Origin of the sequence: Mesorhizobium sp. M9A.F.Ca.ET.002.03.1.2 (assembly GCF_003952365.1) — a bacterium.
In the GTDB taxonomy this organism is placed as follows: Bacteria; Pseudomonadota; Alphaproteobacteria; order Rhizobiales; family Rhizobiaceae; genus Mesorhizobium.
This window is the reverse complement of record NZ_CP034443.1, coordinates 2,189,855-2,246,650: the sequence shown is the minus strand read 5'-3', so window position 1 is coordinate 2,246,650 and position 56,796 is coordinate 2,189,855. Positions and strand designations below refer to the sequence as shown.

At 63.4% G+C, this 56,796-nt stretch carries 51 protein-coding genes, 1 other RNA gene and 1 pseudogene (2 of these 53 only partly in view); 10 read left to right on the top strand and 43 right to left on the bottom strand.

From position 1 onward, the window contains the following. Positions 1 to 145: the 3' portion of an SH3 domain-containing protein gene (locus EJ066_RS11095; protein ID WP_126037672.1), read on the top strand. It extends 413 nt beyond the left edge of the window; 145 of the gene's 558 nt are visible here — the last part of the coding sequence; its start codon lies off the left edge, out of view; it ends in the stop codon at positions 143 to 145. Positions 146 to 210: 65 nt separating this feature from the next. On the opposite strand, the gene irrA is transcribed toward EJ066_RS11095, so the two are convergent. After that, the gene (gene irrA, locus EJ066_RS11090) at positions 211 to 642 is read right to left on the bottom strand and encodes an iron response transcriptional regulator IrrA (protein ID WP_126037670.1); all 432 of its coding nucleotides are present in this window, start codon (positions 640 to 642) and stop codon (positions 211 to 213) included. 242 nt (positions 643 to 884) lie between these two features. Between irrA and fabA the strand changes: the two genes are divergently transcribed. From fabA to fabI, 3 genes are all read left to right on the top strand, one after another. Next, entirely contained in the window at positions 885 to 1,403 is a 519-nt protein-coding gene (gene fabA / locus EJ066_RS11085; protein ID WP_023802127.1) for a 3-hydroxyacyl-[acyl-carrier-protein] dehydratase FabA, read from the top strand. Between the two features lie 117 nt (positions 1,404 to 1,520). Further along, positions 1,521 to 2,741: a beta-ketoacyl-ACP synthase I gene (gene fabB / locus EJ066_RS11080; RefSeq protein ID WP_126037667.1), complete on the top strand. Its 1,221-nt coding sequence runs from the start codon at positions 1,521 to 1,523 to the stop codon at positions 2,739 to 2,741. A 12-nt stretch (positions 2,742 to 2,753) separates the two neighbouring features. Beyond that, a complete protein-coding gene (fabI, locus tag EJ066_RS11075) occupies positions 2,754 to 3,566 on the top strand; it encodes an enoyl-ACP reductase FabI (protein WP_126037664.1) in 813 nt (270 codons plus the stop codon). Positions 3,567 to 3,609: 43 nt separating this feature from the next. Here fabI and EJ066_RS11070 read toward each other — a convergent pair whose 3' ends face one another. The 10 genes and pseudogenes from EJ066_RS11070 to rimP all read right to left on the bottom strand — a co-directional run bounded on the left by EJ066_RS11070 (position 3,610) and on the right by rimP (position 15,961). Beyond that, positions 3,610 to 4,623, bottom strand: coding sequence for a class I SAM-dependent methyltransferase (locus EJ066_RS11070; RefSeq protein ID WP_126037661.1), 1,014 nt, complete (start codon positions 4,621 to 4,623; stop codon positions 3,610 to 3,612). Between the two features lie 114 nt (positions 4,624 to 4,737). After that, positions 4,738 to 6,885, bottom strand: coding sequence for a polyribonucleotide nucleotidyltransferase (pnp, locus tag EJ066_RS11065; RefSeq protein ID WP_126037657.1), 2,148 nt, complete (start codon positions 6,883 to 6,885; stop codon positions 4,738 to 4,740). 414 nt (positions 6,886 to 7,299) lie between these two features. Continuing rightward, positions 7,300 to 7,674 (bottom strand): 30S ribosomal protein S15, encoded by a 375-nt coding sequence (gene rpsO, locus EJ066_RS11060; RefSeq protein ID WP_281035458.1) that lies wholly within the window; start codon positions 7,672 to 7,674, stop codon positions 7,300 to 7,302. A gap of 89 nt (positions 7,675 to 7,763) precedes the next feature. Then, the gene (corA, locus tag EJ066_RS11055; RefSeq protein WP_126037654.1) at positions 7,764 to 8,852 is read right to left on the bottom strand and encodes a magnesium/cobalt transporter CorA; all 1,089 of its coding nucleotides are present in this window, start codon (positions 8,850 to 8,852) and stop codon (positions 7,764 to 7,766) included. Between the two features lie 45 nt (positions 8,853 to 8,897). Continuing rightward, positions 8,898 to 9,863: a tRNA pseudouridine(55) synthase TruB gene (gene truB / locus EJ066_RS11050; protein ID WP_126037651.1), complete on the bottom strand. Its 966-nt coding sequence runs from the start codon at positions 9,861 to 9,863 to the stop codon at positions 8,898 to 8,900. Next, positions 9,863 to 10,288, bottom strand: a complete 426-nt coding sequence (gene rbfA / locus EJ066_RS11045) for a 30S ribosome-binding factor RbfA (protein ID WP_126037648.1) — start codon at positions 10,286 to 10,288, stop codon at positions 9,863 to 9,865. The genes truB and rbfA overlap by 1 nt, the downstream gene beginning before the upstream one ends. 135 nt (positions 10,289 to 10,423) lie before the next feature. Then, positions 10,424 to 12,988, bottom strand: a complete 2,565-nt coding sequence (gene infB / locus EJ066_RS11040; RefSeq protein ID WP_126037645.1) for a translation initiation factor IF-2 — start codon at positions 12,986 to 12,988, stop codon at positions 10,424 to 10,426. After that, positions 12,985 to 13,634 (bottom strand): annotated as a pseudogene (locus EJ066_RS11035) (RNA-binding protein). Before EJ066_RS11035 ends, infB begins: the two are co-directional and overlap by 4 nt. A 38-nt stretch (positions 13,635 to 13,672) precedes the next feature. Beyond that, positions 13,673 to 15,268 carry a transcription termination factor NusA gene (gene nusA / locus EJ066_RS11030; RefSeq protein ID WP_126037642.1) on the bottom strand — a complete coding sequence of 532 codons (1,596 nt, stop codon included), beginning with the start codon at positions 15,266 to 15,268 and terminating at the stop codon, positions 13,673 to 13,675. Positions 15,269 to 15,316: 48 nt separating this feature from the next. Further along, a complete protein-coding gene (rimP, locus tag EJ066_RS11025; RefSeq protein WP_126037638.1) occupies positions 15,317 to 15,961 on the bottom strand; it encodes a ribosome maturation factor RimP in 645 nt (214 codons plus the stop codon). A 303-nt stretch (positions 15,962 to 16,264) separates the two neighbouring features. Here rimP and EJ066_RS11020 point away from each other — a divergent pair, with 303 nt between their 5' ends. Beyond that, positions 16,265 to 16,429: a hypothetical protein gene (locus EJ066_RS11020; RefSeq protein ID WP_126037633.1), complete on the top strand. Its 165-nt coding sequence runs from the start codon at positions 16,265 to 16,267 to the stop codon at positions 16,427 to 16,429. Positions 16,430 to 16,503: 74 nt separating this feature from the next. Here the strand turns inward: EJ066_RS11020 and EJ066_RS11015 are convergent, their stop codons facing one another. The 18 genes from EJ066_RS11015 to EJ066_RS10930 form a co-directional block, all read right to left on the bottom strand. Then, positions 16,504 to 17,205, bottom strand: coding sequence for a tRNA (guanosine(46)-N(7))-methyltransferase TrmB (locus EJ066_RS11015; protein WP_126037630.1), 702 nt, complete (start codon positions 17,203 to 17,205; stop codon positions 16,504 to 16,506). Between the two features lie 41 nt (positions 17,206 to 17,246). After that, a complete protein-coding gene (metK, locus tag EJ066_RS11010) occupies positions 17,247 to 18,536 on the bottom strand; it encodes a methionine adenosyltransferase (RefSeq protein ID WP_126037627.1) in 1,290 nt (429 codons plus the stop codon). Positions 18,537 to 18,890: 354 nt separating this feature from the next. Then, on the bottom strand, positions 18,891 to 19,310 hold the full coding sequence (locus EJ066_RS11005; RefSeq protein WP_126043823.1) for a helix-turn-helix transcriptional regulator: 420 nt from the start codon (positions 19,308 to 19,310) through the stop codon (positions 18,891 to 18,893). 139 nt (positions 19,311 to 19,449) lie between these two features. Beyond that, positions 19,450 to 21,042, bottom strand: a complete 1,593-nt coding sequence (gene lnt, locus EJ066_RS11000) for an apolipoprotein N-acyltransferase (RefSeq protein WP_126037624.1) — start codon at positions 21,040 to 21,042, stop codon at positions 19,450 to 19,452. A gap of 244 nt (positions 21,043 to 21,286) precedes the next feature. Then, complete coding sequence (locus EJ066_RS10995; protein ID WP_126037621.1) at positions 21,287 to 22,117, bottom strand: alpha/beta hydrolase; 831 nt, start codon at positions 22,115 to 22,117, stop codon at positions 21,287 to 21,289. Between the two features lie 67 nt (positions 22,118 to 22,184). After that, complete coding sequence (locus EJ066_RS10990; protein WP_126037619.1) at positions 22,185 to 23,258, bottom strand: hemolysin family protein; 1,074 nt, start codon at positions 23,256 to 23,258, stop codon at positions 22,185 to 22,187. 27 nt (positions 23,259 to 23,285) lie between these two features. After that, positions 23,286 to 23,792, bottom strand: a complete 507-nt coding sequence (gene ybeY, locus EJ066_RS10985) for an rRNA maturation RNase YbeY (protein WP_126037615.1) — start codon at positions 23,790 to 23,792, stop codon at positions 23,286 to 23,288. 119 nt (positions 23,793 to 23,911) lie between these two features. Beyond that, positions 23,912 to 24,904, bottom strand: coding sequence for a PhoH family protein (locus EJ066_RS10980; RefSeq protein WP_348629307.1), 993 nt, complete (start codon positions 24,902 to 24,904; stop codon positions 23,912 to 23,914). A gap of 83 nt (positions 24,905 to 24,987) precedes the next feature. Beyond that, entirely contained in the window at positions 24,988 to 26,289 is a 1,302-nt protein-coding gene (gene miaB / locus EJ066_RS10975) for a tRNA (N6-isopentenyl adenosine(37)-C2)-methylthiotransferase MiaB (protein WP_245455194.1), read from the bottom strand. 171 nt (positions 26,290 to 26,460) lie between these two features. Beyond that, positions 26,461 to 27,261, bottom strand: coding sequence for a 1-acyl-sn-glycerol-3-phosphate acyltransferase (locus EJ066_RS10970; protein WP_126037604.1), 801 nt, complete (start codon positions 27,259 to 27,261; stop codon positions 26,461 to 26,463). A 21-nt stretch (positions 27,262 to 27,282) separates the two neighbouring features. After that, positions 27,283 to 27,777, bottom strand: coding sequence for a ribosomal protein S18-alanine N-acetyltransferase (rimI, locus tag EJ066_RS10965; protein WP_126037600.1), 495 nt, complete (start codon positions 27,775 to 27,777; stop codon positions 27,283 to 27,285). Continuing rightward, positions 27,777 to 28,481: a tRNA (adenosine(37)-N6)-threonylcarbamoyltransferase complex dimerization subunit type 1 TsaB gene (gene tsaB / locus EJ066_RS10960; protein ID WP_126037597.1), complete on the bottom strand. Its 705-nt coding sequence runs from the start codon at positions 28,479 to 28,481 to the stop codon at positions 27,777 to 27,779. The genes rimI and tsaB overlap by 1 nt, the downstream gene beginning before the upstream one ends. Before the next feature lie 170 nt (positions 28,482 to 28,651). Then, positions 28,652 to 29,758 carry a DUF1513 domain-containing protein gene (locus EJ066_RS10955; protein ID WP_126037595.1) on the bottom strand — a complete coding sequence of 369 codons (1,107 nt, stop codon included), beginning with the start codon at positions 29,756 to 29,758 and terminating at the stop codon, positions 28,652 to 28,654. 445 nt (positions 29,759 to 30,203) lie between these two features. Further along, the gene (locus EJ066_RS10950) at positions 30,204 to 31,295 is read right to left on the bottom strand and encodes an imelysin family protein (RefSeq protein ID WP_245455117.1); all 1,092 of its coding nucleotides are present in this window, start codon (positions 31,293 to 31,295) and stop codon (positions 30,204 to 30,206) included. An 89-nt stretch (positions 31,296 to 31,384) separates the two neighbouring features. After that, on the bottom strand, positions 31,385 to 32,992 hold the full coding sequence (locus EJ066_RS10945) for a di-heme oxidoredictase family protein (RefSeq protein ID WP_126037589.1): 1,608 nt from the start codon (positions 32,990 to 32,992) through the stop codon (positions 31,385 to 31,387). Between the two features lie 11 nt (positions 32,993 to 33,003). Beyond that, positions 33,004 to 33,489: a bacterioferritin gene (gene bfr / locus EJ066_RS10940; protein WP_126037586.1), complete on the bottom strand. Its 486-nt coding sequence runs from the start codon at positions 33,487 to 33,489 to the stop codon at positions 33,004 to 33,006. Then, positions 33,455 to 33,766 carry a (2Fe-2S)-binding protein gene (locus EJ066_RS10935; RefSeq protein ID WP_126037583.1) on the bottom strand — a complete coding sequence of 104 codons (312 nt, stop codon included), beginning with the start codon at positions 33,764 to 33,766 and terminating at the stop codon, positions 33,455 to 33,457. Before EJ066_RS10935 ends, bfr begins: the two co-directional genes overlap by 35 nt. Positions 33,767 to 33,829: 63 nt before the next feature. Further along, complete coding sequence (locus EJ066_RS10930) at positions 33,830 to 35,119, bottom strand: imelysin family protein (RefSeq protein ID WP_189644524.1); 1,290 nt, start codon at positions 35,117 to 35,119, stop codon at positions 33,830 to 33,832. Between the two features lie 469 nt (positions 35,120 to 35,588). On the opposite strand from EJ066_RS10930, the gene EJ066_RS10925 reads away from it, so the two are divergent. Next, entirely contained in the window at positions 35,589 to 36,842 is a 1,254-nt protein-coding gene (locus tag EJ066_RS10925) for an FAD-dependent oxidoreductase (protein WP_126037580.1), read from the top strand. A gap of 93 nt (positions 36,843 to 36,935) precedes the next feature. On the opposite strand, the gene EJ066_RS10920 is transcribed toward EJ066_RS10925, so the two are convergent. Then, a complete protein-coding gene (locus tag EJ066_RS10920; protein WP_126037577.1) occupies positions 36,936 to 38,213 on the bottom strand; it encodes a 4-aminobutyrate--2-oxoglutarate transaminase in 1,278 nt (425 codons plus the stop codon). A 257-nt stretch (positions 38,214 to 38,470) separates the two neighbouring features. Between EJ066_RS10920 and EJ066_RS10915 the strand changes: the two genes are divergently transcribed. From EJ066_RS10915 to EJ066_RS10905, 3 genes are read left to right on the top strand one after another with little or no spacing between them, the layout of a single operon-like run. After that, positions 38,471 to 39,610, top strand: a complete 1,140-nt coding sequence (locus EJ066_RS10915) for an efflux RND transporter periplasmic adaptor subunit (RefSeq protein ID WP_126037573.1) — start codon at positions 38,471 to 38,473, stop codon at positions 39,608 to 39,610. Beyond that, positions 39,607 to 40,671, top strand: coding sequence for an efflux RND transporter periplasmic adaptor subunit (locus tag EJ066_RS10910; RefSeq protein ID WP_126037570.1), 1,065 nt, complete (start codon positions 39,607 to 39,609; stop codon positions 40,669 to 40,671). The genes EJ066_RS10915 and EJ066_RS10910 overlap by 4 nt, the downstream gene beginning before the upstream one ends. Further along, entirely contained in the window at positions 40,668 to 43,766 is a 3,099-nt protein-coding gene (locus tag EJ066_RS10905; protein ID WP_126037567.1) for an efflux RND transporter permease subunit, read from the top strand. The genes EJ066_RS10910 and EJ066_RS10905 overlap by 4 nt, the downstream gene beginning before the upstream one ends. On the opposite strand, the gene EJ066_RS10900 is transcribed toward EJ066_RS10905, so the two are convergent. The 13 genes from EJ066_RS10900 to ffs all read right to left on the bottom strand — a co-directional run bounded on the left by EJ066_RS10900 (position 43,763) and on the right by ffs (position 56,099). Further along, positions 43,763 to 44,092 carry a hypothetical protein gene (locus EJ066_RS10900; protein ID WP_126037564.1) on the bottom strand — a complete coding sequence of 110 codons (330 nt, stop codon included), beginning with the start codon at positions 44,090 to 44,092 and terminating at the stop codon, positions 43,763 to 43,765. The two genes, EJ066_RS10905 and EJ066_RS10900, sit on opposite strands and share 4 nt — an antisense overlap. A 29-nt stretch (positions 44,093 to 44,121) precedes the next feature. Next, positions 44,122 to 44,871, bottom strand: coding sequence for an ABC transporter ATP-binding protein (locus EJ066_RS10895; RefSeq protein ID WP_126037561.1), 750 nt, complete (start codon positions 44,869 to 44,871; stop codon positions 44,122 to 44,124). After that, the gene (locus EJ066_RS10890) at positions 44,868 to 45,701 is read right to left on the bottom strand and encodes an ABC transporter ATP-binding protein (RefSeq protein WP_126037558.1); all 834 of its coding nucleotides are present in this window, start codon (positions 45,699 to 45,701) and stop codon (positions 44,868 to 44,870) included. The genes EJ066_RS10895 and EJ066_RS10890 overlap by 4 nt, the downstream gene beginning before the upstream one ends. Further along, on the bottom strand, positions 45,698 to 46,618 hold the full coding sequence (gene nikC, locus EJ066_RS10885) for a nickel transporter permease (protein WP_126037556.1): 921 nt from the start codon (positions 46,616 to 46,618) through the stop codon (positions 45,698 to 45,700). Before nikC ends, EJ066_RS10890 begins: the two co-directional genes overlap by 4 nt. Then, positions 46,615 to 47,676, bottom strand: a complete 1,062-nt coding sequence (locus EJ066_RS10880; RefSeq protein ID WP_126037553.1) for an ABC transporter permease — start codon at positions 47,674 to 47,676, stop codon at positions 46,615 to 46,617. Before EJ066_RS10880 ends, nikC begins: the two co-directional genes overlap by 4 nt. Positions 47,677 to 47,694: 18 nt before the next feature. Next, positions 47,695 to 49,338, bottom strand: a complete 1,644-nt coding sequence (locus tag EJ066_RS10875) for an ABC transporter substrate-binding protein (protein WP_126037550.1) — start codon at positions 49,336 to 49,338, stop codon at positions 47,695 to 47,697. Between the two features lie 253 nt (positions 49,339 to 49,591). After that, positions 49,592 to 50,869 (bottom strand): lytic murein transglycosylase, encoded by a 1,278-nt coding sequence (locus tag EJ066_RS10870; protein ID WP_126043821.1) that lies wholly within the window; start codon positions 50,867 to 50,869, stop codon positions 49,592 to 49,594. Between the two features lie 178 nt (positions 50,870 to 51,047). Next, a complete protein-coding gene (gene recR, locus EJ066_RS10865; protein WP_126037548.1) occupies positions 51,048 to 51,653 on the bottom strand; it encodes a recombination mediator RecR in 606 nt (201 codons plus the stop codon). Between the two features lie 185 nt (positions 51,654 to 51,838). Continuing rightward, positions 51,839 to 52,816, bottom strand: a complete 978-nt coding sequence (locus tag EJ066_RS10860; protein ID WP_126037545.1) for a cell wall hydrolase — start codon at positions 52,814 to 52,816, stop codon at positions 51,839 to 51,841. A 206-nt stretch (positions 52,817 to 53,022) separates the two neighbouring features. Further along, a complete protein-coding gene (locus tag EJ066_RS10855) occupies positions 53,023 to 53,430 on the bottom strand; it encodes a hypothetical protein (RefSeq protein WP_126037542.1) in 408 nt (135 codons plus the stop codon). 233 nt (positions 53,431 to 53,663) lie between these two features. Further along, positions 53,664 to 53,987: a YbaB/EbfC family nucleoid-associated protein gene (locus EJ066_RS10850; protein ID WP_126037538.1), complete on the bottom strand. Its 324-nt coding sequence runs from the start codon at positions 53,985 to 53,987 to the stop codon at positions 53,664 to 53,666. Positions 53,988 to 54,016: 29 nt separating this feature from the next. Then, positions 54,017 to 55,897 carry a DNA polymerase III subunit gamma/tau gene (locus EJ066_RS10845; RefSeq protein WP_126037535.1) on the bottom strand — a complete coding sequence of 627 codons (1,881 nt, stop codon included), beginning with the start codon at positions 55,895 to 55,897 and terminating at the stop codon, positions 54,017 to 54,019. A 105-nt stretch (positions 55,898 to 56,002) separates the two neighbouring features. Beyond that, positions 56,003 to 56,099, bottom strand: an RNA gene (gene ffs / locus EJ066_RS10840) — signal recognition particle sRNA small type. 354 nt (positions 56,100 to 56,453) lie between these two features. Here ffs and EJ066_RS10835 point away from each other — a divergent pair. Next, a protein-coding gene (locus EJ066_RS10835) for an HIT family protein (RefSeq protein WP_126037532.1) crosses the window boundary here: on the top strand, positions 56,454 to 56,796 show its 5' portion. It continues 77 nt past the right edge of the window; the window shows 343 of its 420 coding nt (coding positions 1-343); the start codon lies at positions 56,454 to 56,456; the stop codon falls past the right edge of the window.

The following is a 56,796-nucleotide window of genomic DNA, read 5'->3' as shown; positions in this document are numbered from 1 at the left end:
CATTGCGCTCATCGAGCCAGGCGCCATGGGCACGATCAAGTCCTGTGATGGCCAGTGGTGCGAAATGACCTTCGACGGACATACCGGCTGGCTCGCCCAGTCGCTTGTCTGGGGTGCCTATCCGGGGGAACGGGTCAAAAACTGACCCCTTCTTATCAGTTCGGGTGTCTAGCGGCCGAGACGGTATCTCGCGGCCTCATGAAGCGCCGGTCAACCGCAGCGTTTGGGGCGCAGCCTTACCACGATGTCGACATTGGCGATCTCCATGCCTTCCGGCGGCTCCGGCAGGTTGGAAACCGTGACAGGACCGCTGGCGATGTCGAAGATCCTGTTTTCGCCTTCTATGTAGAAGTGATGGTGATCGGAGGTGTTGGTGTCGAAATAGGTCTTCGATCCCTCGACGGCCAGAATGCGCAGAAGACCCGCCTGGGTGAATTGGTGAAGGGCGTTGTAGACGGTGGCGAGCGACACCGGCACGCCGGCGGCGATCGCCTCCTCGTGTAGTTCCTCGGCCGACAGATGGCGGTCGCCCTTGGCGAAAAGCAGATCGGCCAGCGCAATGCGCTGACGCGTCGGCCTCAGGCCAGCTTCGCGAACCCGCTTGTCCACAGCGACATTTTCCTTCCGGCAGCCCAGATCCATCTATCCGTCCAAGCTCACAGTTTCGCCCCAACATATGCCCAGAATGGCAAAAAACGAACATCGACCGAAACTAGACACTCCCGACATATATTCTGTCGGCCGAATACGATCAATAGCGCGCATTGACCCAGGCAGACGGGCAGGTTAAGCGCAAACGCCGGTTTCCGGCCTGAAATAGATTGTGTTAGGAAACCAACGACAAGGGCGCCCTACCGCCCGGGACGATTACGGGGACGAGATTGATGGCGGTTTCGAAATCCAGCTACGATTACGAGGAACTTCTTGCCTGCGCCCGCGGCGAGCTGTTCGGGCCTGGAAACGCCCAGCTCCCATATCCGCCGATGCTGATGTTCGACCGTATCACCGAGATCAGCGAGACGGGCGGAGCCTTCGACAAGGGCTTCATCCGCGCGGAATTCGACATCAAGCCGGACCTGTGGTTTTTCGCCTGCCATTTCATCGGCAATCCGATCATGCCGGGGTGCCTGGGCCTCGACGCCATGTGGCAATTGACGGGCTTCTACCTCGGCTGGCTGGGCGAGCCGGGCAAGGGAATGGCGCTCTCGACCGGCGAGGTCAAGTTCAAGGGCATGGTGACCCCGTCGGTCAAGAAGGTGGAGTATGGCGTGGACTTCAAGCGCGTGATGCGCGGGCGGCTGGTGCTTGGTATCGCCGATGGCTGGCTGAAGGCGGATGGCGAACCCATATACGCAGCAACGGACCTCAAGGTGGGTCTGTCCAAGCAATCGGCCGCCGCCTGACAGGCGTCTCCACAGCGCCGCAAGTCCTTGGGACGCACAAAGGAAGCTGTAGAATCTTAATGTGCGCATGATCCTTGTCCGACAGGTTTCGGGCTCATGCGCTGGAAGGAGTTGCGAATGAGACGGGTCGTAGTGACAGGCCTCGGCATCGTGTCGTCGATCGGCAACAATGCTAACGAGGTGCAGGCCTCACTCCACGATGCCAAATCCGGCATCAGCTTCTCCGATTCCTTCGCCGAACACGGTTTCCGCTGCCAGGTCTGGGGGGCGCCGACGCTCGACCCCTCCGCCATGGTCGATCGTCGTGCCATGCGCTTCCTGTCGCAGGGTGCGGCCTGGAACCATGTCGCCATGGACCAGGCGATCGCGGACGCCGGCCTCGGCGAGAGCGACGTCACCAATGAGCGCACCGGCATCGTCATGGGATCGGGCGGACCATCGACCCGAACCATCGTCGAGGCAGCCGAAACCACCCTCAAGAACGGCAGCCCCAAGCGCATCGGTCCGTTCGCGGTGCCGAAGGCGATGTCGTCGACCGCTTCGGCGACGCTCGCCACCTGGTTCAAGATCCACGGCGTCAATTACTCGATCTCTTCAGCCTGCTCGACCTCGGCGCATTGCATCGGCAATGGCTATGAACTGATCCAGTGGGGCAAGCAGGACATCGTCTTCGCCGGCGGTCATGAGGATCTCGACTGGACGATGTCGGACCTCTTCGACGCGATGGGCGCCATGTCCTCCAAGTTCAATGACAGGGCATCGGCCGCCTCGCGCGCCTATGACGTCGATCGCGACGGCTTCGTCATTGCCGGCGGCGCCGGCGTTCTGGTCCTGGAAGAGCTCGAGCACGCCAAGGCGCGCGGCGCCAAGATCTACGCCGAGATCGTCGGCTATGGCGCGACATCCGACGGCTACGACATGGTGGCGCCCTCGGGCGAAGGCGCGGTGCGCTGCATGCGACAGGCGCTGGCGACAGTCTCTTCGCCGGTCGACTACATCAACACGCACGGCACCTCGACGCCGGTCGGCGACTCCAGGGAAATGGGTGCTATCCGCGAGGTGTTCGGCGAGAAGATGCCTTTCATCACCTCGACGAAATCGCTGACCGGCCATTCGCTGGGTGCAGCCGGCGTGCAAGAATCGATCTACTCGATCCTGATGATGCAAGGCGGCTTCATCGGTGAGAGCGCCCATATCGAACAGCTCGATCCGGAATTCGAAGGCATGCCGATCGTGCGAGAACGCATCGATAACGCCAGGATCGACACTGTTTTGTCCAATTCGTTCGGTTTCGGTGGCACCAACGCTACGCTGATTTTCCAGCGCTATTCCGCATAAGGATTGCCGACCATGGACGGATTGATGAAGGGCAAGCGCGGGCTTGTCATGGGTGTCGCCAACGATCATTCGATCGCCTGGGGCATTGCCCGGAAACTGTCCGAACATGGGGCGGAACTCGCCTTCACCTATCAGGGCGAAGCCTTCGGGCGCCGGGTCAAGCCGCTCGCCGACAAGCTGGGCACCTCGCTGGTCGTCCCTTGCGACGTCGAGGACAGCGCATCGGTTGCCGCCACCTTCGAGACCTTGGGCGAGGCCTGGGGCGGGCTGGACTTCGTCGTCCATGCCATCGGCTTCTCCGACAAGAATGAGCTGAAGGGCCTTTACGCCGACACTAGCCGCGACAATTTCGTCCGCACGATGGTCATCTCCTGCTACTCCTTCACCGAGATCGCCCGCCATGCCGCCAAGCTGATGAAGGACAGCGGCTCGATGATCACACTGACCTATGCGGGTTCGGTCCGCGTCATGCCGAACTACAACGTCATGGGCGTCGCCAAGGCCGGGCTGGAGGCCAGCGTCCGCTATCTCGCCAACGACTACGGCCCGCGCGGCATCAGGGTGAACGGCATATCGGCGGGACCGGTGCGGACATTGGCCGGTGCCGGGATTTCCGACGCACGCCACATGTTTTCCTACCAGCAGCGCAATTCGCCGCTGCGCCGTACAGTGACCATCGATGAAGTCGGTGGTTCTGCACTCTACCTCCTGTCCGACCTGTCGTCGGGCGTCACCGGCGAAATCCACTATGTCGATTCCGGCTACCACATCGTTTCGATGCCGACGCTCGACGAGTTGAAGCAGACCGACACCAGCCGGGACTAATTTGGCCGGTAGGATAAACGACGCCTAGCCAATCCGCGCCGGCTCAGCGGCGCGCCGCGAGAACCTTGAACATGCCGTCGCGGGCGATCTCGGCGTGGCTGGAGAAGGCGACCGTCAGCGCCGGCTCGTAGGGGAGCTGGCGATTCGCCACCATGAACAGCCGCCCGCCCGGTTTCAGCGCCTTCGCCGCTGCGCGGATCATGCCGGCGCCAATCTCCGGTTCGGCGGCCCGGCTGCGGTGAAAGGGCGGGTTCATGACGATTGCGTCGTAGCGGCGCTCGACCGGCTCGCTCAGAAGATCGATCCAGAAGAAATTGGGTTCCGCCACCGTGCTGCCGAGGTTGCCTTTTGCCGCCTCCAGCGCATCGAAATCGGCCTCGTAGAGATCGAGCGCCAATATGCCGGGCGAGCCTGCGGCGACCTCGGCCGCCACATAGCCCCAGCCGGCGCAGAAATCGGCAACGCTGCCACGCAGGTCGTTAGGCAGGTTTTCCACCAGCAATTTCGAACCTGCGTCGATCTTGTCGAAAGAGAACATGCCTGGCGCTGTGCGGAAACGGCCCTCGACCAGAAGCGCTGGATTGGTGGCGCGAAGCGCTGCCGCGGCCGCGGCATCGGCTGGCCGACGGAACCAGAAGGCGATGCCGTGATGTTTCGGCAAATTGCCATCGAGCGGCACAAGCTCGTCGATGCGCTTGCGCAGGCTGGCAATGCCATCGTCCTTGGCGCCGGCGACGACGATCAATCCGCCTGGTGTCGTACGCTCCATCGCCTCAGCGATGCGCAATTCGTTTTGCCCGCGATGCCGGCCGGCAAGCACCAGTGCCGCATCGAAACCTTCGCCCTCCAGGCGCGGCGTGACCGTGAAGCCCGCCCCCTGCAGCGCACGAAAATGCGGCCGGAAGCCTTGCACCAGATCCAGTGCGGCATCGAAGCCTTCGGGCAGGCGCAAACCCGGCACGGCACCTAGAAAGAGGACACGCTCGCCCTTGCGCGGCAAGGGAACAGCCTCGGCCCCGAAAGGATGGAAGAGTGTCTTCAGCGGCTCGGCGGACATTCATTAATCTCGAAATGCAGCTGGCTTCGATCTCGAAATGCGGCTGGCTTGTCTTGAAAATGAAAACGGGCGCGACCTTCCGGCGCGCCCGCTTCTATGCTGTGGTCAGACCGCTCAGGCGGCGTCTTCTTCGCCTTCGGCCTTCTTTTCGCGGGCGATTTCCTTGCCCGTGGCCTGGTCGACGACCTTCATCGACAGGCGGACCTTGCCGCGCTCGTCGAAGCCCATCAGCTTGACCCAGACCTTGTCGCCTTCCTTGACGACGTCGGAGGTCTTGGCGACGCGATCGTTGGCGAGTTGCGAGATGTGGACGAGGCCGTCACGCGGACCGAAGAAATTGACGAAAGCGCCGAAGTCGGCGGTCTTGACGACCGTTCCCTCGTAGATTTCGCCGACTTCCGGCTCGGCGACGATGGTGTGTATCCACTTCTTCGCCGCCTCGATCTCCTTGGCGTTGGACGAAGCGATCTTGACCGTGCCGTCGTCTTCGATGTTGATCTTGGCGCCGGTCTTTTCGACGATCTCGCGGATGACCTTGCCGCCAGAGCCGATCACGTCGCGGATCTTGTCGGTCGGGATGTGCATGACCTCGATGCGCGGCGCGAATTCGCCGAGTTCGGCACGCGCGCCGGAGAGCGCATGACCCATTTCGCCGAGGATGTGCTGGCGACCATCCTTGGCCTGGTCCAGCGCGATCTTCATGATCTCCTCGGTGATGCCCTCGATCTTGATGTCCATCTGCAGCGAGGTGATGCCGTTGGCGGTGCCGGCAACCTTGAAGTCCATATCGCCGAGATGATCCTCGTCGCCGAGGATGTCGGAGAGCACGGCGAAGCGCTCGCCTTCCTTGATGAGACCCATGGCGATGCCGGCGACGGGCTTCGCCAGCGGCACGCCGGCATCCATCAACGCCAGCGAGGTACCACAAACGGTGGCCATCGACGACGAGCCGTTGGACTCGGTGATCTCCGAGACGACGCGCAGCGTGTAGGGGAACTGGTCGGCGGTTGGCAGCATCGGGCGGATCGCGCGCCAAGCGAGCTTGCCGTGGCCGATTTCGCGGCGGCCGGGCGAACCCATGCGGCCGGTTTCACCGACAGAATAGGGAGGGAAGTTGTAGTGAAGGAGGAACTTCTCCTTGTACATGCCGGTCAGCGAATCGACATACTGCTCGTCCTCGCCGGTGCCGAGCGTGGCGACGACCAGCGCCTGGGTCTCGCCGCGGGTGAACAGCGCCGAGCCATGGGTGCGCGGCAGGACGCCGACTTCGGAGACGATCTTGCGAACCGTCTTCAGGTCGCGGCCGTCGATGCGCGATCCGGTATCGAGGATGTTCCAGCGCACGATCTTGGCCTGGAGCTCCTTGAACACGGTGCCGACCTGCTCGGACGTGTACTTTGCTTCCTCGCCTTCGGCCGGCGCGAACGCAGCCTTGACCTTCGCCTTGACGGCGTCGACGGCGGCATAGCGCTTCTGCTTGTCGGTGATCTTGTAGGCATCGCGAAGTTCGCCTTCGACGATCTTCAGCATCTCGGCTTCAAGCGCCGAATAGTCCGGCGCGGTGAAATCGCGCGGGTCCTTGGCGGCGACCTCGGCCAGCTTGATGATCGCGTCGATCACCGGCTGGAAGCCGCGATGGCCGAACATGACGGCGCCGAGCATCAGATCCTCGCCGAGTTCCCTGGCTTCGGACTCGACCATCAGCACGGCGTCGGCGGTGCCGGCGACGACCAGGTCAAGCTTGGACTCCTGCATCTCGTCGACATGCGGATTGAGCACATATTCGCCGTTGATGTAACCGACGCGCGCGCCGCCGACCGGGCCCATGAACGGGACGCCGGACAGCGTCAAGGCCGCCGAGGTGGCGACGATCGACAGGATGTCCGGATCGTTTTCGAGATCATGCTGGACGACGGTGACGACGATCTGCGTGTCGTTCTTGTAGCCTTCGGCAAAGAGCGGGCGGATCGGACGGTCGATGAGGCGGGAGACCAGCGTTTCCTTTTCGCTCGGACGGCCTTCGCGCTTGAAATAGCCGCCCGGGATCTTGCCGGCGGCATAGGTCTTTTCCTGGTAGTTGACGGTCAGCGGGAAGAAATCGAGGCCGGGCTTCGGCTCCTTCATCGAAACGACGGTGGCGAGAACCTTGGTTTCGCCGTAAGTGGCTAGCACCGCGCCGTCAGCCTGACGCGCGATCTTGCCGGTTTCGAGGATGAGCGGACGGCCGCCCCATTCGATTTCCACTTTGTGGTGATTGAACATGTCTTGTCCTTCATATGCGGAAAGGGCCGCGCCGTTTCACCGTGCGCGAATGCCCCCTTCCCTTGGCTTCGTTTCTCGGGCAGCCACGGGCAAGACAACGGGAAGCTCGGGTAATCCGGCGCGGCTGGCCGGGCGAGCGTCCTGCAATCCTGCCCCATGACCGTCCATGGGCGGTTTCGAATGGCCCTGTGCGCTCTCGAAACCGGTCTGGCCAATCGACTCGACTGGCCTTGCGCATGATCCCGAAAACCGCGGTCCTCGGAAGGCATCATGCGCAAATTCAAACTTTCAAGGCGTCACTTTGCGCGTCCAGTTCGACACACGGCGCCCTGCTTCCTTCATCGGAGCGCCGGATAGGTCCGATGCTCCAATGCGCGACCGGCGGGCCCTCGAAAGAACCCGCCGGTCAATTCGTCAACGGCGCAGACCGAGCTTCTCGATCAGCGTCTGATAGCGCGCGTCATCCTTGCGCTTGAGATAATCAAGCAGGCTGCGGCGCTGGGAGACGAGAGCGAGCAGACCACGGCGGGAATGGTTATCCTTCTTGTGGTCCTTGAAGTGGTCGGTCAGGTTCTTGATGCGCTCGGAAAGGATGGCCACCTGGACTTCCGGAGACCCGGTATCGCCCTTGGCGGTTGCGAATTCACCCATCAATTCCTTCTTGCGCTCGGCAGTAATCGACATCGTGTTTTTCCTTATCTGTTTGAGGAAACGGGACGCCCTCAGCCGGGATGTCGTCCAGCAGGGGCCGGTACAAGCAACGTGCCATTGCACGATGCTGCGGCGCATATAGTGCAATTCAGGCAAAAACACCAGCCCAATTCACAAGCCGGCTTTCTCGTGGCTTTTGCGAAAGAAATGAAGATTTTCAGCTTACGCTAAAGCCACTTCTTCCATCTGAAGAAAGCGATTAGCCCGAGCGCGACAAGGGCCATGAACACAAGCGCCGCCGGATAGCCGTAATAGGCCTTCAGCTCCGGCATGTTCCATGGCGAACCTTCGAAATTCATGCCCCAGACGCCGACGAGGAAGGTGAGCGGGATGAAGATCGCCGAAACGATCGTCAGGACGCTGATGACATCGCTGGTGCGCGCCTGGGTCAGCGACAAATGCATTTCGATCAGGCCGGTCAGCATGTCGCGCTGGGTTTCGACCAGTTCGATGAGCCGAAGCGAATGATCGAGCGTGTCGTTCAGGAAAACCTTGGTCTCGGCCTTCACACAGGGCGCGTCGTTGCGGATCAGCGTCGCCAGCGCATCGCGCATCGGCCAAAGCACCCCCTTCAGCACGTTGGCGTCGCGCCGCAACTCGTGAAGCTGCCGCATCTGGTGCTTGTCCGGCGCACGCAGCATCTGGTCCTCGATGCTGTCGACCAATGCGCCGGCAGCCTCGATCGGCGGAAAATAGCTGTCGACGATGGCGTCGATCAGCGCATAGGCCAGATAGTCGGCGCCGCGTGTGCGCAACCGGTTGGGCACCGAGCTTTCGATGCGCTTGCGCACCGGATCGAACGGATCGCCTTCGCGCTCCTGGAAGGTGACGACGAAGTTCTCGCCGAAGAAGACCGCGACCTGCTCGTAACGATGCGCAGTGACGTCGTCGATCATCCTGACGACGACGAAGGCATGGTCCTCGAAGAAATCCACCTTCGGCCGCTGGCCGGTGTTGACGACATCTTCCAGCGCCAGCGGGTGCAGGCTGAAAATCCGGCCGATCTCCTCGATCAGGGGGATGCTGGCGAGACCGGTGCAGTCAAGCCAGATGACCGGCCATGTATCGCAATTGGCGTTGACGTCATCGATGCTGGCGTTGTCGATCGTCTTGAACTTGTCGGGCGAGATCAGCGTCAGCCGCAGTTCGGTCCGGCGCGCCGCTGGATCGGCGATCAGCGTACCAGGTGATGCGCCGATTGGCGGCCGCCGTGTTCTCGCCGGCGCCCGCCTCTTGATCGTCTCGGCCTTTGCCATGTGCCCCCTCGGATGTTACGCCTGATCGAGATTAGACGACGGGATTCACCCGGCAAAGACCCGCTTCGGCTTGAACATGCCTTGTTCGATGGCGCCGATGGCGACCAGCTTGCCGCGCGCCGTGGCGCAGGCTTCCTCAGCTTCCACCGGCGCGTCGCGGCCACGGATGATGACTGGATTGCCGAGGCGGATTTTTGTCGCGGCATCGTCGCTGATCGCCACCTGCGGCAGGCAGTCGAGTGCAGCTGCCGTGTCGACCAGAAGCGCGTCGATGGCATCGAAGTCGACTGGCGCGTCCACCGTCTCCGCTGAATCCGAATTCGCGCTCCGTTCGCCGAAACGGGCGGCTTCCAGCTCGGCGATGGTGACGAAGTCTTCCTGCGTGAACGGCTCGACTTCGATCCGGCGCAGTTCGGCGATGTGGCCGAAACAGCCGAGGTCGCGGCCCATGTCACGAGCCAGCGAGCGCACATAGGTGCCTTTGCCGCATTCGACCTCGAAAATGGTGCGATCCGCATTGTGCTCGATCAGGTCGAGACGGCCGATCTCGACCTCCCGCGCCGGGATGTCGACCGTCGCGCCGTCGCGGGCAAGGTCGTAGGCGCGCTCGCCCGATATCTTGATCGCCGAAAATTGCGGCGGCGTCTGCATGATGACGCCGGTGTATTTCGGCATCAGCAAAAGCACTTCGGCTTCTGCCGGACGTTGGTCGGAACTTTTCGTCACCGGCCCTTCGAGGTCATCGGTCGAACGCTCCTCACCCCAGGCGACCGTGAAGCGGTAGACCTTGGCGCCGTCCTGGACATAGGGCACGGTCTTGGTCGCCTCGCCGAGCGCTATCGGCAGCATGCCGGAAGCGAGCGGGTCGAGCGTGCCGGCGTGGCCGGCCTTCTCCGCCTGGAACAGCCATTTGATCTTGGAGACGGCTTCGGTCGACCCCATGCCGACAGGCTTGTCAAGCACCAGCCAGCCGGAGATCGGCCGGCCCTTCTTCTTGCCGCGACGCGCCACTATTTTTCGTCCTTGTCGTTGTCTTTGTTCTGGTCGTCGCTGCCGAGGTCGCGCGCCACTTCGGGCGATTTCAGCAGTTCGTTGATCCTGGCGAAATTGTCGAAGGAAGTGTCGAGGCGGAAGCGGAATTCCGGCATGTATTTCATCTGCCTAAGCGCGCCTGAGACGCGGCCACGCACGAACCTAGCATGCTTGTTGAGCGCCTCGACCACCGCATCGGCATCGCCGGCGCCGAGCGGCGAGACGAAGGCTGTGGCGATCTTCAAATCGGGCGACATGCGCACTTCCGAGACCGAAACCACCGCATTCTCGATCAGCGGATCGATGATCTCGCCGCGCTGCAAGGTTTCGGACAGCGCATGACGCACCTGTTCGCCGACGCGCAGCATGCGTTGGGATGGGCCTGATGTAGTTGAACGGGGCATTTTTCTTTGTCCTGAAATCGTGAAGCGCGGGATGGGACCGCGCCGCATGTCTCATATGGTTTGGAGCCTGATCCATCCCGATGGAATCGGAATGGATCAGGCTCCATCTTCTTGTTTGGCCTGGGATGCTCGAACTCAGAGCGTCCTGGTCACCATCTCGACGCGGAAGCACTCGATGATGTCGCCGACGCGCATGTCTTCGTAGTTCTGGAAGGCCATGCCGCATTCCTGGCCACCGGGGACTTCCGCAACTTCGTCCTTGAAGCGCTTCAAGGTCTTCAGCGTGCCTTCGTGGATGACGACGTTGTCGCGGATCAGGCGAACGCCCGCACCGCGCTCGACCTTGCCTTCGGTGACACGACAGCCGGCGATCTTGCCGACCTTGGTGATGTCGAAGATCTCAAGGATCTCCGCATTGCCGATGAAGGTCTCACGACGCTCCGGCGAAAGCAGGCCGGAGAGCGCCGCCTTCACGTCATCCACGAGATTGTAGATGATGGAATAGTAGCGGATCTCGATGCCCGCCGCAGCGGCGGCGGCGCGCGCCTGCACATTGGCGCGGACGTTGAAGCCGATGATGGCGGCACCCGATGTTTCCGCCAGCGACACGTCGCTTTCGGTGATGCCGCCAGCACCCGCATGGACGATGCGCGCACGCACCTCATCGGTGCCGAGCTTGTCCAGCGCCGCATTGATCGCCTCGATCGAGCCCTGCACGTCGCCCTTGATGACCAGCGGGAATTCCTTCAGCCCGCTCGTCTGCAATTGCGACATCATCTGTTCGAGCGAACCACGCTGGCCGGCATGCTTTGCCACTGCCATCTCGCGCGCCAGACGCTGGCGATATTCGGTGATCTCGCGGGCGCGGGCCTCGTTGTTGACGACGGCGAAGCGGTCGCCGGCCTGCGGGGTTCCCTGCAGACCGAGCACCTCCACCGGCATCGCCGGCGGCGCTTCCTTGATCTGTTCGCCGCGGTCGTTGACCAGCGCGCGCACCCGGCCCCATTCGTTGCCGGCAACAAGGATGTCGCCGGGCATCAGCGTGCCGGTCTGGACCAGCACCGTGGCGACGGGACCGCGACCCTTGTCGAGCTGGGCCTCGATGACGACGCCCTCGGCGGTGCGGTCCGGATTGGCCTTCAGGTCGAGGATTTCCGCCTGCAGCAGGATCGCTTCGAGCAGCTTGTCGATATTGGTGCCCTTGGTCGCCGACACTTCGACGTCCAGCACCTCGCCGCCCATTGATTCGACGAAGACTTCGTGGCGCAACAGTTCCGAGCGCACCTTCTGCGGGTCGGCATCATGCTTGTCGATCTTGTTGATCGCCACGATGATCGGAACGCCGGCCGCCTTGGCATGGCTGATCGACTCGATCGTCTGCGGCATCACGCTGTCGTCGGCCGCCACCACGAGAATGGCAATATCGGTCGCCTGAGCGCCGCGGGCGCGCATCGCAGTGAAGGCGGCGTGGCCGGGCGTGTCGATGAAGGTGATCTTGTGACCATTCTTCTCGACCTGATAGGCGCCGATATGCTGGGTGATGCCGCCGGCCTCGCCGGACACGACATTGGCGCTGCGGATTGCATCGAGCAGCGAGGTCTTGCCGTGGTCGACATGGCCCATGATCGTCACCACCGGCGGACGCGGCTCGAGATCTTCGGGACGATCCGCGATGTTGAACAGGCCTTCCTCGATGTCGGACTCGGCAACGCGGCGAACCGTGTGGCCGAATTCGGTAGCGACCAGCTCGGCGGTGTCGGCGTCGATGACGTCGCCAGGCTTCAGGATCTGGCCCTGTTTCATGAAGAACTTGACCACATCGACAGCGCGCTCGGACATGCGCTGCGCCAGTTCCTGGATGGTGATGGTCTCGGGCAGAATCACTTCGCGCATGACTTTCTCGCGCGGTTCGTTATGCAGCGCGCGCTTGAATTTCTCCTGACGCCGGCGCATCGACGACAGCGAACGAGCACGCGCATCCTCATCGGAAAGTGCGGCATTCAGCGTCAGCTTGCCGCGGCGGCGATCTTCCTCGCCCTTGGTCGGCTTGGCCGGACGCGCCACTTCGGGCGTGACCGGACGGCGCACCGGGGCACCGGCGCCGGCCCGCTTTGGCTTGACGTCCTCGTCGTCGACTGTCGCCAGTTCGGCGGCCAGCGGCGCGCGGCGGCGCGCCTCTTCCTCGGCACGTCGGCGGGACTCGGCCTCGGCCTGCAACCGAGCTTCTTCCTCGGCCTGACGGCGCGCGGATTCCTCGCGCTCGCGTCGGCGGCGCTCTTCCTCCTCGGCGCGGCGCTTGGCCTCCTCGATGGCACGCTGGCGATCTTCGACGTCGCGCACCTTCGAACCCTCCAGGGCTCGGCGGCGCGCCTCCATCTCGTTACGCGACAATTCGTTCAGCACCATGCCACCGCGTTCGACGGGCGCGGGCGGCGGCGCCTTGGGCGCTTCCTGCACAACGGGCGCTGCCGCGACCGGCGGCTTCGGCGTGAAGACGGACGCGGGGGCAGCGGCCGGCTCCGGCTTGTCACCGGGCATCGAGAACTTGCGCTTCTTGGTCTCGACCACGACCGCCTTGGTGCGGCCATGCGAGAAGCTCTGGCGCACGGTGCCCTGTTCCGTACCGGGGCGCTTCAGCGTCAAGGTCTTCTTCGGCGTAACACTCAACGTCTTGTCGTCGCCCGATTTCGTATCGCTCATTCCATATCCTCTGCGGCATCATCTTCGTCAGCAACGGCCGCAAGCATTGCCAGATCGTCCGGGGAACCGCCCCGATATCGGTCGAGCGCAACCATACGCTTCTGGACCGCCCTGCCCGCGTCTCCCGCGAGAACGGCAGCATGTATCACATTTGTACCCCCAATGCCAAGCTCAACTCGGCCTCGGAGAAAAGTTTGTAGGCAAGGATGGCGGGACCGCCGAGGTGGACGGTTGCCCGCCGCGCCTGGCTGATCTTGCGCACACCGTCATCGGACGCCTCGGCTGCATGGAGCACGAAAAGCGCCAGCCCGCCACGCACCGCGCTCTCGACCTTGGTGGCGCCGAGCGCGATCGCGCCTGCCTTGCGGGCAAGACCGAGCATACCCAGAGCGGATCTGGAAAGCAGCCCGTCGACCATGCCGCCGAGATCGGTCGGCACGGCCACCTGCGCCTTGAAGGCGCGAGCGAACAGGTTCTTCGCTGCCGCCTTGTCGATATGTAGGCGGTCGGCCGTCACCCAGCAACCGCGGCCGGGCAGGTTTTTCTTGATATCCGGAACGACGGCCGAATCCGGGCCGACGACGAAACGGATCAGGTCATCCGGTTCGGCCTGTCTGCGCGTGACGATGCAAGTGCGATCGTTCATCTCGTCCAAGGGCGGGTTGTGTGCGATGCGGTTTCACCTCACGCACCAACGGCTTCGTCAGCCGGCACGTCTTCGGCTGCAAGCTCGTCTTCGGTGATCCAGCCGGCCTTGAGACGGGCAGCAAGAACCATCTGCTCGGCATCGGCGCGCGACACGCCGTGATTGGCGAGCACACCGGGGAACACCTTCGTCTCGCCGTCCTTGCGTTCCTTCCAGCCGGTCAGGTCGTCGGCCGCATAGCCGGCGAAATCCTCGATCGTCTTCACGCCGTCTTCGCCGAGCGTCACCATCATGGCGGTGGTCACGCCGGGAATCTCGCGCAACTCGTCCTCGACGCCCAGCGCCTTGCGCTTCTCGTCGTGCTCGGCTTCGATCTTCTCCAGATATTCGCGGGCTCGAGCCTGGATTTCCGAGGCGGTGTCCTCGTCGAAGCCGTCGATCGACGCGATCTCGTCGGCGTCGACATAAGCGACTTCCTCGACGCTGGTGAAGCCTTCGGAGGCGAGCACCTGGCCGACCATCTCGTCGACGTTGAGCGCGTCCATGAACAGCGCCGAGCGCTCGACGAACTCCTTCTGGCGCCGCTCGCTCTCTTCCTGCTCGGTCAGAATATCGATATCCCAGCCGGTGAGCTGCGAGGCAAGCCGTACGTTCTGGCCGCGCCGGCCGATGGCCAGCGAGAGCTGGTCGTCCGGCACCACCACCTCGATGCGCTCGGCATCCTCGTCGAGGACGACCTTGGCGACTTCCGCCGGCTGCAGCGCATTGACGATGAAGGAAGCGGCCGAAGGCGACCACGGAATGATATCGATCTTCTCGCCCTGCAATTCGCCGACCACTGCCTGAACGCGGCTGCCGCGCATGCCGACGCAGGCGCCGACCGGATCGATGGAACTGTCACGCGAGATGACGGCAATCTTGGCGCGCGAACCCGGATCACGGGCGACCGACTTGATCTCGATGATGCCGTCGTAGATTTCCGGCACTTCCATCGTGAACAGCTTCGCCATGAACTGCGGATGGGTGCGCGACAGGAAGATCTGCGGACCGCGCTGCTCGCGGCGCACGTCATAGACGTAGGCGCGGACGCGATCGCCATATTTGTAGTTTTCGCGCGGGATCAGCTCGTCGCGGCGGATGATCGCCTCGCCGCGGCCGAGGTCGACGATGACATTGCCATATTCGACGCGCTTGACGGTGCCGTTGACGATCTCGCCGATGCGGTCCTTGTATTCGTCATACTGGCGGTCACGCTCGGCCTCGCGCACCTTCTGCACGATGACCTGCTTGGCCGACTGGGCGGCGATGCGGCCGAAATCCATCGGCGGCAGCTGTTCGGCAATGAAGTCGCCGAGCTGGGCGTCGGGATTGCGCTCACGCGCCGAGGAAATGGCGATCTGCGTCGCATAGTCGTCGACGTTCTCGACCACTTCCATCAGCCGCTGCAGCTTCATCTCGCCGGTATTCGGATTGATGTCGGCACGGATGTTGGTTTCCTGGCCATAGCGCGAGCGCGCCGCCTTCTGGATCGCATCGGCCATGGCGGCAATGACGATCGACTTGTCGATCGACTTTTCGCGCGCGACCGCGTCGGCGATCTGCAGCAGTTCAAGCCTGTTGGCGCTTACAACCATCTTTTTTCTCCCGAGCTTGTTGCCGAGCCTTTGCGCCCGGCAGCCCAATCACATTTCCTGTTCGGTTTCGTCTTCCACGCCCGCTTCCCCGCCCTCTGGCGCGTCTTCGGGTTCGCCGCGGCGTTTCCTGGCTTCCTTGCGCGCCCTGTTGTCCTTCGACAGTGCATCGCGGATGAGGTCGTCGGTCAGGATCAGCCGCGCTTCTGCAATCGCCTCGTAGGGTACGCGCACCGCCGGCTCCTCGCCATAGGCGGCCTTGTCGCGCTCGATCAGCACGCCGTCCGCATCGCTCTCGCCGATCTTGCCCTTGAAGCGCTTGCGGTCGGCGACAAGGACCGACGTTTCCATCTTCACCAGATGGCCCGTCCAGGCCGCAAAATCCGACTTACGGACCAGCGGCCGGTCGATACCGGGCGACGACACTTCGAGATGATACGCCTTTTCGATCGGATCATCTACATCGAGCGCCGGCGACACCGCCCGGCTGACCTCTTCGCAATCCTCGACGGTCATGGTGCCGTCTTCGCGCTCGGCCATGATCTGCAGCGTCAGCCCGTTCTGGCCCGACAGATGCACCCTGACGAGGCGGAAGCCGATGGCACGCAATACCGGCTGCACGATCAATGCGATGCGCGCATCGATGCCGCTTTCGCGGATGATGCGGTCGTCGCCATCGCTTGCCGTTGTTGTCATTCGATCACTGTCGCTCGTTTCGTGGGCGGTCGACAGGTAATAAAAAAGAGCGGGACCGGGTGGACCCACTCTTCGCCATACCGACCAAGAATTTGAGGCTGATATAGACGATCGCGGTCGTCGTTTCAAGTCCGCTATCGACAGTCCGCATGCAGAGCCAGGCGAAAGTGCCGGAGGCGGCAGCGTTGCACGGGGCGCATGGCGGCCATGCGCCAACGTCCCTGTGATAGCAGCGAATACGCACCTACCTATATTGCGCTGCACAAATTCAATTACGCATCGCAGCAGAGGAAAGGCATAATCATGGCCAACCGCAAGGTTTTCTCCACCATCGGCGATTTCTTCACCGTGTTCGGCAGCGCCGTCGCCGCGTCGCGGGCCGTCGAAGCCGGCCGCAAGCCGCGGGCGCACGATCTGCGCAATCTCGGCATGGATCCGGCTGCCTTCGAAAAGATCGGCCGCTTCTAGGCCTGACGAACGACGCGGGATGTTTCCAGTCCTCGTCTATGGCAAAGCGCGCGATGCGTGCTGTCGAAAAATGCCTATCTTCGGACGAAGGTAAGATAGGCTGGCCGCCGGCCTTCGCGAACGGCCTTCGCCTCGTAGCGCGTACCCGGCCAACCCTCATAGGGCCGATGCCAGTCGGCCGCCTCTTCAGCTTGCCACGCAAACGCATCATGCGCCCGGCAGTGCAGCAGCGTCCAGTTCACATAGCTATCGATATCGGACGCAAAGCGGAATTTTCCGCCTGACTTCAAGACACGCGCGAAACGGTCGAGATTGACCGGGCTGACAAAGCGGCGCTTCCAGTGCTTCTTCTTCGGCCAGGGATCGGGATAGAGAAGGTCGATACCATCGAGCGAGGCTTGCGGAAGCCAGTCGAGCAGGCGCGTGGCGTCGTCGTCATAGACCCGAAGATTGGCAAGCGGCTGTTTCCTGACCGCCATCATCAGCTTGGCCATGCCGTTGACGAAAGGCTCGACGCCGACAAAACCGGTTTCAGGAGCCGTCGTCGCCCGATGCAGCAGGTGCTCGCCGCCGCCGAAACCAATTTCGAGATGAACGCCGCGGACATCCGCTTCGAACAGGCTGCGCATTTCGGCCGGCGGTCCAGCCGTCAGATCGAGTTGGTAGGTGCTGAAGCCGCTTTCCAGCGCCGCCGCCTGCTGCGGACGGATGGCCTTGCCGCGCCGGCGACCGAAAAACGCTTCGGTCGCGCGGCTTGGCCGGTCTGTCGGATCCATGTCTTTCGGATCCACTTCTTTCGGACCCATGGGCGCCGCGGTTAGGCGGCGACTGCTTCGGCGGTCGCTTCGGCGAGAGCTTCCTTGAGCGCCTTGGCCAGGTCGGTCCTTTCCCAGGAGAAGGACCCGTCGCGGCCGGCCTTGCGGCCGAAATGGCCATAAGACGACGTCTTGGCATAGATCGGCTTGTTGAGATCGAGGTGACGACGAATACCGGACGGCGACAGGTCCATCACGGTGCGCAGCGCTTGCTCGAGCTTTGCCTCGTCGACCTTGCCGGTGCCGTGCAGGTCGACATAGACCGACAGCGGTTGGGCAACACCGATGGCATAGGAAAGCTGGATGGTGCAGCGATCGGCGAGCTTGGCCGCCACGACGTTCTTGGCGAGGTAGCGTGCAGCATAGGCTGCGGAACGGTCGACCTTGGTGGTGTCCTTGCCGGAAAAAGCACCGCCACCGTGGGGCGCAGCACCGCCGTAAGTATCGACGATGATCTTGCGGCCGGTCAGGCCGGCGTCGCCGTCGGGCCCGCCGATGACGAACTTGCCCGTGGGGTTGATGTACCAGTTGCAGCTGTCGGCGATCTTCAGCTCACCCAGTGCCTCGCGGATATAGGGTTCGACGACCTTTCGGACCTTCTTCGAATCCCAGTCCGCGTCAAGGTGCTGAGTGGACAGCACGATTTGGGTCACTTCGGCCGCCTTGCCGTCGATATAGCGGACGGTGACCTGGCTCTTGGCATCCGGGCCGAGCCGGCCGGCATCGCCATTGCCTTCGTGGCGCGCGGCGGCCAGCAGTTCGAGGATCTTGTGGCTGTAGTAGATCGGCGCCGGCATCAGATCCGGTGTCTCGCGGCAGGCATAACCGAACATGATGCCCTGGTCGCCGGCCCCTTCCTCGCCTTGCCGGTCGGAGGCATTGTCGACGCCCTGACCGATATCCGGCGACTGGCCGTGCAGCAGAACCTCGATCTTTGCCGTCTTCCAGTGGAAACCGGGCTGTTCGTAGCCAATTTCGCGGATCGCCTTGCGGGCGGCCGACTTGAACTTCGCCGGATTGACGAGCGGATGACCGGCGGCATCCATCAGGATGTTGCCGGCCTTGTCTTTCTTCAGCAGGGTCTCGGGCACGCGCACCTCGCCGGCGATGACCACGCGATTCGTGGTCGCCAGCGTTTCGCAGGCGACGCGGACCTTCCAGGGGTCCATGCCGGCTTTTCTGGCCTCGCGATAGACCAGATCGACGATCTCGTCGGAGATGCGGTCGCAGACCTTGTCGGGATGACCCTCGGCAACGGATTCCGAGGTGAATAGGTAATTTTGCCGCGTCACGGGTGTCCCCTCTTGAAAAAATATCGGCAAGCTGCCGATTGGCGCGCCACGTGTTAGCGGTGCCGGGCGCCGCTCGTCAAGCGATGCTGCCGTTCTGGCGCGAAAATCGCGCTATTATCTTGTACCACTGTGACCGGCTACCTCTGTGACCAGCGGCAGGATGCCGCCAGTGTGCTTAACTCTAACCCTCAAATGAAAAGGACTTTGAGGACGGGCGTCGAGCAAAATCGATCCCTTCTTGGGCGTGCCCACGGAATGCAAATTCCACGATGCGCGAAATCACGAGAATTTTGCGTGCCGCTACGACGGATCCGTCATTTTCGACTTCTCAACGGCCTACAAAAATCGGCCCGGTCAATCGACTTCGTCGGCGGAGAGCGCCTTCACAAGCTCGATGATCTTGCGACGTATCTTTACGTCGGCGATCTTGACGAAGGCCCGGTTGAGTTGAAGACCTTCAGGACTGCCGCAGAATTCGACGGCAAAAGCCATCGATGCATCCTCGGCAAATCCACGGTTACCCACAGCCTCCTGGCCCGGCGCGTCCTCGAAAAAGAAAGCGACGGGCGCGCCGAGTATCGAGGCGATTGCCTGTAAACGGCTGGCGCCGACGCGATTGGTCCCCTTTTCGTATTTCTGGATCTGCTGAAACGTAATACCGAGGTTCTCTCCCAGCTTCTCCTGACTCATTCCCAACATATTGCGGCGAAGCCTGATGCGACTTCCGACATGGATGTCGATAGGATTCGGTTTCTTCTTGTTCTCTTCTGTCATTTTTTCCTCGCCGAATTTTTCCGGCTTTTTGTGTTTTTTCTTGCCCAAACAACGCCGGCGGCCAGTGCCCCAACAGAACGACGTACCGACTTCGAGAAATTTCAGGCGCTTACAGTATGAGTTTCTAATGTGTCGACTGTCAATTCACCCGTAGCCTTTGCCTTACATTCAATGTGAACGAGGCCAAGGCAAGCGCCAACATGATCAGCAGTCCGTTAACGCGTCTTTGACCGGAGGAGACAATGGCTTGATTGGAGATCGGTACATGGGCATCGATGGCTCCGCGTGCGTCGATCGCCAGTGCATCGAGGATGCGTCCGCGCGGATCGACTACAGCGGAAATGCCGTTATTGGCTGCGCGCAACAAGGGCACCCCGTTCTCCACCGCACGAATCTGCGCCTGCCTGAAATGCTGGTATGGACCCGGCGTGTCACCAAACCACGCGTCGTTCGTGACATTGACAATAATCTCAGCTGACGCTGCGTCAACTGTCACCAGATCGGGGAAGATGACTTCATAGCAAATGAACGGAAGGGCGCGGATACCACCGAGCAGCGCGATCGGATGCCGCTCATTGCCCGCCGCGAAAGTCATCGGCCCGGCGACGAGCTGTTCGAGCCCGAAGCGGCCAAGCAGGTCGGTGAAAGGCAGATATTCGCCAAAGGGCACCAGATGAACCTTGTCGACGGCGTCGATGATTTCACCCCTGTCGTCGATTGCCACCACGGAATTGTAGTACCGCGTGCCGGCATTTGCCGCCGAGCCGCCCTCCTCCCGGACGACACCGGCTATCAGCATCTGGCCGTCGCCAAGCATCTCTCCCAGCGCAGTCAGCGCATCGGGACGCTCGGTGAAAAGAAACGGCACGGAGGTTTCGGGCCACAGGATCAATTGCGGCTTGCCATGGCCAGGTTCCGGCGTCTTGGCCGAGAGCCCCATCATGGTGGCGAAGATGCGGTCGCGCACCGAAGCGTCCCACTTCTCCGAGAGGTCGACTGCCGGCTGCACGATGCGGACATCGAGGCTGCGCTCCGCCGGCTTCTCCGCAGCAGCAAGCCTGATATAGCCGAAGCCGACATGGGCCGGGACGAGAACGACAAGCAGTGCAGCCCCTAGGCGGACATGTCGGTGCGCGGCAAGCAGGGCCGGCAGTGCAAAGATGAAGACCGCCAGCGCGTTCATGCCGACCATGCCGGTCACCGACACGCTCTGCATCAGCAAGGGCACCGGCATCGCCGCGTAGCCGACCGCATTCCAGGGAAAGCCGGTGAACAGAAAGTCGCGCAGCCATTCCGCTAGGCCAAAGCCGAAGGCAAGGGCAGCGATGCGGCCGATATCGTTGCTCCACAGCAGCCGGGCAACCGCTGTCGCGATGCCGTAGAAAAAGGCAAGCGCCAGCGGAATTCCGACCACTGCGAAGGGAAGCGCCCAGGCAAAACTGTCGGCCTCGACCAGAAGTGCCGAGCCGATCCACCACAGGCCGGCGAGAAAATAGCCGAAGCCGAACCACCAGCCGATGACGAAGGCCGGGCGCAGGCGCCGGAACCAGCCATCGGAGGCTTCACCGGTCGCGCCGTCGAGGAGCCAGACCAGAAGCGGAAACGAAACGAAACAGGCGGCGAAGAAATCGTAAGGCGCCTGGGCAAGAACCGCCAGCGCCCCGGCAAGAAACGCCACAAGCGCGCGTCGCCAACCCCATAGCAGAATTATCCGGCCGGCCAGGCGCTGCATCAATGCTTCCAAGTCGTGCGAATCACAGCAGAAGATTTATCAGGCCGCGGTCCGTACGGCCACGCACCAGCCAACGGGCGAAATTTGCGAACGGGCAACGACCCGACGACCATGGCGATGACCGAAAGCATGGCTGCGCCCTTGTGTTCAGGACTGGCTTCTTGCATCGCGCATTGCCACTGGCGGTCGACCGTAGGCGCGTTAATAAGCCTGGGAAAGACTTCCCCCTTCCAAGTTCGATCCGTCAGTCTTCGCCGTCGCGTGACAGAAATGCGTTCAGCCGCTCCAGAACGAGACCCGGAGCTTCGAGCTGAGGTAAGTGACCGACGCCAGGCAGTGTTTCGAACGATGCCTGCGGGATCAGCGCATGAAGCGCTTGGCCTCGCTCCAGCGGAATCCATGGATCGTCCTTGCCCCAGACTATCTTCACCGGACACCGAATATCCCCGAACGCCGGCTCGACTTCGGCGGTATACTTTTCGTCAGCTTGGGCGAATTGCCGATAGAAGCTTCCTCGTCCCTCCTCGGCGAGCCACGGCTCGACAAGCTTCTCGAAATCCCCGGAATCGATATCATTTACGATCGCCCCCTTGATATAGGCTTCCACGACCGCTCTGTGGATATGCGGCGGCAGGCCCAGAAAGGCATCCACGTGGCGACCGACATGATCGAAGAACTCCGATCCCCACGGGCGCATGGCGACGACGTTCATCAGAACATACCGCTCGAAGTCGCAGCCGTGCAGCAGATGTGCCCGCAACGTCGTCGCTCCGCCGAAATCATGGGCAACGATCATCGGCTGCTCAAGGTCCCAATGCGCAAGCATCTCGGCGAATACTTGTCCTTGCACGTCGAGTGAGGTGCGCTGCTCCGCTGCTTTGTCGGATCGCCCGTATCCGGGCATATCGTACCAATGGACACGATAGCGCCTTGCGAGGTCCGGAATAATCCGATGCCACGAGAACGAAGACCACGGCCAGCCGTGGGCCAGCACAAGCGCAGGCCCGCTACCGGATCGACCCGCTGCCACAGCGCCCGCAGACGTTTCCACGGTCTCATCGAGTTTCCATGACATCAGATATTCTACCAGTACGCCGGGCAGCGTCCAGACGAATTGGCTCGCATCGGGCGAGCCGCGTCTTTCAAACCTGCTCGGCGCGGACGGCGCGCCGGCGGCGCTCGCCCTTCGGGGTCTCGACGATGCGCACGCGCTTGACCCGGCGCGGGTCGGCGTCCAGCACATGGAATTCGAAGCCAGGTATGGCCTGCACCACTTCGCCGCGGGCCGGAACACGGCCAAGCGTGTTGAAGATCATGCCGCCGATCGTATCGACATATTCGCCGTGCTCGCCGGCGGCGAAGTCCTCGCCGATCATCTTGGCGACTTCGTCGATCTCGGCCTTGCCGTCGACGACGAACACGCCTTCGCCGGTCTGGGTGATCATCGGCTCGTCGTCGTCATGCTCGTCCTCGATGTCGCCGACCACCATCTCGACGATATCCTCGAGCGAAGCCAGACCATCCGTGCCGCCATATTCGTCGATGACCAGCGCCATCTGGGTGCGCATCGCCTGCATCCGCCCCATGAGATCGGAGGCGAGCATCGACGGCGGCACGAAAAGCACCGGGCGGATCAGATTCAGGTCGCCGATGGTGCGCGCGAGATCGACCTTGGCAAGATCGAGAAGCGTGGCGGCCGCGGTCTTCCTGGTCGTCCTGCCCTTCCTGACGCGGGCGGTCTTGGTGATGTGGGCGAGCACGTCGCGGATGTGGACCATGCCGCGCGGGTCGTCGAGCGTCTCCGAATAAACCGGCATGCGGGAATGGCCGGATTGCTCGAACAGTCCCAGAAGATCGCCCAGGTTCGTCGTGATCTCGACCGCCTCGATGTCGGCGCGCGGCACCATCACGTCCTCGACGCGCACCTCGCGCAGGCGCAGGATGTTGTTGAGCATGGCCCGTTCGCCCGGCGAGAAGGATCCGGCATCGCTCGCCGTTTCGGCAAGCGCGTCGGCGATCTCCTCGCGCAGGCTGGTGCCGTTGCGTTGCCTGAACAGGCCGAGCACGCGATCGAACAGGGAAGGACCGGCAGGCGATGGCTCGCTGGCGAAGCTGCCGGTCGTGGTACTCGGACTCGAGCCCTCTTCCGTCTGTTCGGATGGCTTGGTCGCACTGCCGGCGTCTGGGCGGGCGGCAGTCTCTGGTTTGTCGTTCATCGTCGTCCGGTCATTTGATCTTTTTAGTTACGCGTAGGGATCGGGAATGGCAAGCCTCGCAAGTGCTGAGCGTTCGACGGCTTCCATTTCCTCGGCCTCGGCGTCGGTCTCGTGATCGTAACCCAGCAAATGCAGCAGGCCGTGGATGACGAGATGGGTGATATGGTTGTCGACGGGCTTGTCTTCCAGTGCGGCTTCCCGCGCGATCGTTTCGGCGGCCAGCACGATGTCGCCCAGCATGGGCGGCAACGGACCGCCCTTTGCGGGCGGAAAGGCCGGGAAAGACAGGACGTTGGTCGGTTTGTCCTTGCCGCGCCAGCCGGCATTGAGGCTGCGGATATGAGCATCGTCTGAAAAGACGATGCTCAGTTCGGAACGGCCGATTACGCCGGTTTCGGCAAAAGCAGCGCCAACCGCGCGATCGACCAGCCGCATCAGCGCAGCCTCATCGGGCCAGTCGCCCGCTTCGACCGCCATATCGATGTCGACGGGGACCGGAAAACCCCCGCCGCCAGACTCTCTGTCCTCAGCCATGAGGCCGCATCGTCACATCAGAGCGGCGGACTTTGGCATCGTACCGTGCCACCGCCCTATCTTTTTGTTTGAGCATCGGATTTCCCAAAACCGGTTTCCAACCTTTGGGTCCGATGGTTCTAGCCTTCGGCGTCCAGGCCCCGGGCCAGCTTGCCGTCGCGGTCGTAGGCCTTGACGATCTCGGCGACCAGCGGATGCCTGACGACGTCGCCTTCGTTGAAGCGGACCGTCACCATGCCGGTGACGCCGTCGAGAATCCTGAGCGCCTCGACAAGGCCGGATTTGGTGTTTTGCGGCAGGTCGATCTGGGTCGGATCGCCGGTGACGATCATGCGCGAGTTCTCGCCGAGGCGGGTCAGGAACATCTTCATCTGCATCGGCGTGGTGTTCTGCGCCTCATCGAGGATGACGGCGGCATGCGCCAGCGTGCGGCCGCGCATGAAGGCCAGCGGCGCGATCTCGATCACCTCGGCGGAAATCGCCCGTTCGACCTTGTCGGCCGGCATCATCTCGTAAAGCGCGTCGTAGAGCGGCCGCAGATAGGGATCGACCTTCTCCTTCATGTCGCCGGGCAGGAAGCCAAGCCGCTCGCCGGCCTCGACGGCCGGCCGCGACAGCACGATGCGCTCGACCATGCCGCGTTCGAGCAGCATCGCCGCATGCGCCACCGCCAGGAAGGTCTTTCCCGTGCCGGCCGGGCCGATGCCGAAGACAAGCTCGGACCGCTCCAGCGCGCGCATGTAGGCGTCCTGGTTGAGCGAACGCGCATAGATCGTCTTCTTGCGCGTCGATATCTGGGCGGCGGACACCTTGCCCTTGCGCTCCAGCGTCGGCAGCGTCAGCTGGTCGTCGGCGGCAATCGCCATGCGCACGGCGCCGTCGACGTCCGACTGACCGATGTCGGCGCCTTTCTGGAGAATGCCGTAGAGATTGTCCAGGGCGCGGCGCGCCTGCTCGGCGGCCGAGGCGGAGCCCTTGATGGTCAGCTGGTTGCCGCGCGAGCGGATATCGACGCCAAGCTTCTGCTCGAGCCTGGCCAGATTCTCGTCGAACTGGCCATAAAGGGCGCTGGCAAGCTTGTTGTTGTCGAAAGTCAGAACGATGTGCGCCATATCCGAAGCCCCCGATGGTAGATTCTGGGGCAGGTTCTTCACTTCCGCAGCGCTCAACCGTCTCTCCTCATCTGCCGAGACCTTCAGGCCAATTCGGCGAACAGGCTGTTGTAACCCGTCTTCGTGATTCGTACCTGGATAATCTCACCGATTTCGCCGGCCTTTTCATCAACAATAACCGGCTGCAGCCACGGCGAGCGGCCAACCTTCTGGCCGGCCTGACGGCCGGGCTTCTCGATCAGCGTGTCGATGGTGCTGCCGACCAGGCTCGCGCCGAAATCCTGCTGCTGCTTCAGCAGCAGCGCCTGCAGCCGTTGCAGGCGCTCGTCCTTGACGGCTTCCGGCACATGATCGGTCATCTCCGCGCCCGGCGTGCCGGGGCGCGGCGAATATTTGAACGAGAAGGCCGAGGCGTAATTCACCCGACGGACCAGTTCCATCGTCGCCTCGAAATCCGCATCCGTCTCGCCGGGAAAGCCGACGATGAAGTCGCCCGAAAGCGCGATGTCGCTCCGCGCGGCGCGGATCCGGTCGAGCAGCTTCAGATAGTCCTTTGCCGTATGTCTGCGGTTCATCGCCTTGAGAATGCGGTCCGAACCCGATTGCACCGGCAAATGCAGATAGGGCATCAGCGCCGGCAGGTCGCGGTGGGCGGCGACCAGTTCGTCGTCCATGTCGCGCGGATGGCTGGTGGTGTAGCGCAGCCGCGAAAGCCCGGGGATCTCGGCCAGCCTAAACAGCAGGCGGCCAAGGCCCCATTCGGCGCCGTTTTCTCCTTGGCCATGCCAGGCATTGACGTTCTGGCCAAGCAGCGTCACCTCGCGCACGCCGGCTTGCGCCAGCCGCTCGGCCTCGGCGACGATCTGCGCCACCGGCCGGGAGACTTCCGAGCCCCTGGTGTAGGGCACGACGCAGAAGGTGCAGAACTTGTCGCAGCCTTCCTGCACGGTCAGGAACGCGGTGACGCCGCGCTTGATGATCTCGGCGCGTTTCGGCCGCGGCAAGTGATCGAACTTGTCCTCCACGGCATACTCGGTCTCGACGATCTTTTCGCCGCCGCGCACCCGTGCCAGCACGTTGGGCAGCCGGTGATAGGTCTGCGGGCCGATGACCAGATCGACGGCCGGCGAGCGGCGGATGATCTCGGACCCCTCGGCCTGCGCCACGCAGCCGGCGACACCGACCAGCATCTCGCGGCCGGCCTGAGCCCGTTCGGCCTTCATCTCCCGAATGCGGCCGAGTTCGGAATAGACCTTCTCCGCCGCCTTCTCGCGGATATGGCAGGTGTTGAGCAGCACCAGATCGGCTTCGCCAATGGCGTCCGTCGCCACATAGCCGTCGGCGGCCAGCGCGTCGGTCATGCGCTGCGAATCGTAGACGTTCATCTGGCAGCCATAAGTCTTGACGAAGACCTTCCTGGCCGCGGCGGACGGCGCGACCGCACTTTCGGCTGCGCTTTCGATGTCGTCCCGTTCTATCGTGTTCAGTTCCATCCGGCGGCTTCTAACGCTTTTCCCTGACAAAAAACAGGCGATTCTGGCCGGCGCCTTTCCGGCTTACCGGCTCGGGCGCGGATCGGCGAGCGCGGCCTGCACCATATCACGCACCTGGCTTTCCATCAGCCTTGCCGTTTCCTTGCGGCTGGAGCCCTTGGAAAAGGCGACCGGCTCGCCGAAATGCACTTCGACATCGAGCCCGCCTTCCGCCATCAGAACCTTCAGATGCGGCACCAAATCCTCATCACCGATCCAGGCGGCAATCGGCCGGTGCCTGCGGCCGAGCGGCACGCCATGCAGGCGCGTGTAGACGATCGCCACCGGCTGGATGAAGACTGTTTCGGCCGCCCCTTCCGAAATCGCCATCGAGGCGGCGCCGAACAGCGTGCTCTTGAACGGCAGGATCATGTTGCCGTCGCCAGTCGAACCTTCGGCAAACAGCACCATGGCGTCGCCCTTAGCCATACGGTTGGCGATCTCGCTCGCCTGGTCGCCCGACGAACGCTTGCGCTCGCGCTCGATGAAGACGGTGCGCTGCAGCTTCGACAACATGCCGATCAACGGCCAGCCGGCCATATCAGCCCTGGCGATAAACTTCACGTCGACCTTGGACCCCAGCACCATGATGTCGGTCCAGGAAATGTGGTTAGACGCGACCAATAAAGGGCGCTGGCTGGACAGGGTTCCCTTGACATGGATGCGCATGCCCAATGCCCTGACGATCAGCCGGTGCCAGATCTTCAGGATGAACGTCTCGCGCCAGAGCCCGGTCTTCATCGACAGGATCTGCAACGGCACGAGCATCAACGAGCCGCCGACAACGAGGCCCAGCGCCAGGAAAATCCTGATTTTTCCGATCATCCGCTCCACCCCGACGTTTGGCTAGCGAAGATCGCGGCGCATGACAAGCGCCCCGGTCGGGCCGTGCTCGGGCGACCTGTAATAGTTGGGGCGCTTGCCAACCTCGCGGAACCCCAGCCGCCGGTAGAGCGCGATCGCAGCTATGTTGGTCTCGTCGACCTCGAGGAAAAGCGCCTCGGCGCGTTGCGCGTGCAGTTCGCGCAGCACGGCGTCCATCAATTGCCAGCCAAGCCCCTGGCGGCGATGGGAGCGCGCCACCGCGACGGTCAGGATCTCGCCTTCGCCGGCAGCCAGGCGCGCCAGCACGAAACCGACCGGCGGCTTGGAGCCCTGTCCGGTCTCGCGCGCGGCATAGCCGAACACCGTGTCCTGCTCTAGCAACGCGGCAAACTCGCCGTCGGTCCACGGCCGCACGAAATCCTCGCGATGCAGCACGGACACAGCCGGGCTGTCGGCAATCGTCAGCGGCTCGAGCGCATAGTCCCTGCGGCGCGGCTGGAGGAAAGGAATGCGCATCAGTTTTTCTTCCCGGCTTTCTTCCTGGACAGGATAAAGCCTGCCTGCGGCTTGGCGTCCGCGCCGCGCAGATAGAGCGGTTTCGGCTTTTCGCCTTCACCCTTTTTACCGGCACCTTGGGCGGCGGCCAGCCGGGCATAGACGGCGACGTCGGCCGTGGCACTTGTCGGGCCGATGTCGAAGGCGCGCCCGGCCGACGCGGCGATTTGCGTTGCCGCCGTGCCGGCAAGAACCGGAGAACTATCCGCCGCCATGGCGGCGGCTTGCGAAAGCGTGGTCACGGCCGGACCATAGCGCAGGACCGACACGTCGTCGTAAAATGCTGCGTGGATTTCGTCACGGCCGGCGTCGAGCGCGGCCAGCACGGCGCGGCCGGGAAAGGTCTCTTCCGCTTGCGCTGCCAAGGCTTCCAGCGTCGTCACCCCGATTGCCGGGATTTTCAGCGCCAACGCCAGGCCCCGCGCCGTCGAGACGCCGACGCGCAGGCCGGTGAACGAGCCCGGGCCGGTGGAGACAGCGATGGCGCCAAGGCCGGCATAGTCGGTCCCGCCGGTCTTCAACGCCTCTTCGATCACGGCCATCAAATGCTCGGCATGGCCCTTGCCGAGATCGAGCACCGAGCGGCCGAGCTCTTTCCCGGCCGCTGTGTCGTAGACACAGGCGGCGCAGAGATTGGCGGCACAGTCGATGGCAAGCAACTTCATGAGGCGACCGGTTGGAGCACCCACTTGGGCACAGGGTTCGAAAAACAATTTCCCTGTGCCCGCCATGGCTCATCGCCGCAAGGGGATAATGCATAAATCGTTCGGCGGCTTCGCTTCGCCTGAAGACGGTAACTTCCAGCGAACGTAACCGTTGGGGAACCGTTCCGGAACTACCCGGCCGGCTCGATGCGCAGCATGTGATTGTCCCAGACATAGTCGGGTTCGGACCGTGTCGCGCCGCCCGCTTCGACGATTTCGCCGGTGCCCGTCGTCGTCATGAAGCTCGTCTTGTCAGGTGCCACGCCGCAGACCTCGGCTAGTGCGTTGGTGGCGACGATCCGGCCGCTGGCCGCATCGATCACCGCAAGCGAGTTGCCTTGCGGCGAGGACACGGCGACGGTGCCGGCGGCGATATTGGCGGCGACCGAGCCGATGTAGTTCCTGAAGCCCGAAAGCACGTCCTGCGGCATGTCGAGCAGCCGCAGATCCTCGCCGCGAGCGGCGCGGCCGACCAGCAGCGGACGATCGGTGCCCGGCCCCCTGTACTGGCAACCGAACCAGACCGTGCCGGACTGGTCGGCATCCATGTGACGGATCGAAAGCTGGTGAAGTGCGGCCGGCAGTTCGTGCTTTTCAATGAGGTCGCCGGTGAGGCGGTCGACCAGCGCATAGGAAGGCTTCATCGTCGCGATGTTGAGCTCGACGCGGCCGAAATCCGGATGCGTCTCGATGCCGCCATTGGCGACGGCGATCGTCCTGCCGTCACCCAGCAGCAGAAGCTCGTGCGAACCCATGCCGTAGGTCGGGAACTCGCTGACGCGCCTGAATTTCGCGCGCGCGTCATAGACGCCGACCACGCCGGCGGCGTTGTCGAAGTCGTTCTCTGTGGCGTAGAGCAGGGCACCGTCGGTCGAGAACACGCCGTGGCCGAAGAAATGCCGTCCACTGACGCTGGCAATGGTCAGCGGCTCGTCGCGGCCGGTGTGGTCGAAAACCACCGCGAAAGTGCCGGGCTGCCTGGCAAAGACCACGGAGCGCTTCGACACCGGATCGAAGGTGACATCGTGACCGCGGGCGGGCAGGTCGATGGCATGCAAGACCTTGCCGGCCTCTGAGAGGATGGCTGCGCCATAGCTGCCGTCACGCTTGACGAAAGCGGTGGCGAAGACAGCGTCCGTGCTAAGCGTCTTCGCCCATGCGGACGGCGCCATGGCCGCCGCAAAGCCAACGCCTGCCGCCCTGAGGAAATCACGGCGATCGATGAGGGGCGTCCTCAAGAGACCGCCCTCTCGGGCACGGTCCCATTCCTCGACACGATGATTTTGACAGATCGGAGGGCTTCTTGGCACCCCGCACCCATCGATCGTTTGAATGGATCATCGCAGACGTTCGGGATTGGCCGAAGCCTCCCCAACTTCGTCATCCTTGGGCGGAGCAGGAGCGAAGCTCCGTCGCGGAGACCCAGGGATCCATGCCGTAATCTCAGCCGAAGAGTACTGCGGAGCAGAATTCTGCACCTAAGCAACGCTCTGAGGTCACGGCATGGATCCTGGGGTCTGCGCCGCGTCGCTGCGCTCCTTGCTCCGCCCCAGGATGACGAAGCGATGGGCGTTTCGGCCAATCTCCAAAGTGTGCGATCCGTCAACGCAAGCGCGTCCGGCCGGTCAAAACTTCCTCGCCAAGTAACTCGCCCCAAAATTCGATACCGTTTCGGGATCATGCTCAGTCACCATCCAGCGACGAAAAGCCGGCGGTCAGGCCGAATTCGGCGGTCAGCCTGGTGCCGATCAGGGTCGACAGGCTGGATGTCACCAGCGAAAAGTGATCGAGCTTCTGGCGCAGCGCCGGGTCGACGAGCGCCTTATCGATCGGACCTCTGATGGCCGTGGCGTCGGCGGCACCGTTGACGAGCTGGATATGGATCGATTCCGCCATCCAGCGTGCATCAGGCGACAGCGCGTCGCCAAGCTGCGAGGCCTGGAACAGCGCGTTCATGCCCGCAAGATTTCCGGTCAGCGAACGCGCCGTGTTTTGCGAACGCCAATAGATCGCCTGTTTCGGCTTGTCGGCTTCCGGATTGCCGCCCAGAAAGCCTTTCAGGCGCACGTCGCGGACCATTTCCAACTCGTTGATGAAGACACCGACCAGTTCGGTCACCGCTTCCGTACCATCGCGGTAAAGCGCGTTTCGCGGCCCCGGATTGGCCCAAAGCTCGGCAAAGCCGTCGGGCTTGTTCCAGGCGTCGCTGACATCGGCGGCAATCGTGTCGATGTTGCCGGCGACAGCCGCGCCGTAAGCGCAGCGATAGGGATCGTCCTTGCCGGCGAGCGTTTCCGCGCCATCGCCATAAAGCACGAACTCCAGCGCACCAAGCCCTTGCATGGCGACGCTCTTTGCCGCCAGCTGGGCCGGATCGGCGGCTGTCTGATCCTTATTGGCCAGCGCCGCCTGCACCTGCCTCAGGCCGATGCTCTTGCGGTCCGGCCAAAACAGCATGCGCTCCAGCCGGTTGTCCTGCGTGATCGGTCCGATGCGGATGATCTCCACGACCGACCAAGCATCCACGGTGCCGGAGAATTCGGCGCGCGCCGCATCGAGATGGTCCTGCGAGGGCGCGTCGCAAAGCGTGCGCATTGCCTTGGTCAGGCTGTCCGCATGGTCGTGCAGGCGCGCATAGGCCGGGCGGACAAAGCCGTCGATCGCCCGCTGGATCACGTCGGAAGCCTTGACCGCGGCAGACGCCGGCAAGGCGCTGGCGAGGACCAGCGGGAGAATCAGAGCGAGCGCTAAGCAGGCATTCGCGGGCTGGCCCACGAACGCCTGCTTGGATTCTTTTGTTTGCCGCAGGTTCTTGTCGCAAAACCGTGAGACACTTTTGCGGAACCTGCTTAGACGCTTCGACATCAAAACGACTCCAGGAATTTGACCAGTGCCTCGCGATCGGCCACATCGGCGGCGGCAAAGCGGTCGCGCGCGGCCTGCCCCTCGCCGCCATGCCACAGGATCGCCTCGGTCAGGGTGCGCGCGCGCCCGTCATGCAGGAAGAAGCTGTTGCCGTTGACGGTCTGGGTAAGGCCGATGCCCCACAGCGGCGGCGTGCGCCATTCATTGCCGGTCGCCTCGCCTACCGCCTGCCCGTCGGCAAGGCCCGGCCCCATGTCATGCAGCAGGAAGTCGGAATAGGGCCAGATCAGCTGGAAGGCCTGCGCCTTGTTGGGCGTGCCGCGGCGGGTGACGAATTTCGGCGTATGACAGGAAATGCAGCCCATGTCGTAGAACAGCTTCTTGCCGGCCAGCACATCTGGCTTGTCGAGGTCGCGCCGCGCCGGGACGGCGAGGTTCTGCGAATAGAAGGTGACGAGGTCCATGACCGGCGGCGGCGCCTCGACTGGGCCAAGGCGCTCCTGCATGCCGTTCGGCATGGCAAGGCAGGCCTTTTCAGCTGCGGTGCAATCGCCCCAGTGCTTCGCCACTTCCGGCGTCGAAATGCCGATATCGCCAGCGAATGCGTCCGCCGCTTGCTGGCGGATCGAGGGGGTCTGCCCTTTCCAGCCGAAGCGGCCGAGCGTCAGTTCGCCGCTCTTGCGGTCACGCACGATGTTGGGCCTGCCGGAAATGCCGTCGCCATCACGATCGTCCGGATCGGCATGGGCCAGAATGTCGGCTGGCGCGATCTGCTCGACCAAGCCGAGGCCGATCATCGGCGGCGTCATGCGCGGCGACAGCGTGGTGCGCGGATCGAGCGGGCCGTTGGCGAGATCATCGACCGAATAGCTCGGCTTGCGCAGCGAAACCACGGTACCGTCCGGCAACGTGACTTTCTGCTCCTGATAGTCGACACGCATCCTGCCTTCGCCCCGAAGGCCCGGAACGGCCAGATCCTGCAATTGTGAGCCGTAGACCGGGTCGGGGAAGTTGAGCACCTTGCGATCGGTGAGCGCGGCTTTCTCCTCCTCGGTGCTCGCCTGCCGCGCCAGCCGCAGGAACATGGAGGTGGTCCCGCTGTCGCCTTCCGGCGGATGACCGCGGCCGTCCTTCAGATGGCAATTTTGGCACGCCCGTTCGTTGAACAGCGGCCCAAGCCCGTCCGATGCCTGCGTCGAGGAGGGCGACGACACCCAGTTCTTGCGGAAAATGGCATTGCCGAGCTTGAAGGTGCCTTCTTCCTCGAAAGTGATGTTGGTCGAGGAGTGCGAGAAGGCGTCCTTGTTGACAGCTTTCCGCGACGTGCCCGCGCCGCCCTGCATCGGCTCGAACTGCTCGGGCTTGGAAAAATCCTTGGTCGGCCTGGTGATGGCGATGACACGCGCCAGATCCTTCGGCGTCAGGTCGCTACGGCTTGTGGCGAGGCCGGCCGGCTCGGGCGCGCCGGCCAGCGCAGAGGCTGTCAGTGCGACCACAACGGCAAGCGAGAGCCCGCGAAGCCATCTGTATCGCGGGTTTTGCTGGGACGGCAGGCCGTAATCCTCGGCCCGCCGCAAGCGGCGCAAGAAATCTAAGGTGCGCCGCATTCCCGCATATCCTATTCCGCCTCGTCGGCCGATGCCGCGTTGAGCTGGCCGTATTTTTCCTCGCCGATCGAGGCGAGCAGGTCGAGTTGCGTCTCGAGGAAGTCGATGTGACCTTCCTCGTCGGACAGCAGATCCTCGAACAGCTTCATCGTCACGTAGTCGCCTGCTTCTTCGCAAATCTCGCGCGATCGCTTGTAGGCGGTGCGCGCGTCGTACTCACCGGCAAGATCGGATTCAAGCACTTCCTTGACATTCTGCCCGATGCGCAGCGGCGCTACCGACTGCAGGTTCGGATGGCCTTCAAGGAAGATGATGCGGGCCACCAGCCGGTCGGCATGGTGCATCTCCTCGATCGATTCCGCGCGTTCCTTCTTTGCCAGCTTGGCGTATCCCCAATCCTCCAGCAGTCGGAAATGCACCCAGTACTGATTGACCGCTCCGAGCTCCAGAAAGAGAGCCTCGTTAAGCCGCTCGATGATCTGTTGTTCGCCTTTCATGGGTACTGCTCCCGTATTGGACGCGCAGGCCTCTGACGCGATCCAGGTGTGAAACGATATCCACGCCGCTCGCCTCCGAGCGGGCATGGTAATTTTCGGTGACCCGAATGATCGTTTCGACCACATTTGGGAAGCAGCCGCAACAGCGACCACGCTTCTGCATGGCATGATAGACCTTCGCCGGCACGATAAGCTGCCAGGGATCCTGGTCCAGCAGCGCGACGATCGTCTGCTCAATCTCCTTCTCGGTGATGATGTTGCAATGGCAGATCAGCATAGTTTGCTCTTGGCTGACGGCGCTTCCTCCGCGCCGTGTGGCTGATACTCGGCTTTTGACGCCTTACTGGAATACCTTGTCTGGCGCATCGAGGCTGTCGGACCCCTCGAAGGCGATGGCATTGAGTTTCAGGGTGCCGACGGCGCGTTCGATCGACTTGGTCTGGTCGACCAGCGCGTCGATCGCCGCCTGCACGGTGGCGTTGCCTTCCGTGTTGCCCTCGCCGATTTGCTGGTCATAGGCCTCGCCGGCAAGCGCCCGCGCCTTGATGGCTTCCATCTTGGCGACGGTGGCATCCAGTCTGTCCGACAGTTCCTTGTCGATCGCCGGATCGGCTTCCTTGACCATGTCCGATACCGAGGGCCCTTCGACGACCGTGCCGTCAAGGCGGGTGTAGCTGCCATTATAGGCAGTACGGATGCCGACGGAGTCATAGAGATGCGAATCGTAGGTGTTGTCGGAGAAGCAGTCGTGCTCCTCTTCCGGATCGTGCAGCAGCAGGCCGAGCTTCATGCGCTCGCCGGCGAGTTCGCCATAGGACAGCGAACCCATGCCGGTGAGGATGGTCGAGATGCCGGCTTTCGGCTCGCCGTCGACAAGGTTCTTGCGGGCGCCGCCGCCTTCCTTCCAGTCGTCGACCATGTCCTGCAGATCGGCAACCAGAAGGTCGCTCGCCGACTTCAGGTACTGCGCCCGGCGATCGCAATTGCCGCCGGTGCAGTTGGCGAGGTCGTAGTCCGTATAGGGCCGTTCGCCGGTACCTGCGCCGGTGCCGTGCAGATCCTGGCCCCACAGCAGGAATTCGATGGCGTGATAGCCGGTCGCCACATTGGACTCGATGCCGCCGGCCTCCTGCAGCGTGCCGGAGAGGAACTCGGGCGTCAGTTCAGAGGCGTCGATCTTCTGGCCGTTGATCTCGATCGACTTGTTGGCGATCACATTGGCGGTGTAGAGCGCATTCGCGTCCGACTCGGTGCCGTAGCTCTCGGCGACATAGTCGATCAGGCCTTCGTCCAGCGGCCAGGCATTCACCTTGCCTTCCCAGTCGTCGACAATGGCGTTGCCGAAGCGGTAGACCTCGGTCTGCTGATAGGGAACGCGCGCCGCTTTCCAGGCCTCGCGGGCGGCGGTCAGCGTTTCGTCCGAAGGCTTGGCGAGCAGCGCGTCGACGGCCTTGTCGAGCGCCTGTGCCGTAGTCAGAGAATCCTCATATTTGGCGAGCGCGATGTCGGAATAGGTCTTGATGACCGCCTTCGCATCGATTTCCGCCTTGGCCGGCAACACGAATATCGCCGCCGTCAATGCCGCCGTGGCGCCGATCGCGGCGAGCCTGCCATATCGTGCCGTGATCATCGCTCTCATGATTGTCATCTCCTCGGAATTCAGTGAAATACCGGTGCCAAAGGCGCGTCGGCAGGCAATCGGCGCCAAGGCAGGTCCATGCCATCGGGCGAAAAACAGACCGCGGCATGGCGCGGTTCGCAGAAGAAAGACATCGAAATGCCTCCAATCGAAAGGGTTCAAGGCCCAGACATCAAAGGGATGCGCTTGACGCGCGAGCTTCCATAAAGCGATGAAGACACCGGAAGTCAACTGCTTTCAGAGAGAAAAGCCAATTGAAACAATTGTTTAGAATTATTCTAAACTGCAAGTGTCAACTTTAGCCGCATATACCATGCCGCTGTCGAACGCACGATTGACAGACAGCCATTCCGGGTGCGACCCGCAAAAGCGGTCTTGCGGCGGCATCAGACAATCGCCACTTGGCGAGACGTCCTAGACTCGGATTAAGGAATTGGGGGATCAAGGAATCGGGGCTGCGATGAAAAACGGTGTGGTCATTGTCGGTGCGGGTCATGCGGGCGTGCAGGCGGCCGCCAGCCTGCGCGAGGACGGTTACGACGGACCCGTTATCCTCGTCGGCGACGAGAGCGAACTGCCCTATCACAAGCCGCCGCTGTCGAAGACCTTCATCAAGGATCAAGAGGCCAAGCCACAGCCGCTGCGCGGCGAGGCCTTTTATACCGGCAGCGCGATCGACTACCGGCCGGGCATCAGGGTCGACCGCATCGATGCCAGGGGCCGCAGGCTGGAGCTATCGGGTGGCGGCGTGCTGGCATTCGGCCGGCTGATCCTAGCGACCGGTTCGCGGCCGCGCATCCTGCCGCTGCCGGGGTCGGATCTTTCGGGCGTGGTGTCGCTGCGCTCGCTCGCCGACGCCCGCCTGGTCCGCGACTTGAGCGCGCGGAGCGAGGATGTCGTCATCCTCGGCGGCGGCTTCATCGGACTGGAGATCGCCGCGACGCTCAAAGCGGCCGGCCGCAAGGTCACCGTGATCGAGGCGGTCGACCGGCTGCTCGGCCGGGCGGTGGCGCCGGTCATCGCCAGCCATGTGCGGCAGCGGCTGGAAGCGACTGGCGTGCGCATCCTCACCGGCACCACGGTTGCGCGGCTCGAAGGCGAGAACGGCCGTGTCTCGGCTGCTATCACCTCAAACGGCGAGCGGCTGCCGGCGCAGATGGTCATCATCGGCATCGGCGTCGTGCCCAATGTCGAATTGGCGGAGGCCGCAGGCGTCATTATCGCCAACGGCATCCGCGTCGACCAGCAGATGCGCACGTCCGTGCCCGAAATCCTCGCCATCGGCGATGCCGCCTCCTACCGGCACTGGCTCACCGGCGGCGATGTGCGGCTGGAATCGGTGCAGAACGCGACCGACCAGGCGCGCCTTGCCGCGCGCACCATCCTCGGCCATGCGGACGCCTTTGCGGCGGTGCCATGGTTCTGGTCCGATATCGGCGACATGAAGCTGCAAATGGTCGGCCTGATTTCGGGCGGCGACAGCCATGTCGTGCTGGGCGACGTCAACGAGAACCGATTCTCCATTTACCACTATGCGGCAAACCGGCTGCTCGGCATCGAATCGGTCAATCGCCCCGGCGACCACATGCTTGGCCGCAAGATGCTCGGCGCCGGCTTCTCGCCAACGCCGCAGATTGTTGCGGCAGGACCGGACGGACTGAAGGCGGCCCTCGCCGCCTTCCAGCAGGAGGAGCCCGTCCGCGCCGCTGAATAGGATATGTTGATATTCAGCCGGCCTGCGAACGGCGGTTTCCTGCGCTGATCCCTCCCTTCTCCCCCTTGTGGGAGAAGGTACAGCCGTATCCGCTCAGGCGGCGCGGACCTCGCGGATCGCGCTTTCCAGGATATCGAGCGCTTCGTTCATGACGCCGTCCTGGATGGTGATCGGCGCCAGGAAGCGGATGACGTTGCCATAGACGCCGCAGGTGAGCAGGATCAGGCCCTTGTCGAGCGCCTTCAGCCGGACCGCATTGGCGAATTCGGCCGACGGCAGACCCTTCTTCACATCGTTGAACTCGACCGCGTTCATGAAGCCGGGGCCTCTGATATCGACGATCTCCGGCGTGTCGTCGCGGATCGATTGCAGCCGCTGCTTCAGCCGCGCGCCCAGCGTGTTGGCGCGGTCGCAGAGCTTTTCCTCCTCGATCACGTCGAGCACGGCATGTGCCGCGGCGACGCCGATCGGGCTGCCGCCATAGGTGCCGCCGAGCCCGCCGGGGTTTGGCGCATCCATGATCTCGGCGCGGCCGGTGACCGCCGACAGCGGAAAGCCGCCGGCCAGGCTCTTGGCCATTGTGGTGATGTCGGGCGCCACCTCGTGATGGTCCATGGCGAACATCTTTCCGGTGCGGGCAAAGCCGGTCTGCACCTCGTCAGCGATCAGCAGCATGCCGTGCTGGTCGCAGATCTTGCGCAGCGCCGTCATGAAGTCGCGCGGCGCCTCGTAGAAGCCGCCCTCGCCCTGCACCGGCTCGACGATGATGGCGGCGACGCGGGCCGGGTCGACATCGGCCTTGAACAGCCGGTCGAGCGCGGCCAGCGAATCGGCGACGGAAACGCCGTGCAACGCCACCGGGAACGGCGCATGGAAGACATCGGCCGGCATGGCGCCGAAGCCGACCTTGTAGGGCACCACCTTGCCGGTCAGCGCCATGCCCATGAAGGTGCGACCGTGGAAGCCGCCGGCAAAGGCGATGACCGCCGGCCGGCCGGTGGCGTTGCGGGCGACCTTGATGGCGTTTTCCACCGCCTCGGCGCCAGTGGTGACGAAGATCGTCTTCTTGTCGAATTTGCCGGGGAGCATGCCGTTCAGCCGTTCGGCCAGCCTGACATAGCTCTCATAGGGCACCACCTGGTGGCAGGTGTGGGTGAAGCGGTCGAGCTGCGCCTTGACCGCCTCGATCACTCTGGGGTGGCGGTGGCCGGTGTTGACGACGGCGATGCCGGACGAAAAGTCGATATAGCGACGGCCTTCGACATCCCAGATCTCCGAATTTTCGGCGCGATCGGCATAGATCTGCGTGGTCATGCCGACGCCGCGCGAGATCGACTGGTTCTTGCGTTCGGAAATGGCTGAATTCTTCATGATGTCCCTCGCCGGGCCGGCGCCCGTTCCCGTTGATGGTTGGTGATATCTGTTCTGGCCCTATTTCATGTTTTCCTCAAGTTGGCACCGCCGCCAGGCGATTGGGCCTGCCGTTACGCGCCGGGCCGTTTCGCCAGCTCCGCTTAACCAGTCGCCCGATACGTGTACGAAAAGGTTCCCTTTTGCGAGGGATCGATTATTCTCGCATTCGCCTGCGACGTGTTGCCGCGAGAGCGTCCCAGCAGGCGGGGGAACCCATGAGCAGGAATGCGACGCCGTCCGCCCCGCAACCATCGGTCAACGCCTCCAGCCTTTTGCCGTTTCCAACCGTTCCCGCCATTTTTGCCTTTGCGATGATACCGTTGCTTCTGACCGGCTGCCAGAAGCAGGAGGCGGCCAGGAAACTGCCGGTCATGGTGCGCACCGAAACGGTGGCGATCGCCGACTATGCGCCCAGGACCTCGCTCACCGGTGTGATCGCCGCGCGCACACTGAACAATCTGTCATTCCGCGTCGGCGGCCGCGTCGCCGAGCGCCTTGTCGATGTCGGCCAGCATGTCGACAAAGATGCCGTGCTTGCCCGCATAGATCCGCAGGAACAGGAATCAGACCTGCGCTCGGCACAGGCCGACCTCGATGCCGCGCAAGCGCAGTTGACCCAGGCTTCCGCCGCCTTCGAACGACAGAAGACCTTGCTTGCCCAGGGCTACACCACAAGGCGCGACTACGATGCGGCGGATCAGGCGCTGAAGGTGGCACAAGGCAGCGTCGAACAGGCGCAAAGCGCGCTGGCCAATGCCAGGGAGAGCCTGTCCTTCACCGAGCTCAAGGCGGGTGCGGCCGGCGTGGTCACCGCTCGCCAGGTCGAAGCCGGGCAGGTGGTTCAAGCGGCACAGACCGTCTTCACCATCGCCGAGGATGGCGATCGCGACGCGGTTTTCAATGTGCAGGAAACGCTGGTAGCCAAGACGCCGTCGACACCCGCGGTGACGATCACGCTGTTGTCCGACCCGCTGGTCAAGGCGACCGGCAAGGTGCGCGAGATCTCGCCTGCGGTCGATCCGGCTTCGGGTTCGATCCGCGTCAAGGTCGCCATTGCCGACACGCCCTCCGGCATGCCGCTGGGCGCCGCTGTCATCGGCTCCGTCAGCGCCAAGCCGTCGAAAGCCGTCATCCTGCCCTGGCAGGCGCTGACCTCGAGTGACGGCAAGCCGGTCGTCTGGGTTGTCGATGCGTCGACAAAGGCTGTGGCAACGAGACCCGTGAATGTGCTGGCCTTCGATTCCGGCACCGTCGTGATCGACAAGGGACTGGAGGCCGGACAAAGCGTGGTCACCGCCGGCGGCCAGTTGCTCAGCCCGGGGCAGACGGTCGAGATAGCGGGAGCAGGGCAATGAGCCGGCTGCCGCGCATTTCCGCTTTGCTCACCTTGGCATTGCTTGCCGCCTGCTCCCGATCGGACGAGAAGCCGCCGGAGATCGTCCGGCCGGTGCTGTCGATCGTGGTCGAACCGCGCACCAGCCAGGTATTCGGGTTTGCCGGCTCGGTCGAGCCGCAATTCAGCGCCGACCTCGCCTTCCGCCTGCTGGGCCGGGTTGTCACCCGAGACGTCAATGTCGGCGACATCGTCAGCAAGGGAACGACGATCGCCGCGCTCGACCCGACCGCCCTGGACCTTGCCGCCCAGGCGGCAAAGGCGGAACTCTCCAATGCCGAGGCGCAGTTCGCCAATGCCGCTGCCAGTGAGGAGCGCCAGCGCCAGCTGCTTGCCGCCGCCAACACCTCGCAGGCCGTCTTCGATGCCGCCCGGCAAGCCAGGCAGGCCGCAGAGGCCGGCGTCGAACGGGCCAAGGCCGCGCTTGCCAAATCACGGGAACAGCTCGGCTATACCAGACTGTTTTCGGATTTCGACGGCGTCGTCACCGCTGTTGGCGCCGAGGTCGGCCAAACGGTTTCGCCCGGCCAAACGGTTGTCACCGTGGCGCGTTCGGACCTGCGCGAGGCAGTCGTCGATATCCCCGACCAGCTGACCGGCGACCTCGCGGTCGACACCGCCTTCGAGATCACCTTGCAATCGCTGCCGACGATCCGCACCGAAGCCAAATTGCGCGAGGCGCCGACCGCGACCCGCACCCGCCGCGTCCGGCTGACGCTCACCGACCCGCCGGTGGCGTTCCGGCTCGGTTCGACGGTGACGGCGACACGCGTGGCAAACGTTGCGCCGACGATCGAGCTGCCGCTGTCGGCACTGCTCAAGAAGGACGGCGCCGACAAGGTCTGGGTCGTCGACGCGCAAACGTCGAGCGTCAGCACACGCGACGTCAAGATCGCGGCCAAAGGCACCGCCACATTCATTGTCGCCGAGGGCCTTGAGACCGGCATGCGCGTGGTCACCGCCGGCGTCCACAGCCTGGTGGAAGGCCAGAAGGTCAGGATTGCCGAGGGAGGGGCCACATGAAGGGCTTCAACCTCTCCGACTGGGCGCTCGGCCATCGCTCGCTGGTCTGGTACTTCATGCTGGTCTTCGTCGTGGCAGGCGTCGCGGCCTATCTCAATCTCGGCCGCGAGGAAGACCCGGCCTTCACCATCAAGACCATGCTGGTCCAGGCCAACTGGCCCGGCGCTTCGGTCGACGAGACGCTGCGGCAGGTGACCGACCGCATCGAGAAGAAGCTCGAGGAGCTCGACAGCCTCGATTTCACCCGCTCGGTCACCACCGCCGGCAAGACCGTCATCTTCGTCAATCTGAAGCCGACAACCAAAGCACGCGATGTCGTGCCGACCTGGCTTCAGGTGCGCAACATGGTCAACGACATCTCGGCCCAGTTCCCGCAAGGCGTGCAAGGGCCGTTCTTCAACGACCGTTTCGGCGACGTCTACGGCAATATCTACGCCTTCACCGCCGACGGGCTGACGCCTCGGCAACTGCGCGACTATGTCGAGGATGTCAGGACAAAGATCCTGACCGTGCCGAATGCCGGCAAGGTCGACCTCGTCGGTGCCCAGGACGAAGCGATCTATCTCGAATTCTCGACCCGCCAGATCGCCGCGCTCGGCCTCAACCAGCAAGCAATCGTGGCCAGCCTGCAAGCCCAGAACGCCATCACCCCATCCGGCGTCATCCAGTCCGGGCCCGAGCGCATCAGCGTGCGTGTCAGCGGCCAGTTCACCTCCGAGGAAAGCCTTCGCGCCATCAACCTGCGCGTCAACAACCGCTTCTTCCGCCTGAGCGACGTAGCGACGATCACCCGCGGCTACGCCGATCCGCCGACGGCGCTGTTCCGCTTCAACGGGCAGGATGCGATCGGGCTCGCCATCGGCATGAAGCCCAACGCCAATCTGCTCGAATTCGGCGAGGCGCTGCAGGAGGAAATGGCCAAGGTGCTGGCCGACCTGCCGATCGGCGTCGGCGTGCACCTGGTCGCCGATCAGCCGGTGATCGTCGAGGAAGCGGTTTCGGGCTTCACCCGCGCACTGTTCGAAGCGGTGGCGATCGTGCTCGCGGTGTCCTTCATCAGCCTCGGCATGCGCGCCGGCTTCGTCGTGGCGCTTTCCATCCCGCTGGTGCTGGCCATCACCTTCACGGTCATGGCCTATCTCGGCATCTCGCTGCAGCGTATCTCATTGGGCGCGCTGATCATCGCGCTCGGCCTGCTGGTCGATGATGCGATGATCGCGGTCGAGATGATGGTGGCGCGGCTGGAGGTCGGCGACAACCTGCGCAAGGCGGCGACCTATGTCTACACCTCGACCGCCTTTCCGATGCTGACGGGCACGCTGGTGACGGTCGCGGGCTTCATCCCCATCGGCCTCAACAACAGCGCCGCCGGCGAATACACCTTCACGCTGTTCGTCGTCATCGCCGTGTCGCTTCTGGTGTCATGGATCGTGGCGGTGCTGTTTGCACCGCTGCTCGGCGTCACCATCCTGCCGGCGACGATGAAACAGCAGCATCACGATCAGCCCGGCCGCTTCACCTCGCTGTTCCGGCGCATCCTTGTCGGCTCCGTGCGTCATCACTGGCTGACCATCATCGCCACGGTGCTGTTGTTTGCCGCGTCGCTGGCCGGCTTTGGCCTCGTGCAGCAGCAGTTCTTTCCGCCTTCGGATCGTCCGGAACTGATCGTCGACTGGAACCTGCCGCAGAACTCCTCGATCGCCGAGACGCGCGACCAGATGGAGCGTTTCGAGCAGCGGGCGCTGGCCGGCAATCCCGACATCGACCACTTCAGCTCCTATATCGGACAGGGCGCGGTGCGTTTCGTGCTCGCCTTCGACGTGCAGCCGGCCAATCCCTATTTCGGCCAGACCGTCATCGTCACCAAGAGCATCGAGGCGCGCAACCGGGTCAAGCCGGCGCTGGAGAAGCTGCTGCGCGAGGAGTTCGTCGGCACCGACGCCTTCGTCAAGCTGCTCGAGCTCGGGCCGCCGGTCGGGCGGCCGGTGCAGTACCGCGTCGGCGGTCCCGATATCCAGGCGGTACGGACGCTGGCGACGGAGTTCGCCGGAATCATTTCCGCCAACGCGAAGGTCGCCGCGCCGACCTTCGACTGGAACGAGCCGGAGCGCGTGCTGAGGGTCGATGTCTTGCAGGACAAGGCGCGCCAGCTCGGCATCACCTCGTCCGACATAGCAAGCGCGCTGAACAGCACCGTCGGCGGTTCCACCATCACCCAGGTGCGTGACGCCACCTATCTGATCAACGTCGTTGCCCGCTCGCGCGAGGCCGAACGCGGCTCGATCGGGACGCTGCAGAATATGCAGCTGCCAACCGGAACCGGCGAGGCGATCCCGCTCGCCGCCGTGGCGAACTTCCGCTACGACCTCGAACAGCCGACAGTGTGGCGTCGCGACCGCATCCCGACGATCACCGTGCGCGCCGGACTGGTCGGCGACGTGCTGCCCGCCACTGTCGTCAATGAACTGAAGCCCTCGGTCGACGCCTTCATCGCCAAACTGCCGCCAGGCTATTCGATAGCCACCGCCGGCTCGGTCGAGGAAAGCGCCAACAGCCAGGGGCCGATCGCCGCCGTGGTACCGTTGATGCTGTTCATCATGGCGACGATCCTGATGATCCAGCTGCAGAGCTTCCAGCGCCTGTTCCTGGTGGCGGCAGTGGCGCCGCTCGGCCTGATCGGCGTGGTCGCCGCGCTCGTGCCCAGCGGGGCGCCGCTTGGCTTCGTCGCTATCCTCGGCGTGCTGGCGCTGATCGGTATTCTGATCCGCAACTCGGTTATCCTCATCGTGCAGATCGAGGACCTTGTCGCCGAGGGCAAGGATCGCTGGGCGGCCGTCATCGAGGCGACCGAGCACCGTATGCGGCCGATCGCGCTGACAGCGGCCGCCGCCAGCCTGGCGCTGATCCCGATAGCGCGCGAGGTGTTCTGGGGGCCGATGGCCTATGCCATGATGGGCGGCATCATCGCCGGCACGGCGATCACGCTGCTGTTCCTGCCGGCGCTCTATGTCACGTGGTTCAGGATCAGAGAGCCGAACGGCACGGACGAGCCCCCGGTTCGGGAGACCAACGAACCGTTACAAAGCCCGACTTAAGTTCCTGCCGGGTCATCGTTGTCATTAAAGCCCACCGGCCGCGACTTGGCACGCTGCCACGGCGATGATTTTGAGCTGCGCCAGGCGTGCCAGCCCTCCGGCAAGTCGGCCAATTCCAGAATGCTCTCATCCCGCTGAACCACTTCCTGCAAGCCGACGAGCATTATGTCGCCTTCATCGACCGGTCCAGGCTCGCTGTTGTGAAATAGCCAACTGCCGTCCTCATCGTCATGCGACACATATGCGATCCAATCGTCCCGGCGGAAGATGCCCCTGTCCACGAACACCGCGACATTAGGCGGATCTGAAAACTTCCACTCGCCCATAATATTCCCCCAAAACAGCCCGAGCAAAGTCACGTCGTCCGCACAAAGCCCTCACTCGCCCTGAGCAGATTGCGCGTATAATCCTCGCTGACGCGGTGGCCGATCAGCTGGCTCGCGGTCAGCGTCTCGACCGCCTCGCCGTTCTGCATCACCATCAGCCGCTCGCACATATGGGTGATGATGGCGAGGTCGTGGCTGACCATCAGGAAGGTCAGCTTGCGCCGCCGCCGGATCTCTTCCAGCAGGTTGAGCACTTCCGCCTGCACGGAGGCATCGAGCGCCGAGGTCGGCTCGTCGAGCAGCAGGATCGACGGTTCGAGGATCAGCGCTCGGGCGATCGCCACGCGCTGGCGCTGGCCGCCTGACAATTGATGCGAATAGCGGAAGCGGAAGCCGGTCCCCAGGCCGACCTCGTCCAGCGCCCGCTGGATGCGCTTCTCGCCATCGACAAAGCCGTGGATGGCGAGCGGCTCCTGCAGCAGGCGGTCGACCGTCTGGCGCGGGTGCAGCGAGCCGTACGGATCCTGGAAGACCATCTGCACGTCGCGATAAAAGGCCTTGTCGCGGCCCTTGCCGAGCGTCTTGCCGTTGACAGTGATGCTGCCCGCGGCGACCGGCGCCAAACCGGTGATTGCCCTGAGCAGCGTCGACTTGCCGGAGCCGCTCTCGCCGACCAGCCCGTAGGACTCGCCTTCCCTGACCTCGAGACTGACGCCCTTCAGCGCGCGAAAGCGGTCGAAGATCACCTCCAGCCCTTCGACAGAAAGTGCCGCCGTCATGCCGCCCACTCCGGCTTGCGGTCGAGCACCGGCAGCGGATGGCGCTCGAAGCCGATCCTCGGCATGCAGTTGAGCAGGCCGCGCGTATAGGGGTGCTGGGCATCGCGGAGCTCCGACGCCTTGAGCTGCTCGACAACCTTGCCGCCATACATGACCACGACACGGTCGCAAAAGGACGAGACCAGGCGCAGGTCATGCGAGATAAAGATCAGCCCCATGCCGCGATCGGCCACCAATCGGTCCAGGATATTCAGCACGTCGAGCTGCACGGTGACGTCGAGCGCCGAGGTCGGCTCGTCGGCGATCATCATCTCCGGCCTGGCGATCAGCATCATGGCAATCATGGCGCGCTGGCCCATGCCGCCCGAAACCTCGTGCGGATGCAGGTCGAAGACACGGGCGGGATCGCGGATCTGCACTGCCTCCAGCATGGCGAGCGCGCGGTCGCGGGCTTCGGCCTTGCCGACCTTTTCATGCGTGCGCAGCGTCTCGACGATCTGGCGGCCGATGCTCATCACCGGGTCGAGCGAATATTTCGGATCCTGCAGGATCATGGCGATGCGTTTGCCCCGCAGCGCCCGGCGGTCGCGGGGCGAGGCCGCGAGCAGGTCGATGCCGTCGAAGGCAAGTTTGCTCGCGGTGACCTCGGCCTGCGGCGGGGTCAGGCCCATGATGGCGCGGCCGGTCTGCGACTTGCCGGAACCGCTCTCGCCGACGATGCCGAGCCGCTCGCGGCCGAGCGAGAAGGAGACGCCGCGCACCGCCTCGATCAGGCCAGTGCGCGTCGGGAAGGTGACGCGCAGGTCGTCGACATCGAGAAGCGCGCTCATTGGTCACCACTGCGGGGGTCGAGCGCGTCGCGCAGGCCGTCGCCAAGCAGGTTGAAACCGAGGCTGACGATGAGGATGGCAAAACCCGGTGCGCCGGCCACCCACCATTGGTCGAGCACGAAGCGGCGGCCCGACGCGATCATCGCGCCCCATTCCGGCAGCGGCGGCTGCGCGCCGAGGCCGAGGAAGCCGAGACCGGCCGCGGTCAGAATGATGCCGGCCATGTCGAGCGTCACCCTGATGATCAGCGAGGAGATGCAGAGCGGCATGATGTGGCGCAGCACGATGCGGAACGGCGAGGCGCCCATCAATTGCACCGCCTTGATGTAGTCCGAATTGCGCACGGTCAGCGTTTCGGCACGGGCAATGCGGGCATAAGGCGGCCATGAGGTGATGGCGATGGCGAGCACCGCATTCTCGATGCCGGGGCCAAGTGCCGCGACAAAGGCCAGCGCCAGGATCAGCTTCGGAAAAGCGAGAAAAATGTCGGTGATGCGCATCAGGATCGCATCAATCCAGCCGCCGGCATAGCCGGCGATGGTGCCGACCAGCAGGCCGATAGGGGCGGCGATGATGGCGACGAGGATGACGACGTAGAGCGTCCATCGCGAGCCGAAGATGACGCGCGAAAGAATGTCGCGGCCGAGGTCGTCGGTGCCGAACCAGTGCGCGGCACTTGGCGCCAGCAGGCGCGAGCCCTTGAGGTCGCCGAATGTCGGCGAATAGGGCGCCAGCACGTCGGCAAGGGCGGCGACCACAAGCAAGGCGATGATGATCAGCAGGCCAAGAAACGCCAGCCGGTTGGCGGAAAAGCGCCGCCACGCCACATAGGCGCGGCCGAGCCTTGCCTGGGTGCGCGACGCCGGCCGCTCGCTGAGCAGCCAGTCGCGACGGCTCTGGATTGCCTCAGCGCTCATCGCACCTTGGTCCTTGGATCGAGCACCCGGTAGAGCAGGTCGGACAGAAGATTGATGCCGATGAAGACCGAGCCGATGACGATGGTGCCCCCAAGCACGGCGTTCATGTCGGCGTTCTGCAGGGAATTGGTGATGTAGAGGCCGATGCCCGGCCACGAGAACACCGTTTCGGTCAGCACCGAGCCTTCGAGCAGGCCGGCATAGGAAAGCGCGATCACGGTGACCATCGGCACCGCGGCGTTGCGCAGCGCGTGGCCCCAGATGATGCGCGTCTCAGACAGGCCCTTGGCGCGCGCCGCGACGATATATTCCTGGGCAAGCTCGTTCAGCATGAACGAGCGCGTCATGCGGCTGACATAGGCGAGCGAGAAATAGCCGAGCAGCGAGGCCGGCAGGATGATGTGGCGGAAGGCGTCGAAAAACACATCCCACTGCCGCTGCCACAGCGCATCCAGAAGGTAGAAGCCGGTGATTGGCGTGAAGGTGTATTCGTAGACGATATCGAGGCGGCCGGGAAAAGCCACCCATTGCAGCTTGGCATAGAACAGCACGAGCGCCAGCAGTCCCAGCCAGAAGATCGGCACGGAGTAGCCGACCAGGCCGATGATGCGCACGATCTGGTCGATGATGCTGCCGCGCCTGACCGCGGCCAGCACGCCGAGCGGCACGCCGATCACCGAACCGATCAGCGTCCCCAGCGTCGCCAGTTCGATCGTCGCCGGAAAGGCGCGGCGGATGTCGGTCATGACCGGATTGGTGGTCAGCACCGACGTGCCGAAATCGCCGTTCAGCGCATTCTTCACATAGATGTAGAACTGCTCGATCAATGGCAGGTCGAGCCCCATCTCGCGGCGGGTGCGCTCGACGACATTGGCCGGCGCCCGGTCGCCGAGCACCGCCAGCACCGGATCGATCGGGATGACCCGGCCGATGAAGAAGGTCACCGCGAGAAGACCGAGATAGGTGGTTATCGCGATGACCAGGAAACGGGCGATCGACGACGCGACAGCACGGGCGCTGCCGCGCCCTGCCGTCGCTTCGTTTTCAACCGTGCTCATGCGGCGCGCCCGCCGGCATCACTCCTTGGATATCTGGCCGACGAAGTTGGTGTCGAAGCTCGGGCCAAGCGCGAAGCCCTTGAGGTTCTTGCGCAGGCCGGCGACTTCCAGCTGCTGGTGAACGATGATGAAAGGACTGGTTTCGAGGATCTTCTTCTGCAGATCCTGGTACATCGCGGCGCGCTTGGCCGAATCCTTCTCGAGCAGGGCCGCTTCCGTTTCCTTGGTCAAGTCCGGAATGTCCCAGGCGTTGCGCCAGGCCAGGGTCTTGGTCTTGCCTTCATCCGAATTGTCGGGGTTCGAGGCGAAGGTCTGGGCATTGGAGTTCGGATCGAAATAATCCTGGCCCCACTGGCCGATATACATATCGTGGTTGCGGGCGCGGTATTTGGTCAGCGTCTGCTTGCCATCGCCGGGGATGATCTCCAGCTTGATGCCGGCCTGTCCAAGCGTCTGCTGGAACGATTCCGCCATGCCGGTCACCGGCTGGGTGTTGCGTACGTCCATGGTGACGCTGAAGCCATCGGCGAGGCCAGCCTTGGCAAGCAGTTCCTTGGCCTTGGCAACGTCGAGCTTGAACGGATTCTCGTCCAGTTCACCGAGCACACCCTTGGACAGGAAGGTCTGGTGGATCTCGCCGATGCCTTTGAGGATGGTCGAGCTCAAGGCATCATAGTCGACAAGATATTTGAAGGCCTGGCGAACCTCGGGCTTGGCGAGGTTCGGGTTCTTCTGATTGAGGCTGATGTAATAGACCGTGCCCTTCGGCGCGCTGGTGGTGGTGAGATCGGCGTTCTTGGCGATGGCGTCGAGGTCGTTCGGCTCGAGATTGCGGGCAACGTCGATGTCGCCGGCCTCCAGCGCCAGGCGCTGGCCCGAGCTTTCCTTCATGTTGCGATAGATGACGCGGGCGAGCTTGGCCTTTTCGCCGTGATAATTGTCGTTGCGCTCCATGACGACGACCTCGTTGGCCCGCCACTCGCGCAGCTTGTAGGGGCCGGAGCCGGCATAGCCGGTCTTCAGCCAGGCGTTGCCGAAGTCGTTGTCGTATTTGTAGTCGTCGCTTGGCGTGACCGCCGCGACGTGTTCCTTGACCAGCTTGGCGTCGACGACCGAGGCGACGGTTGCCGACAGACAGTTCAGGACGAAGCTCGGCGCATAGGCCTTGTCGACGGTGAACTGGAACGTCGTGTCATCGACGGCCTTGGCCTTCTCGGTGACGTTACCGCCATCGATGCCGAACTGCCCGATGATGAAGGCCGGGCTCTTGTCGAGCTTGATGGCGCGCTCGAACGAATAGGCGACGTCGGCCGCGGTGATCGGATTGCCCGAGGCAAACTTCAGGCCGGGCTTGAGCTTGAAGGTGTAGGTCAGGCCATCGTCGGAGGCGCTCCAGCTTTCGGCGAGATCGCCCTTGACCTTGGAGGTATCGCTCAAGTCGAGACGGACAAGAAGATCGTAGGTGTTGCCGGTGACCTCGGCGGTCGACAATTCGAACGCCTCGCCCGGATCCATGGAGATGATGTCGTCGATGGCGAAACCCTCGACCAGCGTGTCGGCGGGCGTGACCGCAAAGGCCGGTGCGCCGGCCAGAAGCAGCGCGGACATGGCCGCGCCCGCAAGCAGGAAGCGGGAGCGTAGAGCAAACTTTTCCATCATCATTTTTGACTGTTCCCTGTTTGTGTTGGCCTGAGTTCCCGGCTCAGGTTGTTGCGTTCTTTGCCGGGCTGAACGATAGCCCCTGGACCGGTTGCCTTGGCAATTTTTTGTCCAGTTGGTCCATTACCATATCCGGCGGTTTCCAAGCCGGCAACGAGCATTTGCAAGACAGCGCGTTGTACCAGAGCAGTCGCGGCGAGCGGGCACAAACGCCGACTAACACCGTCTCCGATCAGCAAATCCGCTGATGTTGCAGTTACTTCAACGCGGTGACCAGATCGGCGTCGGGAAAGCAGGTGGCGGCGCGACCGTTCCCGGCCTGCCATTTGCCGATCGAACGGCGTGTCTTGAAACCAGGTAGTCCGTCGGCGCTGCCGACATCGTGGCCCTTGGCCTCCAGCGCCCGCTGCAGGGCGGCGATGTCCGATCTGTAGAGCCCGCCGACCGCGCCCCAGCTGCCCGAGAAATTGCTGTCGCCATGGGCGATCCGGTCGGCGCCGTGGCCGATGAACAGGGCGTAGAGATCGCTGGTATTGTATTCCTTCAGCACGTAGAAATTGGGCGTGACGATGAAGGCTGGACCACTGCGCCCGGCCGGCATCAAGAGAAAGCCTTCCGCCTTCAACTCGCGCGCCGGAAATGGTCTTGCCGCGACGCGCTTGATGCCCATGTCAGCCCATTCGGAAATCCTCTTGCCCTGGTCCGGACCTTCGAGCGAACAGGAGACCGCTTCCGGCACCGTCACTTCGAAGCCCCAGTCGCGGCCCTTCACCCAACCGTAGTGGACGAGGTAGTTGGCGATCGAGGCCAGCGTGTCGGGTTTCGAATTCCAGATGTCGGCCCGGCCGTCGCCATCGAAATCGACGGCATGCTTCAGGAAGGATGTCGGCATGAATTGCGGCTGGCCGAGCGCGCCTGCCCAGGACGATTTCATCGCGCCGACCGGGGCCAGCCCGCGCTCGACGATCTCGAGCGCCGCCATCAGCTCGGTGCGAAAGAAATCCCTCCTGGTCGCCATGAACGCCTTGGTGCCCAGCACCTCGAAGGCGTCGTAGGGCATCTTGGCCGCGCCGAAGCCGCTCTCGCGGCCCCAGATCGCCAGCAGCACATCGCCCGGCACGCCGTAACGCTTCTCGATCGCAGCAATCGTCCTGGCATTGGCCGCCTTGCGCGCGCGCCCGCCGGCGGTGACCGCGCGAACCGTCTTTTCGGCGAAATAGGCGCCGGGTGAACCGAACTCCGCCTGATGCTGCTTCCGCGGCGTCTCCGCCTTTTTGCCCGGCATCACCAGATCGGGCAGCTCTAGGTTCGGTTTGATGCCGTCGAAGGCAGCGTCGAAGGTTTTTCTGGAAATGCCTTTGGCCCGGGCTTCAGGCCAGAGATCGCCTTGCAGCCAGGTACGGAACTGTTCGTCGATTTTGGCGGAGGAGGCGGGGGTGGCGAGGAGGAAGGCAGTCAGTGCGGTCAGAAAGAACGCGACGGCCAATTTGCAAAGTCCGCGTTCCGTCGCGCCCCCCTCTGTCCTGCCGGACATCTCCCCCACTTGAGGGGAGATTGGCAGCTGCACCGACCGCGCCTTCTCTTCAACGTTGGAGATAAGCGAAGCCTTCGATGACAGCCAATCTCCCTCCTTGTGGGGGAGATGTCCGGCAGGACACAGGGGGGCGCGAAGGAATGCAGTCATCTCAGAAGCATCCTCCTTCGCAACCTCGCTAAAACGCCGTCCGTGAGCGCAGCGCCGCGGCCAGCGTGCCTTCGTCGAGATAATCGAGCTCGCCGCCGACCGGCACGCCATGCGCCAGCCGCGTCACCTTGACCGGGAAACCGGACAATTGGTCGGTGAGATAATGCGCGGTGGTCTGGCCCTCGACCGTGGCGTTGACGGCGAGGATCACCTCCTTGACATCGCCGCCGGCGACACGGTCGACCAGCGAGCGGATGTTGAGCTGCTCGGGGCCGATGCCGTCGAGCGGCGACAGCGTGCCGCCGAGCACATGGTAGCGGACATTCATCGCGGCCGCCCGCTCCAGCGCCCACAGGTCGGCCACGTCCTCGACGACGATAAGCGTGCCGGCGTCGCGGCGCGGATCGGTGCAGATCATGCAGGGGTCGGACGTATCGACATTGCCGCAGGTCGAGCAGATGCGCACCTTGTCGACCGCCTCGCTCATGGCGGCGGCGAGCGGCGACAAGAGCTGCTCCTTCTTCTTGATGAGATGGAGCGCTGCCCGCCTGGCCGAACGGGGACCGAGCCCCGGCACCTTGGCCAGAAGCTGGATCAGGCGTTCGATCTCGGGACCGGCGATTCGCTTCGACATCGCATCGGTTTAGACCATGATCCCGAAAAGTGGAAACCGGTTTTCGGAAAAGATCATGGTCAAACAAGAAGATAGAGCCCCATTCCGATCATGATCGGAATGGATCAGGCTCTAGGATTTTTCCGCACGCTTTGGAACACTCCAGCGGCCAGCTGCCTGTTCAACGCGTAAAGATGCTGCTGCCGTCAGTATGCTTCCAGCGGCCGGGCCTGGCCGGCGATCATCGCGCCGATGGCGTCGGTGTTCTCGGGTGTCGATTCAAACGACATCGTCGGCTCGGCCGGCGTCGCCTGGAATGACGCGACAGGTTGCGCGCCGGCCGTGCCGCCGAAACGGGCCGCGTCCGGCTCCTGCATCGCCACAAGCGTCGCCTTCCCGGCGGTAGCCTCCGCAGGGATCGCCTTCACGAAGGTCGCCTTCACGAAGGTCGCCTTCATCGGCTTTGCCGCCTGCGGTGCGGCTGCGGTCACGTAGGTTGCCTCGATCGGCCTTGTCTCGGCAGGTGTTGCTTCAGCGGATGTCGCCCGGGCGGATGTTGCCTTAGCTGCCGGCGCCGCGGAAGCCACGAGCGTCACGGGCGCGGCGCGCGCCGGCGCCCGCGGCGTGGCCTGTGCCATCGCGACCGTGGGCTCATCCGGCAACGGTTTCCAGTTCCGGCCGCGCTTTTCATAGAAGGCATTGCCGCCGGCAACCATGGTGTAGTGCATGTTTTTGTAGGGGAAGCGCAGGCCGGCGGTATGAAAGAACATCGTGTTCTTCAGCTTGGCCTTGCGCTCGCCCTTGAGCACCGCCTCGGCGGCTTCCTCGACATCGGGCAGCGCCTTCGAATTCATCCGCCGCGTCATCACGCCCGGCGCGAACTGGCCGCGCTCGCCGACCACCTGGCAGATGGTGTTGCCGTGCTTGCCGGACCGCAGCCGGTTCATGACCACCGTGCCGACGGCAACCATGCCGTCACGGCTCGACCGGTTGGATTCGAAGAACATCGCGCGCTGGAGGCACTCCTTGTCCTTCCGTGTGTGACTGTAGGGCCGGGATCTGACGGCATCGGTCAGGCTGGCCACGGACATGCCGTGCGAGGTGGTCTGACTGCAGGCGGCCAAAAACAGCGGAGAGGTGATGACGCCGAGCAACAATGGCGCCTTCCATCGGGTCGCGATCAAAAGTATCCCCTCATTCTGTCGCCGGCCCGCCCCTGGCTGCGGCAAGAATGAGACACTTTCAGGCAAAAAGATGGCTAAAGCGTTATTAAACGACGAGAGTGGCCAAATCGGCACATCTGGGGGCTAATGCATGTCGCCCAAAAGTGACCTCGGGGGGACAACGACGTGCATAAAAACAAAAACCTAAAGCGATGGGACGGGCCGCTCTACCTGCCTGTCGGCACGACGACCGGCTGCCCGGGCTCGGACTCGTCGAATTCCTCCGAAAACAGACCGCGTCTCAGGAACAGCGCCCGCGCATCCCGTGCCTTGGGCGCAATCTGCCGCGGCCAGCCGCTCTCGATGAACTCGGCCCTGGTGAAGTCAGGGGTCGCCGCGCAGGCGGCTTCCAGGAAATCGGCGATTTCCAGCACGATCGCGCGTTCGGCCTTCGACAGAACCGACACGCCGGATTCGATGGACGGGTGATGGAGGAAATCGTCGAAGAGATGAAAATAGCCGTTGATTCCAACGAGATCCACGCCGGTATCGCAGTCGGCCAGAATTTCCAGGATGTCATAGATCCTGTTCCGGACGCGCTGCTCTATCAACCTGGCTGATGGCTCTTCGGTCATGGCGCCGCTGAAACGCTGAAGTCCGGATCTAAAGCGCGTCGCGTTTGAACGGATTCATGCGACGCGCTTTAAGTTCTTGTTTTTATGCATGTCGTTATCGCAAAACCACTGCACACTTTTGCGCGACATGCATTAGTGCGGCGGACTTTCATAATCGAATGGTACTACCGCCGCCCTATCTTTTGTTTGAGCATCGGATTTTCCCAAAACCGGTACCCAGTTTGGGTCCGATGCTAGAACGGCAGCTTCATTCCCGGCGGTATCGGCAGGCCCGCGGTCAGTGCCTGGGTCTTTTCCTGCATGATCTGCTCGACCTTGACCCTGGCGTCATTGTGGGCGGCGAGAAGCAGATCCTCCAGAATCTCGACCTCGTCCTCCTTGAACAGGGACGGGTCGATCTTCAGCGCCTTCATCTCGAATTTGCCGGTCAGCGTCACGCTGACCAGGCCGCCGCCGGCCTGCCCGGTGGCTTCCAGCGTGGCGATCTCGTCCTGCATGGCCTGGAACTTGGCCTGCATTTCCTTCGCCTTGCCCATCAGGCCGAGAATATCTTTCATCGCGTGGTCCTCTACAAATTGATGCTGTATCAGATTTCGTCGTCGTCGTCCGCCGCCGGCTCGACCGGAACTTCGGCCTCGACCGCGTCGGCTTCCGGTGCATCGGGAATGCGTACGTCGATGATCCTGGCGCCGGGAAAACGCGCCAGGATGGCGGCGACAGTCGGGTCGCTCTTGGCATCGAGGAGGGCGTTTTCGCGCTTGGTCGATTCCATCTCGGCCAGCGTCTGGCCGCCCTCTTCCTTCGACAGCGACACCAGCCAGCTGCGGCCGGTCCAGGCGCGCAATTTGGCGGTCAGATCGTTGAGCAGCATCTTCGGCGCGTCATCGGTCAGGCTGACGTCGATGCGGCCGGGCTCGATGCGCACGAGGCGCATGCAGCGCTTCACCAGCACCTTGAAGGCCATGTCGCGCTGCGCATCGGCAAGGGCGGCGATGTCGGCCAGCGATTTCACCGGCACCGGCGGCGCATCCGCGACCGGCTCCGGCACTGCCACCAAGGCTGCTGGCATCGGCTCGGCCTCGACCAGCCGCATGGTCTGCGCGCCGCCATTGGCCGTCGGCATCCGCGTCTGCGCCACCGCACTGGCGCCGCCGCCATTACCGGGACTTGCGGGGCCGGGACTTGCGGGGCCGGGACTTGAGGGGCCCGGACTTGGGGGAACCGGACTTGCTGGGCCAGAGCTTGCGGGCGCTCCATTCGAGCGCGGCACGCCATTGCGCACCGATGCTCCGCCCTCCAGCGATTTCAGCGCCTCGTCCAGCGTCGGCAGGTCGGCGGCGTGTGCCAGCCGGATCAGCACCATTTCGGCGGCACTGACCGGCCGGTTCGAGGACTGCACCTCGGGAATGCCCTTCAACAGCATCTGCCAGGTCCGCGACAGCACTCTGACCGACAGAGCCTTGGCGAAATCGGCGCCGCGCCGGCGTTCGTCCTCGGACAGCGAGGCGTCATCGAGGGCGGTCGGCACGAAGCGCAGCCTGGTGACGAGGTGGTTGAACTCGGCAAGGTCGGTCAGCACCGCGGCCGGATCGGCGCCGGTGTCGTACTGGGCGCGGAATTCGGCGAGCGCGGCCGCCACATCGCCCTTCATCACATGTTCGAACAGGTCGACGATGCGGGCGCGGTCGGCCAGCCCGAGCATGGCGCGCACCGCTTCGGCGCCAACCGCGCCGCTGCCATGGGCGATCGCCTGGTCGAGGATGGACAGCGAGTCGCGCGCCGAGCCTTCTGCCGCGCGGGCGATCATCGCCAGCGCGTCGTCGTCGACCGCGATGCCTTCCTTGGCGGCGATCGAGGCGAGATGCGCGACCAGCGCGCCGGCATCGATACGCCGGAGGTCGAAGCGCTGGCAACGCGACAAGACGGTGATCGGAACTTTTCTGATTTCGGTGGTGGCGAAGATGAATTTGACGTGCGGCGGCGGCTCTTCCAGCGTCTTCAGCAGGCCGTTGAAGGCCTGGGTGGAAAGCATGTGCACTTCGTCGATGATGTAGACCTTGTAGCGCGCGGACACCGGCGCGTAGCGCACGCGCTCGATGATGTCCCTGATGTCGTCGATGCCGGTGTGCGAGGCGGCGTCCATCTCGATGACGTCGACATGGCGGCCTTCCATGATCGCCTGGCAATGTTCGCCCAGCACGGCAAGATCGACCGAAGGCTGGTCGACGGTCGATGTTTTGTAGTTCAGGGCCCGCGCGAGTATGCGCGCCGTCGTCGTCTTGCCGACACCGCGCACGCCGGTCAGCATCCAGGCCTGGGCGATGCGGCCGGTGGCGAAGGCGTTGGTGAGTGTGCGGACCATCGGCTCCTGGCCGATCAGTTCGGAGAAATTCGCAGGACGGTATTTGCGCGCCAGAACGCGATAGGCGGCGGCCTTTTCGGTTCCCGAATTTCCGGCTTCGCTCATTCGCCCGTAAAGCTCCAAGGGCCGCGCCTGCAGGCGGCCGATTCCTGCGCATAGTTTCGCCCGCAGGGCTTGGCGCCGTCAATGTCGCGGGAGAAAGGCGAAGAGGCGGGAGGCTGGAACAATGACCCGTTCCGGGCTCGTTAGGGCTGCTTCCTTCCGGACCTGACCCGGTTGGCGAGTGGATCGTCCACCACCAACCTCCCGCATTCCATATCGGCAATTCGGCGAAGAAATGCAAGGGCGCAGGATCAATCAGCAAGGGATGGTTCGAAACCCGAAACAAAAAACCCGCCTCTGCGGCGGGTCATCGGCGCAAATCAGCACCATATCGGAATTACTAGCATAAGTGCCGGCACAAAGCAAGAACAAATAGGCATCCTCGACGACGCTGCCGATCCCCCTCGCGGGAGAGATCGGATGTCGCTTCGGCTTTTCTTCGTCGAACAATCAGCGCCGCGATCGGCCAATGATTCGCTTGCGACCCTCTTGCAGCCCCCCGGCAGCCGCTCTAGCGTCCAAGAAGTTCAAAAACACTACAAAAGTGAAGGAAACGCCGATGTTGCCGGGCCTCAAGGCCGGATTCACCCTGGATGCCCGGCTGGAGGCGGACAGCGAGCAGCTGATGTGGCTCGGGCTGTGCGAGCTGCGGATGATGAACGACCGCCGCTGGCCGTGGCTGCTTCTGGTGCCGCAGCGGCCCGGCGCGGAGGAAATCCACGATTTGACGCCGCTCGACCAGGCGATGCTGACCTTCGAGACCAACATGGTGGCGCAGGCGCTGAAGAAGGCGACCGGCTGCACCAAGATCAACACGGGCGCGCTCGGCAACATCGTGCGCCAGTTGCATGTCCACGTCATTGCGCGCACGGAAGGCGATCCCGGCTGGCCGGGCCCGGTGT

What these genes read in the sequence shown, in the direction of transcription:
- irrA (WP_126037670.1), bottom strand. Translation starts at nt 642, where the DNA reads ATGGATCTGGGCTGCCGGAAGGAAAATGTCGCTGTGGACAAGCGGGTT.
- fabA (WP_023802127.1), top strand. Translation starts at nt 885, where the DNA reads ATGGCGGTTTCGAAATCCAGCTACGATTACGAGGAACTTCTTGCCTGC.
- fabB (WP_126037667.1), top strand. Translation starts at nt 1,521, where the DNA reads ATGAGACGGGTCGTAGTGACAGGCCTCGGCATCGTGTCGTCGATCGGC.
- fabI (WP_126037664.1), top strand. Translation starts at nt 2,754, where the DNA reads ATGGACGGATTGATGAAGGGCAAGCGCGGGCTTGTCATGGGTGTCGCC.
- EJ066_RS11070 (WP_126037661.1), bottom strand. Translation starts at nt 4,623, where the DNA reads ATGTCCGCCGAGCCGCTGAAGACACTCTTCCATCCTTTCGGGGCCGAG.
- pnp (WP_126037657.1), bottom strand. Translation starts at nt 6,885, where the DNA reads ATGTTCAATCACCACAAAGTGGAAATCGAATGGGGCGGCCGTCCGCTC.
- rpsO (WP_281035458.1), bottom strand. Translation starts at nt 7,674, where the DNA reads ATGCGCCGCAGCATCGTGCAATGGCACGTTGCTTGTACCGGCCCCTGC.
- corA (WP_126037654.1), bottom strand. Translation starts at nt 8,852, where the DNA reads ATGGCAAAGGCCGAGACGATCAAGAGGCGGGCGCCGGCGAGAACACGG.
- rbfA (WP_126037648.1), bottom strand. Translation starts at nt 10,288, where the DNA reads ATGCCCCGTTCAACTACATCAGGCCCATCCCAACGCATGCTGCGCGTC.
- infB (WP_126037645.1), bottom strand. Translation starts at nt 12,988, where the DNA reads ATGAGCGATACGAAATCGGGCGACGACAAGACGTTGAGTGTTACGCCG.
- nusA (WP_126037642.1), bottom strand. Translation starts at nt 15,268, where the DNA reads ATGGTTGTAAGCGCCAACAGGCTTGAACTGCTGCAGATCGCCGACGCG.
- rimP (WP_126037638.1), bottom strand. Translation starts at nt 15,961, where the DNA reads ATGACAACAACGGCAAGCGATGGCGACGACCGCATCATCCGCGAAAGC.
- EJ066_RS11020 (WP_126037633.1), top strand. Translation starts at nt 16,265, where the DNA reads ATGGCCAACCGCAAGGTTTTCTCCACCATCGGCGATTTCTTCACCGTG.
- EJ066_RS11015 (WP_126037630.1), bottom strand. Translation starts at nt 17,205, where the DNA reads ATGGATCCGACAGACCGGCCAAGCCGCGCGACCGAAGCGTTTTTCGGT.
- EJ066_RS11005 (WP_126043823.1), bottom strand. Translation starts at nt 19,310, where the DNA reads ATGACAGAAGAGAACAAGAAGAAACCGAATCCTATCGACATCCATGTC.
- lnt (WP_126037624.1), bottom strand. Translation starts at nt 21,042, where the DNA reads ATGCAGCGCCTGGCCGGCCGGATAATTCTGCTATGGGGTTGGCGACGC.
- EJ066_RS10995 (WP_126037621.1), bottom strand. Translation starts at nt 22,117, where the DNA reads ATGTCATGGAAACTCGATGAGACCGTGGAAACGTCTGCGGGCGCTGTG.
- EJ066_RS10990 (WP_126037619.1), bottom strand. Translation starts at nt 23,258, where the DNA reads ATGAACGACAAACCAGAGACTGCCGCCCGCCCAGACGCCGGCAGTGCG.
- ybeY (WP_126037615.1), bottom strand. Translation starts at nt 23,792, where the DNA reads ATGGCTGAGGACAGAGAGTCTGGCGGCGGGGGTTTTCCGGTCCCCGTC.
- EJ066_RS10980 (WP_348629307.1), bottom strand. Translation starts at nt 24,904, where the DNA reads ATGGCGCACATCGTTCTGACTTTCGACAACAACAAGCTTGCCAGCGCC.
- miaB (WP_245455194.1), bottom strand. Translation starts at nt 26,289, where the DNA reads ATGAACGTCTACGATTCGCAGCGCATGACCGACGCGCTGGCCGCCGAC.
- EJ066_RS10970 (WP_126037604.1), bottom strand. Translation starts at nt 27,261, where the DNA reads ATGATCGGAAAAATCAGGATTTTCCTGGCGCTGGGCCTCGTTGTCGGC.
- rimI (WP_126037600.1), bottom strand. Translation starts at nt 27,777, where the DNA reads ATGCGCATTCCTTTCCTCCAGCCGCGCCGCAGGGACTATGCGCTCGAG.
- tsaB (WP_126037597.1), bottom strand. Translation starts at nt 28,481, where the DNA reads ATGAAGTTGCTTGCCATCGACTGTGCCGCCAATCTCTGCGCCGCCTGT.
- EJ066_RS10945 (WP_126037589.1), bottom strand. Translation starts at nt 32,992, where the DNA reads ATGCGGCGCACCTTAGATTTCTTGCGCCGCTTGCGGCGGGCCGAGGAT.
- bfr (WP_126037586.1), bottom strand. Translation starts at nt 33,489, where the DNA reads ATGAAAGGCGAACAACAGATCATCGAGCGGCTTAACGAGGCTCTCTTT.
- EJ066_RS10935 (WP_126037583.1), bottom strand. Translation starts at nt 33,766, where the DNA reads ATGCTGATCTGCCATTGCAACATCATCACCGAGAAGGAGATTGAGCAG.
- EJ066_RS10930 (WP_189644524.1), bottom strand. Translation starts at nt 35,119, where the DNA reads ATGATCACGGCACGATATGGCAGGCTCGCCGCGATCGGCGCCACGGCG.
- EJ066_RS10925 (WP_126037580.1), top strand. Translation starts at nt 35,589, where the DNA reads ATGAAAAACGGTGTGGTCATTGTCGGTGCGGGTCATGCGGGCGTGCAG.
- EJ066_RS10920 (WP_126037577.1), bottom strand. Translation starts at nt 38,213, where the DNA reads ATGAAGAATTCAGCCATTTCCGAACGCAAGAACCAGTCGATCTCGCGC.
- EJ066_RS10915 (WP_126037573.1), top strand. Translation starts at nt 38,471, where the DNA reads ATGAGCAGGAATGCGACGCCGTCCGCCCCGCAACCATCGGTCAACGCC.
- EJ066_RS10910 (WP_126037570.1), top strand. Translation starts at nt 39,607, where the DNA reads ATGAGCCGGCTGCCGCGCATTTCCGCTTTGCTCACCTTGGCATTGCTT.
- EJ066_RS10905 (WP_126037567.1), top strand. Translation starts at nt 40,668, where the DNA reads ATGAAGGGCTTCAACCTCTCCGACTGGGCGCTCGGCCATCGCTCGCTG.
- EJ066_RS10900 (WP_126037564.1), bottom strand. Translation starts at nt 44,092, where the DNA reads ATGGGCGAGTGGAAGTTTTCAGATCCGCCTAATGTCGCGGTGTTCGTG.
- EJ066_RS10895 (WP_126037561.1), bottom strand. Translation starts at nt 44,871, where the DNA reads ATGACGGCGGCACTTTCTGTCGAAGGGCTGGAGGTGATCTTCGACCGC.
- EJ066_RS10890 (WP_126037558.1), bottom strand. Translation starts at nt 45,701, where the DNA reads ATGAGCGCGCTTCTCGATGTCGACGACCTGCGCGTCACCTTCCCGACG.
- nikC (WP_126037556.1), bottom strand. Translation starts at nt 46,618, where the DNA reads ATGAGCGCTGAGGCAATCCAGAGCCGTCGCGACTGGCTGCTCAGCGAG.
- EJ066_RS10880 (WP_126037553.1), bottom strand. Translation starts at nt 47,676, where the DNA reads ATGAGCACGGTTGAAAACGAAGCGACGGCAGGGCGCGGCAGCGCCCGT.
- EJ066_RS10875 (WP_126037550.1), bottom strand. Translation starts at nt 49,338, where the DNA reads ATGATGATGGAAAAGTTTGCTCTACGCTCCCGCTTCCTGCTTGCGGGC.
- EJ066_RS10870 (WP_126043821.1), bottom strand. Translation starts at nt 50,869, where the DNA reads ATGTCCGGCAGGACAGAGGGGGGCGCGACGGAACGCGGACTTTGCAAA.
- recR (WP_126037548.1), bottom strand. Translation starts at nt 51,653, where the DNA reads ATGTCGAAGCGAATCGCCGGTCCCGAGATCGAACGCCTGATCCAGCTT.
- EJ066_RS10855 (WP_126037542.1), bottom strand. Translation starts at nt 53,430, where the DNA reads ATGACCGAAGAGCCATCAGCCAGGTTGATAGAGCAGCGCGTCCGGAAC.
- EJ066_RS10850 (WP_126037538.1), bottom strand. Translation starts at nt 53,987, where the DNA reads ATGAAAGATATTCTCGGCCTGATGGGCAAGGCGAAGGAAATGCAGGCC.
- EJ066_RS10845 (WP_126037535.1), bottom strand. Translation starts at nt 55,897, where the DNA reads ATGAGCGAAGCCGGAAATTCGGGAACCGAAAAGGCCGCCGCCTATCGC.